Source organism: Nocardia sp. NPDC006982 (genome assembly GCF_042869435.1).
Taxonomy (GTDB): domain Bacteria; phylum Actinomycetota; class Actinomycetes; order Mycobacteriales; family Mycobacteriaceae; genus Nocardia.
Map to the genome: position 1 here is coordinate 226,937 of NZ_JBIAFV010000008.1, position 57,671 is coordinate 284,607.

General features: G+C 66.6%; 36 protein-coding genes and 1 pseudogene (2 of these 37 running past the window's edge). 24 read left to right on the top strand and 13 right to left on the bottom strand.

Features of this window, described 5'->3' with window-relative positions:
* On the top strand, positions 1-483 hold the 3' portion of the coding sequence (locus ACFYOW_RS30325; protein ID WP_387293488.1) for an Lrp/AsnC family transcriptional regulator. Its footprint begins 462 nt before the window's first position; only the last 483 of its 945 coding nucleotides appear in the window; its start codon lies off the left edge, out of view; its stop codon occupies positions 481-483.
* 13 nt (positions 484-496) lie between these two features.
* Here ACFYOW_RS30325 and cobF read toward each other — a convergent pair whose 3' ends face one another.
* On the bottom strand, positions 497-1,237 hold the full coding sequence (gene cobF / locus ACFYOW_RS30330) for a precorrin-6A synthase (deacetylating) (RefSeq protein WP_387293489.1): 741 nt from the start codon (positions 1,235-1,237) through the stop codon (positions 497-499).
* Positions 1,238-1,279: 42 nt separating this feature from the next.
* Here cobF and ACFYOW_RS30335 point away from each other — a divergent pair, with 42 nt between their 5' ends.
* From ACFYOW_RS30335 to ACFYOW_RS30365, 7 genes are all read left to right on the top strand, one after another.
* Positions 1,280-2,086 carry a thymidylate synthase gene (locus ACFYOW_RS30335; RefSeq protein ID WP_387293490.1) on the top strand — a complete coding sequence of 269 codons (807 nt, stop codon included), beginning with the start codon at positions 1,280-1,282 and terminating at the stop codon, positions 2,084-2,086.
* Positions 2,083-2,631, top strand: coding sequence for a dihydrofolate reductase (locus ACFYOW_RS30340; protein WP_387293491.1), 549 nt, complete (start codon positions 2,083-2,085; stop codon positions 2,629-2,631). Before ACFYOW_RS30335 ends, ACFYOW_RS30340 begins: the two co-directional genes overlap by 4 nt.
* A gap of 153 nt (positions 2,632-2,784) precedes the next feature.
* Entirely contained in the window at positions 2,785-3,111 is a 327-nt protein-coding gene (locus tag ACFYOW_RS30345) for a cupin domain-containing protein (protein WP_040695490.1), read from the top strand.
* A gap of 60 nt (positions 3,112-3,171) precedes the next feature.
* The gene (locus tag ACFYOW_RS30350; protein WP_387293492.1) at positions 3,172-4,200 is read left to right on the top strand and encodes a Dyp-type peroxidase; all 1,029 of its coding nucleotides are present in this window, start codon (positions 3,172-3,174) and stop codon (positions 4,198-4,200) included.
* Complete coding sequence (locus tag ACFYOW_RS30355) at positions 4,197-4,997, top strand: family 1 encapsulin nanocompartment shell protein (RefSeq protein WP_387293493.1); 801 nt, start codon at positions 4,197-4,199, stop codon at positions 4,995-4,997. Before ACFYOW_RS30350 ends, ACFYOW_RS30355 begins: the two co-directional genes overlap by 4 nt.
* Positions 4,998-5,075: 78 nt before the next feature.
* Positions 5,076-5,606 carry a hypothetical protein gene (locus tag ACFYOW_RS30360; RefSeq protein WP_387293494.1) on the top strand — a complete coding sequence of 177 codons (531 nt, stop codon included), beginning with the start codon at positions 5,076-5,078 and terminating at the stop codon, positions 5,604-5,606.
* 65 nt (positions 5,607-5,671) lie between these two features.
* Positions 5,672-7,435, top strand: coding sequence for a TerD family protein (locus ACFYOW_RS30365; RefSeq protein ID WP_387293537.1), 1,764 nt, complete (start codon positions 5,672-5,674; stop codon positions 7,433-7,435).
* 155 nt (positions 7,436-7,590) lie between these two features.
* Here ACFYOW_RS30365 and ACFYOW_RS30370 read toward each other — a convergent pair whose 3' ends face one another.
* Positions 7,591-8,244, bottom strand: a complete 654-nt coding sequence (locus ACFYOW_RS30370; RefSeq protein WP_387293495.1) for a TetR/AcrR family transcriptional regulator — start codon at positions 8,242-8,244, stop codon at positions 7,591-7,593.
* A 232-nt stretch (positions 8,245-8,476) separates the two neighbouring features.
* Between ACFYOW_RS30370 and ACFYOW_RS30375 the strand changes: the two genes are divergently transcribed.
* The 4 genes from ACFYOW_RS30375 (at position 8,477) to ACFYOW_RS30390 (ending at position 13,616) form a co-directional block, all read left to right on the top strand.
* Positions 8,477-10,012, top strand: a complete 1,536-nt coding sequence (locus tag ACFYOW_RS30375) for an amino acid permease (RefSeq protein WP_387293496.1) — start codon at positions 8,477-8,479, stop codon at positions 10,010-10,012.
* Positions 10,013-10,186: 174 nt separating this feature from the next.
* Entirely contained in the window at positions 10,187-10,936 is a 750-nt protein-coding gene (locus tag ACFYOW_RS30380) for a DUF1989 domain-containing protein (protein WP_387293497.1), read from the top strand.
* Positions 10,933-11,553: an urea amidolyase associated protein UAAP2 gene (locus ACFYOW_RS30385; RefSeq protein ID WP_387293498.1), complete on the top strand. Its 621-nt coding sequence runs from the start codon at positions 10,933-10,935 to the stop codon at positions 11,551-11,553. The genes ACFYOW_RS30380 and ACFYOW_RS30385 overlap by 4 nt, the downstream gene beginning before the upstream one ends.
* Before the next feature lie 59 nt (positions 11,554-11,612).
* On the top strand, positions 11,613-13,616 hold the full coding sequence (locus ACFYOW_RS30390) for a 5-oxoprolinase/urea amidolyase family protein (protein WP_387293538.1): 2,004 nt from the start codon (positions 11,613-11,615) through the stop codon (positions 13,614-13,616).
* 7 nt (positions 13,617-13,623) lie between these two features.
* Here the strand turns inward: ACFYOW_RS30390 and ACFYOW_RS30395 are convergent, their stop codons facing one another.
* Both ACFYOW_RS30395 and ACFYOW_RS30400 read right to left on the bottom strand, forming a co-directional pair.
* Positions 13,624-13,776, bottom strand: a complete 153-nt coding sequence (locus ACFYOW_RS30395) for a hypothetical protein (RefSeq protein WP_169814426.1) — start codon at positions 13,774-13,776, stop codon at positions 13,624-13,626.
* A gap of 86 nt (positions 13,777-13,862) precedes the next feature.
* Positions 13,863-15,014 carry an epoxide hydrolase family protein gene (locus tag ACFYOW_RS30400; protein WP_387293499.1) on the bottom strand — a complete coding sequence of 384 codons (1,152 nt, stop codon included), beginning with the start codon at positions 15,012-15,014 and terminating at the stop codon, positions 13,863-13,865.
* Between the two features lie 62 nt (positions 15,015-15,076).
* Here ACFYOW_RS30400 and ACFYOW_RS30405 point away from each other — a divergent pair, with 62 nt between their 5' ends.
* Positions 15,077-16,027 (top strand): helix-turn-helix transcriptional regulator, encoded by a 951-nt coding sequence (locus ACFYOW_RS30405; protein WP_387293500.1) that lies wholly within the window; start codon positions 15,077-15,079, stop codon positions 16,025-16,027.
* 502 nt (positions 16,028-16,529) lie between these two features.
* Positions 16,530-16,844 (top strand): MerR family transcriptional regulator, encoded by a 315-nt coding sequence (locus ACFYOW_RS30410; RefSeq protein WP_387293539.1) that lies wholly within the window; start codon positions 16,530-16,532, stop codon positions 16,842-16,844.
* Between the two features lie 18 nt (positions 16,845-16,862).
* On the opposite strand, the gene ACFYOW_RS30415 is transcribed toward ACFYOW_RS30410, so the two are convergent.
* The gene (locus ACFYOW_RS30415; protein WP_387293501.1) at positions 16,863-16,991 is read right to left on the bottom strand and encodes a hypothetical protein; all 129 of its coding nucleotides are present in this window, start codon (positions 16,989-16,991) and stop codon (positions 16,863-16,865) included.
* A 30-nt stretch (positions 16,992-17,021) separates the two neighbouring features.
* On the bottom strand, positions 17,022-17,495 hold the full coding sequence (locus tag ACFYOW_RS30420; RefSeq protein WP_387293502.1) for a MarR family winged helix-turn-helix transcriptional regulator: 474 nt from the start codon (positions 17,493-17,495) through the stop codon (positions 17,022-17,024).
* Between the two features lie 110 nt (positions 17,496-17,605).
* Here ACFYOW_RS30420 and ACFYOW_RS30425 point away from each other — a divergent pair, with 110 nt between their 5' ends.
* Positions 17,606-18,733 carry a GDSL-type esterase/lipase family protein gene (locus ACFYOW_RS30425; RefSeq protein ID WP_387293503.1) on the top strand — a complete coding sequence of 376 codons (1,128 nt, stop codon included), beginning with the start codon at positions 17,606-17,608 and terminating at the stop codon, positions 18,731-18,733.
* Here the strand turns inward: ACFYOW_RS30425 and ACFYOW_RS30430 are convergent, their stop codons facing one another.
* Entirely contained in the window at positions 18,734-19,345 is a 612-nt protein-coding gene (locus ACFYOW_RS30430) for a TetR/AcrR family transcriptional regulator (RefSeq protein WP_387293504.1), read from the bottom strand.
* Between the two features lie 71 nt (positions 19,346-19,416).
* On the opposite strand from ACFYOW_RS30430, the gene ACFYOW_RS30435 reads away from it, so the two are divergent.
* Both ACFYOW_RS30435 and ACFYOW_RS30440 read left to right on the top strand, forming a co-directional pair.
* A complete protein-coding gene (locus tag ACFYOW_RS30435) occupies positions 19,417-19,989 on the top strand; it encodes a peroxiredoxin-like family protein (protein WP_387293505.1) in 573 nt (190 codons plus the stop codon).
* Between the two features lie 203 nt (positions 19,990-20,192).
* Positions 20,193-21,578: a serine hydrolase domain-containing protein gene (locus ACFYOW_RS30440; RefSeq protein ID WP_387293506.1), complete on the top strand. Its 1,386-nt coding sequence runs from the start codon at positions 20,193-20,195 to the stop codon at positions 21,576-21,578.
* Positions 21,579-21,697: 119 nt separating this feature from the next.
* On the opposite strand, the gene ACFYOW_RS30445 is transcribed toward ACFYOW_RS30440, so the two are convergent.
* Both ACFYOW_RS30445 and ACFYOW_RS30450 read right to left on the bottom strand, forming a co-directional pair.
* A complete protein-coding gene (locus ACFYOW_RS30445; RefSeq protein ID WP_387293507.1) occupies positions 21,698-22,540 on the bottom strand; it encodes a helix-turn-helix domain-containing protein in 843 nt (280 codons plus the stop codon).
* A complete protein-coding gene (locus ACFYOW_RS30450; protein WP_387293508.1) occupies positions 22,537-23,058 on the bottom strand; it encodes a DUF6879 family protein in 522 nt (173 codons plus the stop codon). The genes ACFYOW_RS30445 and ACFYOW_RS30450 overlap by 4 nt, the downstream gene beginning before the upstream one ends.
* Before the next feature lie 533 nt (positions 23,059-23,591).
* Here ACFYOW_RS30450 and ACFYOW_RS30455 point away from each other — a divergent pair.
* The 3 genes from ACFYOW_RS30455 to ACFYOW_RS30465 all read left to right on the top strand — a co-directional run bounded on the left by ACFYOW_RS30455 (position 23,592) and on the right by ACFYOW_RS30465 (position 24,715).
* Positions 23,592-23,825, top strand: a complete 234-nt coding sequence (locus ACFYOW_RS30455) for a hypothetical protein (RefSeq protein WP_387293509.1) — start codon at positions 23,592-23,594, stop codon at positions 23,823-23,825.
* Positions 23,822-23,992 carry a hypothetical protein gene (locus ACFYOW_RS30460; RefSeq protein WP_387293510.1) on the top strand — a complete coding sequence of 57 codons (171 nt, stop codon included), beginning with the start codon at positions 23,822-23,824 and terminating at the stop codon, positions 23,990-23,992. Before ACFYOW_RS30455 ends, ACFYOW_RS30460 begins: the two co-directional genes overlap by 4 nt.
* Before the next feature lie 432 nt (positions 23,993-24,424).
* Positions 24,425-24,715, top strand: a complete 291-nt coding sequence (locus ACFYOW_RS30465) for a DUF6968 family protein (protein ID WP_387293511.1) — start codon at positions 24,425-24,427, stop codon at positions 24,713-24,715.
* A gap of 128 nt (positions 24,716-24,843) precedes the next feature.
* On the opposite strand, the gene ACFYOW_RS30470 is transcribed toward ACFYOW_RS30465, so the two are convergent.
* Genes ACFYOW_RS30470 through ACFYOW_RS30480 form a run of 3 tightly spaced genes read right to left on the bottom strand, consistent with a single transcriptional unit; the run spans position 24,844 to position 25,695 of the window.
* Positions 24,844-25,038 (bottom strand): hypothetical protein, encoded by a 195-nt coding sequence (locus tag ACFYOW_RS30470; protein WP_387293512.1) that lies wholly within the window; start codon positions 25,036-25,038, stop codon positions 24,844-24,846.
* A 37-nt stretch (positions 25,039-25,075) separates the two neighbouring features.
* The gene (locus ACFYOW_RS30475) at positions 25,076-25,417 is read right to left on the bottom strand and encodes a hypothetical protein (protein ID WP_387293513.1); all 342 of its coding nucleotides are present in this window, start codon (positions 25,415-25,417) and stop codon (positions 25,076-25,078) included.
* Positions 25,414-25,695, bottom strand: coding sequence for a hypothetical protein (locus ACFYOW_RS30480; protein WP_387293514.1), 282 nt, complete (start codon positions 25,693-25,695; stop codon positions 25,414-25,416). The genes ACFYOW_RS30475 and ACFYOW_RS30480 overlap by 4 nt, the downstream gene beginning before the upstream one ends.
* 228 nt (positions 25,696-25,923) lie before the next feature.
* Here ACFYOW_RS30480 and ACFYOW_RS30485 point away from each other — a divergent pair, with 228 nt between their 5' ends.
* The 4 genes and pseudogenes from ACFYOW_RS30485 to ACFYOW_RS30500 all read left to right on the top strand — a co-directional run bounded on the left by ACFYOW_RS30485 (position 25,924) and on the right by ACFYOW_RS30500 (position 27,488).
* Positions 25,924-26,151, top strand: a complete 228-nt coding sequence (locus ACFYOW_RS30485) for a hypothetical protein (RefSeq protein WP_387293515.1) — start codon at positions 25,924-25,926, stop codon at positions 26,149-26,151.
* On the top strand, positions 26,135-26,653 hold the full coding sequence (locus ACFYOW_RS30490; protein WP_387293516.1) for a DUF6879 family protein: 519 nt from the start codon (positions 26,135-26,137) through the stop codon (positions 26,651-26,653). Before ACFYOW_RS30485 ends, ACFYOW_RS30490 begins: the two co-directional genes overlap by 17 nt.
* Positions 26,634-26,837, top strand: a pseudogene (locus tag ACFYOW_RS30495) (helix-turn-helix domain-containing protein); the annotation flags it as partial. The gene ACFYOW_RS30490 and the pseudogene ACFYOW_RS30495, both read left to right, overlap by 20 nt.
* Positions 26,838-26,924: 87 nt before the next feature.
* A complete protein-coding gene (locus tag ACFYOW_RS30500) occupies positions 26,925-27,488 on the top strand; it encodes a DUF5753 domain-containing protein (protein WP_387293540.1) in 564 nt (187 codons plus the stop codon).
* Between the two features lie 63 nt (positions 27,489-27,551).
* Here the strand turns inward: ACFYOW_RS30500 and ACFYOW_RS30505 are convergent, their stop codons facing one another.
* Positions 27,552-57,671, bottom strand: the 3' portion of a protein-coding gene (locus tag ACFYOW_RS30505) for a non-ribosomal peptide synthase/polyketide synthase (RefSeq protein ID WP_387293541.1). Its footprint extends 13,701 nt past the window's final position; 30,120 of the gene's 43,821 nt are visible here — the last part of the coding sequence; its start codon lies beyond the right edge, outside the window; the stop codon is at positions 27,552-27,554.

Sequence of the window (57,671 nt, forward strand, 5' to 3'; positions counted from 1 at the left end):
ACCGCACTGAGCGAACAACAACGAAAACAACTGGAGCCGAACCGATCCGGGTCCACACCCCGGCGTGGCCTCGCAGACACCGATGCCGCGCTACTGAACGCCCTGCAACAAGACGGCCGAGCTACCTTGTCCCAACTCGCCACGGCGACCGGCTGGTCCCAGGCCACCGTCACGCGACGGCTCACGGAACTACAAGCGGCACAGGCGATCTTCTTCGATGTCGAACTCGACGACACGCGCTTCGGCGCCACCACCCAAGCGCTGCTGTGGATGTCGGTGGCACCATCCCAGCTCGACCGCGTCGCGACCGCGCTCGCCGAGCACGAAGAACTGGCTTTGTCGCCGCCACCACCGGCGCGACAAACCTTGTCGCCCAAGCCATGTGCTCGGACCCCGAGGCTTTACACCACTACCTCACCCTGCGCCTCGGCGCATTCGAGGCCATTCACACCTTGGAGACCACACCCGTCCTCGCCACCGTGAAGGCCGTCTCGCATCAGGAGCCAGGACGCAGGAGGTAGACGTCCATGATCCAACCCTTTTCGGCACGCAACCGAGTGCGCCGCTCGACGATCTCCTGCTCGACCGCACGCAGCGGTCCTTCGATCAACGTTTCGTCGGGCATCCCCAGATACGCGCCCCACCAGATGTGCACGTCATCGCCGGGCACCTCCGTGAACGAACAGTCACCATCCAGCATCACCAGGGTCGAGCCGCTGAGTCCGTCCTCGCGCAACCGACGCCCGGTGGTGATGTGCACCGGCTCGCCGATGCGATGCAGCACCATCCGATGCCGAGCGGCCAATGCCTGCACGCTGGTGACGCCAGGAATCACCTCGTAATCGAAGCTGTCGGCACCGCGAGCGAGCACCCGCTCGATCATGCGCAGCGTGCTGTCGTAGAGCGAGGGATCGCCCCAGACGAGGATGCCGCCGACACCGTCGACCTGCGCGAACTCATGCTCCAGCAGCGCCGAACGGCGATCGTGCCAATCCTCGACAACGCCCTGATAGTCGGCGGGATCCCGGTCGCGCGGCGGATCGCCGACCTCCACGATGCGATACGGGTGATCGAGGTGTTCGGTGAGGATCGACGTGCGCACGTCGACCAGTTCCTGTTTCTCGGCCCCCTTGCCGATCACGAAGAACACTTCGACCTGCCGCATCGCCTTGATCGCCTGGACCGTCACCTGGTCCGGATCCCCGGCACCGATGCCGATCACGTAGAGCTTGCGCATGGCTCGAGCTTGCCAGGCACGACATGGGTAAGCTCGCCAGGCGTGGCCAACAATGCTGATACCCAGTACGAGGACCTGCTGCGCTTGGTCCTGGAGTCCGGCACCGCGAAGGCAGATCGCACCGGCACCGGCACCCGCAGCGTCTTCGGCCATCAGCTGCGCTACGACCTCGCCGCGGGCTTTCCGCTGATCACCACCAAAAAGGTGCATCTGAAGTCGATCGTCTACGAATTGCTGTGGTTCCTGCGCGGCGATTCCAATGTGGCCTGGCTGCACGAACACGGCGTCTCCATCTGGGACGAGTGGGCGGATCGCCACGGCGAACTCGGCCCGGTCTACGGCGTGCAGTGGCGATCATGGCCCACCCCCAACGGCACCCATATCGACCAGATCGCCGAAGTACTGCACACCCTGCGCACCAATCCGGATTCCCGGCGCATCATCGTCTCGGCCTGGAATGTGGCCGACCTCGACAAGATGGCATTGGCGCCGTGCCACGCGTTCTTCCAGTTCTATGTGGCCGACGGCAAGCTGTCGTGTCAGCTCTACCAGCGCAGCGCGGACCTTTTCCTCGGCGTGCCGTTCAATATCGCCAGCTATGCCCTGCTCACGCACATGGTCGCGCAGCAGACCGAGCTGGAACCCGGTGAATTCATCTGGACCGGCGGCGACTGCCATATCTACGACAACCATGTCGAGCAGGTCACCGAGCAGCTGACCAGGGAGCCCTACCCGTTCCCCACGTTGAACCTGCGGCCCGCGCCCACGCTGTTCGATTACGTCTACGAAGATGTGGAAGTGGTCGGCTACCAACACCATCCGGCGATCAAGGCGCCGGTTGCGGTATGAATGCGGCATCGCGTAGCGATTCGGTGAGGGGTGGTGGTCGGGCGACGGGAGGGCGCGAACGCACCATCGGTCTGATCTGGGCGCAGACTCCGGACGGGGTGATCGGCTTCGAGAACACCATCCCCTGGCGCGTGCCCGAGGATATGGCGAATTTCAAGGCCGTCACCATGGGTCATCCGGTCATCATGGGCCGGCGCACCTGGGATTCCCTGCCGCCTCGCTTCCGCCCGCTCGACGGTCGCCGCAATATCGTGGTGACCCGGCAGCCGGACTGGTCGGGCGCGGGTGCCGAACGCGCCGGATCGCTGTCCGAAGCGATGGCCGTGACCGCGCCGGAGGACGTCTGGATCATCGGCGGCGGCGAAATCTACCGAGCCGCCATGGATTTCGCGACCGACCTGCTCGTCACCGAGGTGGACACCACCGTCGATGGCGACGCCTACGCACCGGCCATCGGCCCCGAATGGCACGCCGACGACACGGACCCGTGGCACGCATCGAAGACCGGCCTGCGCTTCCGGATTCGACGCTACACCCGCAAGTAATTCGACTTTCGAGCACCGATCGGCAGCGAACACGCCGCATACCGCCACGGCGACCAAACCGGACACACGTCACCCGCCGTTCGGGCATACTCCTGGATATCAGCCCGTGTCACCAGCCCTGATCTGGCTGATTGCATCTGCGGAAGGTGGTCCATGGACAAGAAATCGCTGACTGCGGTCGCGCGCCAACAGCTCAAGTTGGCCAGCACCGCCACGAGCGGGCGCAGTTCGCAAACCATCTACGGCGGTCATGCCAATGCGCTGCGGCAGACCGTGGTCGGTCTGTCGGCGGGCCAGAGCCTGGCCGAACACGATAATGCAGGCGAGTCCACGCTGCTGGTGCTCAGCGGCACACTGACCTTGATCAGCGGCACCAACGAATGGAAGGGGTCGGCCGGCGACCTGCTGGTCGTGCCCAAGGCACGGCACAGCGTCAAGGCCGTGGACGATGTCGCATTCCTGCTGACAGTGGCCAAGTAGGAGCTGACGGGGCCGCACCGCGTGGCCGGTTTGTCGGAGCCGCCCTCTAGGGTGGAGCGCATGGGTGAGCCGCAGCCGATCCTCGAACCGCTCACACCGGCCGCCATCTTCCTCGTCGCCACAATCGACGAGGGTGGCGAAGCGGCGGTGCGCGACCTGCTCGCCGATCTCCCCGGGTTACGTCGTTCGGTCGGCTTCCGGCTGCCCGGCGCCGGGCTCACCTGCGTCGCATCGATCGGGTCCGAGGCGTGGGATCGCCTCTTCGCGGGCCCACGACCGGCCGAACTGCATGTGCTGCCCGAATTCGTCGGCGAGCACCACAGCGCGCCGACCACGCCGGGCGATCTGCTCTTCCACATCAAATCCGAATTCCAGGACGCCTGCTTCGAATTGGCGATGACGATCGGTGACCGGCTCGACGGTGCGGTCACCATCGTCGATCAGACCGTCGGGTTCCGGTATTTCGAGCAGCGCGATCTGCTCGGATTCGTGGACGGCACGGAGAATCCGGAGGGCTCAGCGGCCTTCAGCGCGGCCTTCGTCGGCGATGAGGATCCGGACTTCTCGGGCGGCAGTTACGTCATCGTGCAGAAGTACCTGCACCCCATGGCCGAGTGGCGGGCACTGTCGATCGAGGAGCAGGAGCGGGTGATCGGACGCACCAAACTCGACGATTTCGAGCTCTCCGATGCGGACAAGCCCGCGAATTCGCATGTCGCGGTGAACACCGTCACCGACGACGACGGCACCGAGCGAAAGATCCTGCGCGCCAATATGCCCTTCGGCAGCGTCAAGGACGGCGAATTCGGCACCTATTACGTCGCCTACGCGGCCACGCCGAGCATCACCGAAACCATGCTCACCCGAATGTTCATCGGAACCGAGGAGGCGGCCTATGACCGGATCCTGGACTTCTCCATCGCGGTGACCGGCACGCTGTTCTTCGCACCGCCCCTCGACTTCTTCGATGACCTCCCCGACGCACCCGAGGTCGCCACGACAGCGCTCGCGGAATCTTTATCGCCGAATCGTGTTGGCAATAACGGTTCTCTGGGTATCGGCACGTTGAAAAGGAGCATGCAATCATGAACAACCTCCATCGCGAACTCGCGCCGATCACCGCCGAGGCATGGACAGCCATCGAGCAAGAGGCGACGCGCACCTTCAAGCGTCATATCGCCGGTCGCCGGGTGGTCGACCTGTCCGGGCCGCACGGCACCGACTACTCCGCGGTCGGCCTCGGCCGCACCACCGTCATCACCGCACCGGATGAGGGGGTGCAGGCTCGGCAGCGAGTGGTCGCGCCGCTGGTCGAATTGCGGGTGCCGTTCACGTTGTCGCGCGAGGAGCTCGACGATGTCGAGCGCGGTGCGCAGGACACCGATCTTGATGCGGTGAAAGAGGCCGCGCGCAAGATCGCGTTCGCCGAGGACCGAGCCATTTTCGAGGGCTATCAGGCCGCGAATATCACCGGTATTCGGGCGAGTTCGTCCAATTCGCCGATTACGCTGCCCGGCGATCCGCGACTGGTGCCGGAGTCCGTCGCGCAGGCGCTGAGCGCACTGCGTTTGGCGGGCGTCGACGGTCCGTATTCGGTGCTGTTGAGCGCGGACCTGTACACGGCGGTCAGCGAGACCTCCGATCACGGTCACCCGATCCGCACCCATATCGAACGCCTCATCCCGGAGGGCGAGATCATCTGGGCCCCGGCCATCGACGGTGCGTTCGTACTGACCACGCGCGGCGGCGATTTCGATCTGCAACTGGGCCAGGACTTGTCCATCGGCTATCAGACCCATGACGCGCAATCGGTGCAGCTCTACTTCCAGCAGAGTCTGCAGTTCCTCGTCTACACCGGCGAGGCGGCCGTCGCACTGGCGTCCTGATATCTGGGACCCGCCCGCATCGGGAAGCCGGCCGTAAACCGACCGACTAGGTTGGGGTGCGGTATGCAGGAGGTCGAGATGACGATGGTGCGCGCGGGTGTGGTTCCGACCGGGCGGGCAATGCTGTACGGGATACTCGGGATCGTGGCCACCGTGCTGGTCTGTAGTGCGATCGTGACCGGATTCGGGGTCAACCGGATCTTCACCGGTCTGCTGGCCGGTGCGGTCGCCGGAATCGCGCTGCTGGTCGCGCTGTTCGGGCGCGATGTCGTCGTGCTCACCGAAGGGGCGATCTACCAGCGCACGCCGTGGCGGGAATCCAGTATCGACTGGGAGCGGGTGGTGGCCGGACGGTTCGCACTCGACGAGCGGGCCCGCTGGTCGCTGGCACTGGATCTGATCGGCGGCGACGAGCGGCACGGCGAACTGGTGCTGCTGTCCATCCCGCCGGTGCGGCGGCCCGTCGCCGGGGCGTACGACATGCGCAAACGCGAGCAGGTCAATGAGATTCGGGCCATGTTGCGGCGCAAGCGCGTACCGGTCACGGTGCTGCCGGAGATCGCCGGTGCGCTGCACCAACATTGGCAGATCGCGCCGCCCACCCGCTGATAGCCGGGTGCCCGCAGTGACCGAGACAGGGCGCACCCAGGTCGTATACCTTGGCAGATGTGTCGATGATGAAGGGCGCCAATGTTGCGGTGCCGATGTCTTCAGTCCGCGTCGAGCTGGGGTGGCAGTCAGGTCCAGGGGTTCCGGATGCGGATGCGTCCGCGCTGTTACTCGTCTCCGGGAAGGTGCGGTCGGATAACGACTTCGTCTTCTACAACCAGCCGAATCATCCGTCCGGCGCGGTGCGGCACGAAGGGAAGCGACCGGGACCGACGGTCATCGACACGTTGTCGGTGAATCTGGCGCAGGTCGAATCGCAGATCGACACGATTGTGATCGCGGCATCCGCGGATGGTGGCACATTCGGGCAGTTCCAAGGGCTTTATGTGCGGGTGCTCGATGCGGTGAGCGGCGCGGAGGCGGCGCGGTTCGACAGTACGGGGGCGAGTACCGAGACGGCGTTCGTGCTCGGGGAGTTGTATCGACGGCAAGGGGCGTGGAAGTTCCGGGCGGTTGGTCAGGGGTATGCGACCGGGTTGGCCGGGCTGGCTACCGATTTCGGGATTTCGGTTGATGATCCGGGGGCTGGGCAGACGCCTGCGGTGCAGCCGCATGCGCAACCGGCTTACACGCCGCCGCCGACGCAGTCGTACACGCCACCGTCCACCGCGCAGCAGCAGTACACGCCGCCGCCCGCGCAGCCACATACGCCGCAGCAGCAGTACACACCGCCCGCGCCACAGCACCCGACGCCGACGCCCGCGTCGCAGCAGTTCGGGGGGCTGCCCACGCCGCAGCAGTTCACGCCGCCTCCCACGTCGCAACAGTTCGGGGCGCCGCCCACGCCGCAGCAGCACACGCCGCCTCCCACGTCGCAACAGTTCGGGGCGCCGCCCACGCCGCAGCAGTACACGCCGCCGCCCGCGCAGCAGCAGTCCGCGACATCTCCGCAGTATCCGCCCGCGGCACCGCCCGGATATCCGCCGAATCCGGCGCAGCCGTATCCGGCGAGCCCGACGCCACAGTCCTACGCGCAGAACCCTTTTCCACCGAACCAAACGCCGCAGCCCTATGCGCCGGCTGACCAGCAACAGCAGCCTTATGCGCCGCCGAACCAGCCATCGCAGCCTTATGCGCCGCCGACCGCGTCCAACCAATTCGCCCCACCTGCTGCCGCTTCCGGCGCGCCGGTCGATCTCAGCAAGGTTTCGCTGACGAAGGACGCGCCGACGGTCTCGCTGACCAAGCACGGTGCGACCTCGGGCACCATGCGGGTCAATCTGAATTGGGTCACCGCGCAGACCGGCGGCGGTGGTCTGTTCGGCCGCAAGCGCGCCAACGCCCTCGACCTCGATCTCTGCTGCTTCTTCGAACTGGCCGACGGCCGGATCGGATCCGTTCGCGCCCTGGACCGTTCGTTCGGCGCGCTGGATCGCCCGCCGTTCATCCGGCTCGACCAGGACGACCGGACCGGCAGCAGCACAACCGGTGAGAATCTCGATATCAATCTCGACTACACCGCGCAGTTCCGCCGGATTCTGGTCTTCGCCTCGATCTACGAGGGTGCGAACAACTTCCAGGGCGTGCAGTCCACCGCCACGCTGTATCCGCTGAACTCGCCGCCGATCGAAATGATCATCAGCGGCTGCCAGGACAACTCGCGCGATGTGATCCTCGCCCATATCGAGAATGTCAACGGCGAGTTGATCGTTCGTCGCGACGGCACCTTCATCCGGCCGCCCTCGGGGCATCCGGGCGGCGGTGTGCGCGAAATCGCGCGCATGTACAACTGGGGTTTCGAATTCAAAGCCACACGCGGTAAAGGCTAGGGTCGCCCAAAACGATTGCGGGGGTGGCTATAGGGGGTGGTATTCCTGCCGCGGCCGACCGATCCGTCGATCTTCCTCGACCAGAGCGTCGACCTGGCCTATGGCTGGGGATGGAATGGGTGGCCGTCGACGGAAAGTCGTGACGTGCATGCGGTTCAGGCCAAACGCTGGAGGAGTTCGGCGGCATCGGCGCGGAGGCCATCCGGATCGCCACGCCAGCCGAGCATGCGCATGATCGCGTCGGGAATGGTGCGTTCGGCGTGGGCGGGTGCGCTGCCCTCGTCGGAGCGGATGTTGATCACCGTCTCCACGAGCCGGAACGGCAGGGCCTCGGCCCCAGGCACACCTGCCTCGGCAGCGACCGCCGCGGCCAAAGTTTCGTAGTGCCTGCGCAATTCGTCGCGGCGCAATCGAAAGGCGGCGAAGCGCTCGGTGCGTAATTCCGGAAGTAGGTAGAGCGCACCGAGATTCCAGTGCGACGCGCACAGCTGGCGCACGTCGAACCAGGCCAGCGCGTACAACCGGGTGTGCGCAGGCTCCGGCACCTCACGTATGCGTTCGGCGAGATCCAAGGGGCCTGCGATGGTTTCGGCGAGCAGTGCGTCGAGGATGTCGTCTTTGGACGCGAAGTGGTGGTAGAGCGAGGCCTGCCGGATACCGACCGCATCCGCGACCGTCCGCGTGGAGGTATTGGCGTAACCATTGGTGGTGAACAGTTCTCCGGCGGCGTCGAGGATCTCGGCGCGTGGCGTCCGACCGCGCCGGGGGCGCTGGTCGAGACGGGGACGGCCGGGACCGAGATTTGCCACGACGCCATTCTGACACCGCGTCCGATCCGGCCGACCGCCGCCATAGCGATCAGACCGGTCTGATGTTTCCAGCGCGATCGCCGAGTTGTGAGATTTCTGTCACCCGATAGAAATCCAGGCAACGCAGAAGTTACCGGCGTTCCCGGAAGCGATACACGAGGGACACCGAAAGCGCGATCGCGAGCGCAAAACTGTCATGCGATAGGTATTGGCCGCTCGCGAAGGAACCCCCATGGCCACCAAAGTCGATTCCCCCGCCCCCGTCCTCCCACCGCCCGCCGACCAGGACAATGCCGACCTGGCCGGCTTCGGCTATCAGCCGGTGCTACACCGCAAACTCGGCCGCTATGCCTCATTCGCGGCCGGATTCTCCTTCGTCTCGATCCTCACCACGATCTTCCAGTTCTTCGGCTTCGGCTATTCGTTCGGTGGTGCCGCATTCTTCTGGACCTGGCCGATCGTGTTCGCCGGACAGTTCCTCGTCGCGCTGAACTTCGCCGAACTGGCTGCGCGCTACCCGATTTCGGGCTGTATCTACCAGTGGTCGCGTCGGCTCGGCGGCGAGGTCGTCGGCTGGTTCGCCGGGTGGATGATGGTGATCGCGCAGATCGTCACGGCCGCCGCTGCGGCGATCGCGCTACAGGTGGTGCTGCCATCGATCTGGAGCGGATTCCAGATCGTCGGCGACGACACCGCGCTCACCTCGACCTCCGGCGCCACCAATGCGGTACTGCTCGGCAGCATCCTGCTGGTGCTCACCACGGTGATCAACGTGATCGGCATCGATCTGATGGCGCGGATCAATTCGATCGGCGTCACCGTGGAGATCATCGGTGTACTGGCGATCATCGCGCTGTTCTTCACCCACACCGAGCGCGGGCCGGGTGTGGTGCTGCAAACCGATCAGGCCGCACCCGGGTCGTATTGGGCGGCGTTCCTCGTCTCCGGTCTGATGGCCGCCTATGTGATGGTCGGATTCGATTCCGCCGGAGAGCTTTCCGAGGAAACCAAGAATCCTCGGCAAGTCGCGCCGCGCACCATTCTGACCGCGCTCTCGGTCTCCGCACTCGGCGGTGGACTGCTGCTGCTCGGTGCATTGATGGCAGCGCCCAGTCTGGATGACGGTTCGTTGGGCACCGAGGGCCTGGCCTATGTGCTCACCTCGAAGCTGGACAGCCCGGCGGGCAAGGTGCTGCTCGGATGTGTCGCAGTGGCGATTACGGTGTGCACCTTGGCAATTCAGACCGCAGGCTCGCGGCTGATGTTCTCGATGGCACGAGATGGCAAGTTGCCCTTCGCCCGTCGCCTCGCTGTAGTGCATCCACGCTTCGGCACACCCGCGCTGCCCGCGGTTATCATCGGTGTGCTCGGTATCGGTCTGCTCGTGCTCAATCTCGGCAATGCGGCGATCTTCGCCACCCTGGCCAGTGTTTGCATCGTGACGCTCTATCTGGCGTATTTGCTGGTCACCGTGCCGCTGCTGATGCGGCGGATCAGGGGCTGGGAAAGCGGTGCTGCCGGGTTGTTCAGCCTGGGCCGCTTCGGAATTCCGATCAACGCGCTCGCCGTCGTCTGGGGTATCGCGATGGCGGTGAACCTGGCCTGGCCGCGTGCCGAGGTCTATACGCCGAATGGCGGCAGCTGGTGGATGCTCTGGGCCGCACCGCTTTTCGTGTTGATCGTGGTCGCCGTCGGAGTTGTCGTGCATCGGATCGTCAATGCGGGGCCGAGCACCGAAGGTCTCGAACCCGCCGCCCAGCTCGCCTGACCCTGCGCGCGGCGGTGGGTGCTGACGCCCACCGCCGCCGTACCAGTCGCCCATGTGGCACACCTGATGCCGATCCACATCCGTTGGCGCATCAACTGCAACCAACGATCAGCTACCCCACCGCCCTGGGCGTCCAGGGCACCACCCCGGACGACTACGACCTTAGGGACAACGATGACCAGCACAGCTTCCACTACCGGAGCGCGCGCACATGCGAGGTCGCAAGCAGCCGTCGCATCCATTGCCGGACCTGAACTACCGGATGACGTCCCAGCAGCGAAGATCACCTTCGCACAACGCATTCCAGCCGGTGGCTACGCGAATGTCGTACTCGGTCGCGGGACCAGGCTGCGCTTGCGCGATCCCGCCGGTGCCGCATGTGCGCACGTGTTACTGCTGCGAGCCGACGCACCGTGGGAGCGGCTCAATGTCGCCGATACCGTGAAGGTGCCGTGGCAGGCGTATCTGGGTGCCGGACATCCACTGCTCTCGGATCAGGGTCGGGTGCTGGCCACCGTGGTCGCCGACACGTCAGGTCGGCACGACACCTTGTGCGGCCCGACGCCCGAAGGCCGTGCGCTGCTTCGGCTCGCGGGCGCGAAGCAGGGACTCGAGCCACAGGATATCGGGCCGACCGTGTCCTTCTTCCGCGGTGTTCGTGTCGAATCCAATGGTGCGCTGACTGCTACCGGTAGTGCGGTTGCGGGCTCCTCGGTCGACCTGCTCATCCACCTGCCGGTGGTGCTGCTCGTCGCCGACACCGCACACCCGCTCGACGACCGGGCCGCGACAGATCTCGACATCGTTGCCTGGTCCGCACCGGAAGAGCTTGCCGTGCAGCACAATTCCGATCCGGAGTATCTGCGGGCCGTGGAGAACACCGAACAGGCCTGGACGGCCGCGACTCTGGAGGTAGGAGCATGATCTCGGCACCGACCCGCACCATTGTGCTCGACGAAACCGTGCCCCCCTGCGCGCCGTGGTCGACCGTGGTCCGCGCGGGCGACCAGCTCGAAATCATCGACCTGTACGGAAATCAGGCGGTGGACTGCCTGCTGTACTCGGCGGCCGACCACACCGCCCGCTACAGCGCACAGGCCACCATTACCGCACAGCGCAATATCTTCCTCGGCATGGGCAGCGTGCTGCGCACCGATGCGGGCACCGCACTCATGACCGTGCTCGCCGACGAGGTCGGCAACCACGACACCATCGCGGGCGCGTGCTCCCAGGAGTCCAATACGCTGCGCTACGGCCATCACACCCGCCACCAGCACGCCTGTGTGGAAAACTTTCTCACCGAGGCACTGAAATGGGGACTGGGCAAACGTGATCTGGTGTCGAATATCAACTGGTTCATGAATGTCCCGGTCGAGGCCGATGGCACCCTCGGCATTGTCGACGGATTGTCGGCTCCGGGAAAGAAAGTCACGCTGCGCGCCGAGATCGACACGTTGGTGCTGGTGTCGAATTGCCCGCAGATCAATAACCCCTGCAACGGCTTCGATCCCACGCCCGTGCGGATGGTGGTGACCCGATGACCGTCGCCGACCTAGCGGTTGTCGCGCAGAGCGAAGTTGCGGGCCCCACCGAGGGTGCGATGCCGATCGACGGTACGCGCGCCGTCGGTCCAGAGCGGTCGGCGCAGGTGGTACGGCCGGGAATGCTCACCACGGTGCAGGATTGGCCGGGGCGGATCGGATATTGGCACGTCGGCGTCCCGCCTTCGGGGCCGATGGACGATCTTTCGTTCCGGCTCGGCAACCGTGTGCTCGGCAATCCGGAGGGCGCGGCGGGCCTCGAGTGCACACTCGGCGGTCCCGCGCTGAAGTTTTCCGCGCCGACCTGGGTGTGTGTCACCGGTGCACCGACCGATGTCACGGTGAACGGGACGCGCGTCCAGCAGTGGCGAACGGTGCTGGTCCCAGCGGATGGAATTCTCGATATCGGTGCGATAAGCGGACCGGGCATGCGCTGCTATGTGCTGATCGCGGGTGGTATCGGACTGCCCGAATATCTGGGCAGCGCAGCCACATTCACGCTCGGAAAGTTCGGCGGCAGCGCGGGTACTGCGTTGCGTATCGGTGAAATGCTGCCGCTCGGCGTGCATCAGGGCCGGGTGGCGGCCGCAGTGCCGATGGAAGAGCAGCCGGTCCTGTCCCGGCGGTGGGAATTGGCCGTCACCGAAGGTCCGCACGGCGCACCGGAGTTCTTCACCCGCAATGATTTCGACACGATCGTCGGCACCGACTACGAGGTGCATTTCAATTCCGATCGCACCGGCGTCCGATTGATCGGCCCGAAACCCGATTGGGCCAGGACCGATGGCGGCGAAGCCGGACTGCACCCGTCCAATATCCACGACACCCCGTATTCGGTTGGGGCGCTGGACTTCACCGGCGATACGCCGATCCTGCTCGGCCCCGACGGACCCAGCCTCGGCGGCTTCGTCTGCCCGGTGACAGTGGTCGCCGCCGACCGATGGAAACTCGGTCAGCTCGCCCCTGGCGATGCCGTGCGCTTCGTCCCGATCCGCAGCGATCGCGCCGCCTCGGTTCGCGAACTCGGTCCGGCCCGGCGCGCCGCATGGCCCACGGTGCTCTCCCCCGGCGGCGACGGCGATGACGGTGTACTGCGCCGCACCGATGTCGACGACGAGATAGGAGTGACCTACCGCCGTCAGGGAGATGACGGCGTACTCGTCGAATACGGTGCCATGACATTGGATCTCGGGCTACGCGCCCGCGTGCACGCCTTGCACCAGCACCTGCTCGGGGTCGGTGTGCGCGGCGTGACGGAGCTGACGCCGGGTGTCCGTTCGCTGCAGATCCGAGTCGATCCGGCGGTCATGCCGGTCTCCGCGCTGCTCGATCTGCTCACCGAGGCCGAACAGCACATCCCCGCTTCCGACCAGCTCGTGGTGCCGAGCCGCACCGTGCACCTGCCGCTGTCCTGGGACGATCCGTCCACGCGGGAGGCGATCACCCGCTATATGCACGGTGTGCGCGCGGACGCACCCTGGTGCCCGTGGAATATCGAATTCATCCGGCGCATGAACGGATTGGCGTCGGTACAGGACGTCTACGACACCGTCTTCGGGGCCGAATATCTGGTCCTCGGTCTCGGTGACGTCTATCTCGGCGCACCGGTCGCCACCCCGACCGATCCACGCCACCGGCTCGTCACCACGAAGTACAACCCGGCCCGCACCTGGACCCCCGAGAATGCCGTCGGCATCGGCGGCGCGTACCTGTGCATCTACGGGATGGAAGGACCCGGCGGCTACCAATTCGTTGGCCGCACAACCCAAGTCTGGAACCACCGTCACCCCGGTGTCGTGAGCGACGAATCCCCCTGGCTGCTGCGCTATTTCGACCGGATCCACTGGTATCCGGTCGAGGCCGATGAACTCCTCGACCTGCGTGCCGATTTCGCGGCGGACAAGGTCCAGGTGCGGGCCGAGGACGGTGAGTTCGCGCTCGCCGACTATCGCAAGTTCCTGGCCGACAATGCCGAATCCATCGATGAATTCCGCGCGGTACAGGCCGAAGCCTTTGCCGCCGAACGCGACTCCTGGCGGCAGGCCGGTGAACTCACCGCCTGATCACGCATTACCAGCCGAAGAGCTCGGCCATATCGATGGACTCATCATCCCAGAGTTCCTCGATATGGCGTCGTTCGGCCTCCGGCAGACCCGGTGACCAGCCGCAGCTCCGCCAGAAGTCTTCCCGATGTTGCTGAGTAATCCGTCTCGGCTCACTCATGGCGCTCACCTCTGCATTGCCACCGTCGTGCTGCCATTGATTGTGGGCCTGCTCCGGCCGCGACATGCCGGAACAGGCCCAAGTTTTCAGCGCAGGTCGCGGAAGAACTCGCGAATATCGTTCGTCAGCAATACCGGTTCCTCCAGCGCCGCGAAATGCCCGCCATGATCCACATCGTTCCAGCGGGTGATGGTGCTCTCGGCTTCGGTGTAACGGCGAATGGCGACGTCATGGGCCAGAACCAGGCCGGCGGTCGGCACACCGGAGTTCGGCTTGGGCGCGCCCCAGGTGCCTGCCTGTGCATAGACGACGTAGGCAGCCGAGCCCGCGGTGCCGGTGAGCCAGTACAGCATCACATTGGTCAGCAGCCGATCCCGGTCGATGATCTTGTCCGGGTCGACATTTCGCGGATAGGTCCATTCCCGGAACTTGTCCATGATCCAGGCGAGTTGGCCGACCGGTGAGTCCACCAGCCCGTACGCCAAGGTCTGCGGGCGGGTCGACTGAATCGCGATATAGCCGTACTCCTCGCGCATGAATGCCTCGATGCGCCGGATCCGGTCGCGTTCGAGATCGGTCAGACTCGCCAACTCTTCCTCGTCGAGTTGCTGCGTCTTGATCGGTCCGGGACCGTTGACGTGCACGCCGACAACATGGTCCGGTGCGACTCGCCCGACCTGCGGGCTCACCGAGGCGCCGACATCGCCGCCCTGTGTGGCGTAGCGTTCGTAGCCGAGCCTGCGCATCAGCTCCGCCCACGCCGCGCCGATGTGTTCGATCGTCCAGCCGCTCTCGGCGACCGGCCCCGAGAATCCGATACCCGGCAGCGATGGAATGACCAGGTGGAAGGCGTCGGCGGGATCGCCGCCGTGGGCGCGCGGGTCGGTGAGCGGTCCGATCACATCGAGGAATTCGACGACCGAACCGGGCCAGCCGTGCGTCATCAACAGCGGCATGGCATCGGGCTCGGGCGAACGGACGTGCAGGAAGTGGATGAGCTGTCCGTCGATCTCGGTGGTGAATTGCGGATAGGTGTTGAGCTGGGCCTCGGCGGCGCGCCAGTCGTAGCCGGTGCGCCAGTAGTCGACCAGTTCGCGCAGCCAGGTGGTCGGCACGCCGGTGTCCCAGCCGTCGCCGGGCAGCGGTGCGGGCCAGCGCGCATTGTCGAGACGATTGCGCAGGTCATCGAGCTTCTGCTGGGGGATTTCGATGCGGAACGGGGTGATTTCTGTGCTCATGAGAACCACACTATGAGTCACCTAGGACAGCCTCGGCCCTAGGTTTGCGGCAGACTTCAGCCATGTTGGAAACCTCCGCGCGCCTGCTGCGATTGCTGTCGCTATTGCAGACGCCCCGCGACTGGACCGGCACCGAACTCGCCGAACGCCTCGAGGTCGATGTGCGCACGGTGCGCCGCGATATCGATAAGTTGCGCAATCTCGGCTATCCGGTGGACGCGACCCCCGGTGTGGCGGGGTACCGCCTCGGGGCGGGTGCGAAACTGCCGCCGCTACTGCTCGACGACGATGAGGCGGTGGCCGTTGCCGTCGGGCTGCGCACCGCGGCGGGCGGCACCATCGCGGGCATCGCGGACAGTTCGTTGCGCGCGCTCACCAAGCTCGAGCAGGTACTGCCGTCGAGGCTGCGGCATCGAGTCAGCCTGCTCCAATCGGTCACCGTCACAGTGCCTTCCGCGGGTCCCACCGTCGATCCCGACGTGCTGACCGCAATCGCAGGTGCCATCCGCGATAGTCACCGTCTGCGCTTCGACTACCGAACCCATAGCGGCACAACATCATTGCGCACCACCGAACCGCATCGCCTGGTGCACACCGGTCGGCACTGGTATCTCATCGGCTGGGATGTCGACCGCGCGGACTGGCGTACCTATCGCGTCGACCGCCTGCACCCCCGGATTCCCACCGGCCCCCGCTTCACCTCGCGCGAGCCACCCGAAACCGACCTCGCCCACTACATCACCAGTGGCACGACGACTTCCCCCTACCGCTATGTCGCCCGCGTCACCCTGCACGTACCCGCCCAGGTCGCCGCAGAACGCATTGCCCCGACCGTGGGCGTCATCGAGGCCATCGACGACCGGACCTGCCTACTCCGCACCGGCTCCAACTCCCTGGACGAACTCGCGGTCTACATAGCGACTTTCGGCTTCGACTGTCGAATCCACGAACCCCCCGAACTGATTGCCCACATCCGCGAACTCACCAATCGCCTTACCGCCGCGATCGACTAGAGCCGGTAAGGATCGTGTCACCAAACGGCCACCGACCGCCCGAGAATGCCGAGACGGTACGGCAGGCGGGGTCAGGTCCCTGGTGTCGTGGTGCCACAGCCGATCCGGGGGATGATGGAGTGGCCGACACAAAAATTCTGTAGTGACAACACTAGACATTCGCTGCAGTACGCGGTAACTTCTGTGATGTCGGAAGCGAAGGAAATATCCAGACAGCACGGGAGATGATGAACTGCCCGTGATAGGTAAGACGGCGGGCGCGGCCGCAGGACCAGCAATTACAAGGGTCCCGTCGCCCGCCGGGAAGTTGAAGTTGAACGGAAAGATGAAAGTAACCCCGTGAGAAGAAGGGAGAAGTTGCCCGTCGGGTCACCCGGGAACGCTTGTGGTTCGGGTGATCGCCGACGTTTCGGTTACATGTCGGAAGACGAAAGTAATTCCCCCCTTTCAGTGCCCCGGTGCCGCACGGCACCGGGGCACTTCGGCGTATGGAGGCCGCACGATTTCTGAATCCCCAACCGCGAACGAGAAGTTCGACGATGACGACTACCCCGCCTACACGATGGGCCGGGCCGCGGACCTGCTCGGGACCACCCAGGCGTTCCTGCGCAGCCTGGACGAGGCGAAACTGATCGTCCCGCAACGCTCCGCCGGCGGGCACCGCCGCTACTCCCGCTACCAGCTGCGCATCGCCGCACGGGCCCGCGAACTGGTCGACCACGGCACACCCCTCGAGGCGGCGTGCCGGATCATCATCCTGGAAGACCAACTGTCCGAAGCCCTCGAACTCAACACCAGACTCACCCAAGAGGATTGACCCGATACTCGCCCGCCTTCAGCGCGAGAAAGCCTGCTCCAGGGCGTGCGCAACCGCTGGATCCGGCCCGAAAGCCGGTACCGCGCTGGTGGCGGCGACGGCCTCGATCTCGACAACCACCCCTGGCGCGGCGAGTTCGGCCACCATGACAACGGTGATGGCGGGACGGATTCTGTTCTAGTCGGCTTCGCGCATAGTGGCTTCCGGACTCACCTGATCGCGAATGGTGCGCAGACCGGCGACAAAGGCATCGAGCTGGCCTGGGGACAGGAGGCCGGTGAACCAGCGTTCGATGACGTCGAGGTAGTCGGGGAGTACGCGGGCCAAGCGGGTCGCACCGGCGGCGGTGAGGACCGCGTATGAGCTGCGGCGATCGACCGGGTCGAGTTCGCGGCGCACGAAACCGTTGCGCTGCAGGCGGTCGACCAGTCGGGTGACGCCGCTGGTGGACAGGTTGGTCTGGGCGGCGAGATCGGTCATGCGCAGGCGACGCTCCGGTGAGCGGCTCAGGCGCATCAGTGCGTTGACATCGAGGCCGGAAAGACCGTGTTTCTTCCAGGTCGGTTCCAGTTTTCGGGTCAGGCCGTCGTACGCCTCGTAGAGCAGGCCCATGGTGGTGAGCCTGGGATCGTCGAAGAGTTCTGCGTCCACAGGAGCGAGCTTAGCCGAGATAGTTGCGATGGGGATAGTTGACATGCGGAACATATGCGCTAGATTGTTGTCATCGCAATATTCCTCACCGCAACTAAATGGAGATTCCGATGACTACCTCTTCGCGCTGGGTCGCGGGCTTCCGTTCCACGCTGGTCGACCCCACCGAGCGGATCCGTTTGGCCGAGCCGCGCGGCTTCGCCGATGAGACGGTGCGTCAGGTGTTGCACCTGGTCGGAGGCGGCGAGCAGCTGCGAGTGCGACTGACGAACCGCTATGGTGCGACGCCGGTGACCATCGGCGCGGCACGGATCGCGGTGCGCAAGTCCGGGGCGGAGATCGTCGCGGAGACCGATACCGAGCTGCGTTTCGACGGCAAGGTCTCAGTGACCATTCCGGCGGGTGCCGATATCGTCAGCGATCCGGTCGATTTCGCGACCACGGCGGGTACGGATCTGGTGCTGAGTACCTACCTGCCGGAAGAGACTGGCCTGGCACCCTTTTCGCATCTGCCGATGGAATCCGGTTTCGTGGCCGCCGGCGACCAGGTCGCCGCACTCGCGCTATCCGAAGCCGAGGAGACGACCTCGCGCTTCTATGTGACCGGCGTCGACGTGCTCACCTCGACGAATGGCCCGATCGTTGTCGCGTTCGGCGACTCCTGGTTCGAAGGCGTCGGGTCCACACCCGGCGCGAACCATCGCTCCGTCGACGTCCTCAACGAACGTCTCACCAGCGGTTGGGTTCTCAATCAGGGCATCGGCGGGACCCGCTTGCTGACCGACCAGATCGGCGAACACGGTCTGGCCCGTTTCGACCGCGATGTGCTCGCAGTTCCCGGCGTGACACATGTCGTCCTGAACTTCGGTATCAACGATCTGATCCTCGACAACAGCACATCGTCTGCCGAGGCGCTCATTGCGGGTTTCACAGAATTGGCCGGACGGGCGCGGGCGGCGGGACTTGCGGTGTACGCCAACACCATTGGCCCCTTCGCCGGCGTCATCTATCCGGACCTCAATGTCGCCGAGGGCCGAGTGGTTCGCCGTGAGGTCAATGAATGGCTGCGCACCGCAACCATTTTCGATGCCGTGTTCGACGTGGCGGCTGCCGTCGAAGATCCCGATAACCCCGACTTCATCCGTCCCGATCTGGACAGCGGCGACGGGCTGCACTTGAACGATGCGGGTCATCGCATCATGGGTGAGACCATGGCGATCCCGGGGCTTACCGATTAGTCACGGGGCCAGGCCGCGCAGGACGATTTCGATGCCGAGGCGGAATTCCGTCTCGACATCGACATTTCGGGCGTCGGTGGCGGTTTCGACCAGTACCGGGTAGTCGGCCGGGGCGAGTCGGGTCATCGCGGCGGTGCCCGCACCGGAGAGTGGGCCGTAGTGCTCGTTCTGGAGGTGGCCGAGCAGGAAGGCCATCAGGGTGCGTTGGGCCAGGACTCGGCCGATGCCGGTGAAGCCCGCATCGGTGAGGACGGTCAGCATCGCCTCGATCCAGCGCAGGCTGTTGGGGGCGGACTGACGGTGGCGCACGACCAGCGGGATCGTGGCCGGGTGGGTGGATGCCGTCGTGCGCATGCGGTCGAGCAGGGCCGCGATGCGGTCGCGCCAGTCCGGGTCGGTCGGTGGTGTGAGGTCGATATCGGCCAGGAGATGGTCGACGACCAGCACCTCGAGTTCGTCGCGGTCGGCGACGTAGCGGTAGAGGCCCATGGTGGCGATGCGGAGTTCCTTCGCGACCGCGCGCATGGTGAGGCCGGAAAGTCCGTCGCGGTCGAGCACCGCGACGGCGGCGGCCGCGATGGCGGGGCTGGTCAGCGAGCGAGGGCGGGGCACGGGTTGACAGCGTACAAGGTACGCGCATACTTGACGTAGGCGTACGTCGTACACCTACGAAGGGAGTTACCATGCCATTGCCGACCACGGTGCCCACCCGAGAACTGGTCACCATCGCCGACAGCACAATTCGGATTCCGGACCAGGATTGCCTGATCCACCTCCAGTTCCGCCGCTTCGCCGGCTGCCCGATCTGCAACCTGCACCTGCGCTCGTTCGCGGTGCGGCACGCCGAAATCCTCGCCGCCGATATCCGCGAGGTCGTCGTATTCCATTCCAGCGCAGCCGAATTGCGCAAATACGAAGGCGACCTCCCCTTCGACCTGATCGCCGACCCGACCCGAACCCTCTACCGCGAATTCGGCATCGAAGCCAAACGCCGCGCCCTCCTCGACCCTCGCGCGTGGCCCACCATAATCCGCGGCGTCACCACAACGACGATGGCCGTCCTCCGCAAGGAAAAGCCCGCTCCCCCAGCGGAACCCGCAGGCGGCCGCCTCGGCCTCCCCGGCGACTTCCTCATCGCCCCCGACGGACGCGTTATCGCTGGCAAACTCGGGGTGCACGCCGATGACCAATGGTCGGTCGATGAACTACTCGCCCACGTACCTGCCCGTGATAAGTCCGGCTCAGGGCATCAGTGATGCCGGATCCACGGTGAATTCGAAGGGACTGCGCAGGGTGGCGGAGTCTCCGGCCGCCACCCGGTGTGTGCGTTCGTAGGTTTCGTCCGCACCGAGGGCTCTGCGCGCCGTGTCAGCGGCGTGTCAGTGGGGGTGGGCATGGTTCTGGCAGGCCGCACGGGGGACTTCCCCGGAGTGGCGGACAGGACCGAAAGGGTTGGACGATGACTGACGTTGAGCTGGGGGAATTCGTTGCGAGGATAGCAGCGAAGTTCGGGGTGCCGGGGGCAGCGGTGGGGGTTTGGGTTGATGGGCGGGAGGTTTTTGCCGCGCATGGGGTGACGAGTATCGAGAATCCGGTGCCGGTGGATCGGGACACGATGTTCGGGTTGGGGTCGGTGAGTAAGACGTTCACCGCAACGGCGGTGATGCGGCTGGTCGCGGAGGGCAAGGTCGAGTTGGATGCGCCGGTGCGGCGGTATGTGCCGGAGTTGGTACTCCGCGACGCGGCGGCCGCGGCGGAGATGACGGTTTTGAATCTGCTCAATCACACTGCGGGGCTGGGGATTCGGCTGATTGTCGAGACCGGAGACGGGGACGACGCGCTGGCCGAGTATGTGGCGCGACTGGACGAGTTGGATCAGATCGGACCGGTCGGTGCTCGCGCATCCTATTCGCAGGCGGGGTACAACCTGCTCGGGCGGGTCATCGAGAAGGTGACCGGGCTGACCTTCGAGAAGGCGGTCGCGCAGTTGCTGCTAGACCCGATCGGGCTGTCGCACAGCCGTTACCTGTTGAGCGAGATCATGACTCGGCGCTTCGCGGTCGGACACAATCGCGGTGCGGACGGTGCGCTGACAGTCGTACGCGAGTGGAAGGATACGCGGGCCAACAATCCGGGTGGCGGCATCGTATCCTCGGTGGCCGACCAATTGCGTTGGGCGCGTTTTCAACTCGGCGACGGCCGGGCCGAAAGCGGTGAACGGGTAGTGCCCGCCGAGGTGCTGGCACGGATGAAGGAGCAGACCGTCGAGTTGCAGGGCAGCTCGCTCGGCGACGCCTTCGGCATCTGCTGGTTCCTGCGCGATGTTGACGGTGCGCGAATCGTCGGCCACGGCGGCTCGTCGAACGGCCAATTCGCCGAACTCGTCACGGTGCCGGAGCGGAATTTCGCCATCACCGTTATGTCCAACGCGGGCCCGGACGACGGCATCCAGTTCAACCAGGCCGTGGTGCGGTGGGCGCTGGAGCACTACCTCGGGCTGATCGATCAGGATCCCGAACCGCTCCCCTTCGATCCGGCGCGGGCCGAGGAGATCATCGGCGACTACGAAATCGACGCCATGACACTCACCATCGGCACCGATGAGACCGGGCTGACGGTCGCCTGCGGGATCAAGCCGGAGGTCCGCGCGGCCTCGGAAATCGAACTGCCCCCGGACCTTCCGGCCGCCGGTCGCGGCCTGCTGCCCGGCGACCGCGACGAATACGTCGTCACCAGCGGTGGTTTGCAAGGCCAGCGCGGCTTCTTCACCCGCGACGAGAGCGGCCGCATCGTGGGCGCGGATATGGCCGGACGCATGTTCAACCGGGTCTCGACCACGGCCTGATCCGCAAACGAGTGATAGCCGTTGCCCAGCCAGGCAACGGCTTTCGCATTGTGGTTTGTCGGCCTTTGTTGCGATGGCATCCGCAGCGGGATTCAAAGAGCCGGACAACCGAGCGAAATCTAGGGCATGCTACGCCAGCGGCTGAGCGCGGTCCCGACCAACGCCCGAGCATCCTTGCCGGTCACAGCCTGCCCTGCAAGCGTTTCGAACGCGCGGGCGTACAACGCAATCTCTCGGGGCTGAGTGATCGTCAGCTCTGCTGTGATCGCTTCAACCATCACCATACGTTCATCGAACATGACGAAGTTGGTTGCAGGAGTGAGCCATTCGGCATCCGAGGGCACCACGCCGAACAGCATCCGCGGTAGCCCCATAACGGCTAGGAGACGGTCTAGTTGACCGGCCATGACCTCAGCGTTCCCCACGGCCGTAGACAACGACTGTTCGGCGATCAGGATATGAAACCGATGATCACCGTGATACAGCACCTTTTGCTGCTCAAGCCGTTTCGATACGCCTTGGTCTACGTCGTTGGGTATCCGGTAAAACTCGGTGACTCGGCGGAGTACCGCCTCGGCGTACTCGGCGGTCTGGACCATCCCAGGGATCAGCACGGGTTCGTAGATTCGCATGAGCTTGGTCTGTTCGGCGAGCGTCACCGACTGTTGTTGTCGGCGTTTGGTGCCAGTATGTAGCAGGCGCTTGTATTCGAGGTACGCCGATTCGATGTTGCGGACGGTCGCAACGAGGTCGGACAACTGGCCCTTTGTGTCCGTGTGGGCACAGTAGGCGCGTAGTTGCGCCTCGGTGGGGGTTCGGTGGCCGGTTTCGATCTTGGACACAAGCGACTCGTGCCAGCCCGCCATAGCGGCGAGCTGGCGTCCGGTGAGTCCGGCGTCCTTCCTGATCTCGCGGAGGCGCTTGCCGAGCGCTTCCCGCTGTTCATGAACCGAGTTGGTCACAGCGTGGCATGCGCGAACTCGGCGTAGGGCCTAGCCAGCTTCCACAGTCGTTCTCGGATGCTGCGGCAGTAGGCGACTATGTGGGGGTCGTCGGTCGTGACGCCCCCGACCCCGGAGCCGTTGGTGTCAACGACGTTGAAGGCGACTAGCGAATCGTCGTACAGCCACCAGTCATCTGCCGGAAGTTCTCCAGCGAGATGCCTTGGGACATAACGGATGTCCTCCCCGGCGTCGGCGTTCTCAGGTGTGATCGACAACAACCAACGGTGATAGTCCGGCAGCGGCACCGTGACCACTCGTACCCGCGAGACTGCGATGCCCCGGTTCGCGGCGTCCCGCATCAGGTTCAGCCACGGCTGAAACCATGCGTAGTCGTCGTCTCTGTGTCCGGCAAGGAACCGGTCGAGCGGCGGATTCTCGTCGTCAACGTCGTAGGCGTCCTTGGTTTCGAGGTGGAACGCTGAGCGCTCAGCTTGTCGAAATAGATCCCAGAACGCTTCGCCTTGCAGCAGCCGCACCGTAGAACTTCCTTTCTCGCCTCGGCACCTCGATAGCCGTTTCATCCTCGGCTAGGTCGAGTTGGTCCAGCGTCTCAGCATCCGTAATCGGTCGGCCAGCGAGGGTGAATGTTCCCCGGCCGGTGTCGGTCATATTCGCCCCGACGAACGTATCCGGCTCAGCGAATCCGAGTAGCAAGTGTGGAATCTCGATAGTGCCGGGGTGGTCAGTTTGCCACCCCTGGACGAGGTAGCTGTCTTGGTCGGTGGAGTACAACGTCGGGCAATGGCCTTGTCCTGACCCGCCGCTGCCCAGGAACTCTAAGCGCATGATCTTGGCTCCCGTCTAGGAGTGTGACCGTGTGTGACACCCCCATAGGCAATTGTGCCCCATTTCGACTGACTATTTCGCCTATAAATCGGACTTTTGTCAAGTTTCGTCAAATTACTAGCGGCTACGGGTATGGGCCTCCTAGCGTCTGAGCTGGCCCCCGTGACATGTGACGCCATACCGGTCGCGGGGTGCCTACCAACACCGGACTACAGGAGTCGAGATGGATAGGCGCACACGACTGTTCGTGTTCCCAGGCGGGGTGTTGGAGGTCGCCGACTACGGTGACGAGACCGACGATCCGGGGGTGTACCTGGAGTTGCGGACTCCAGCCGATCATGTGCTACCGCAACGGGTTCCGGTTGCTGCCGTCGTGGATCACCACGTCAGCCCCGTCGAACCTGCCGACGCCAAGACGTGCGCCACGGTGCTGCGACTGCTCCAAGATCTGCCGTGATCGAGCTCGGCTGGATTGTCGCGATCGGACTACCGCTGGCGGTCACGGTCGGAGTGATCGTGTGGCCGGAACAGATTCCGAAGAACCGGTCCGTCAGGGGAATCCGCGAGCAGATCGAATGCGAGGACACGGGCAGGATGAAGTCCCACGAATCAGGGGAGTACTGATCAGCGCCGGTCGGTCAGCCAGTCGGAATGGGAAAACGTTGCGTAACAGTAATTCTCGACTCGTGAGGGGGAATCATGCGAAACCTAGCGACCCGGTTCTTAGTCATTCTCGGTATCGGCCTATCGGCCGGTCTGCTCGCCACTCCGAGCGCGCCTGCGGCACCGCTAGCGGTGCCGCATTGCACGAAGGGTGTCGTGCAGGTCAACGGCGTAGACAAGGCCGCCTGCGATGCCCACTACTACAACTACCTTGTGCCGGAATGCAATAAGCGCAGGTCGGCCGTCTGCATGCAAGCTGCGAACCAGTGGTATGCGGACTGTCTCTCCGGAAAGGTCCCGCCGCCGTGCGGGTGTGTGTCAGATCCCGTGCGGCCGGAGAACTACGGACCAGACACGCCTGCTGTTCTCGGCGCGGCTGGATAGGATGCGGCCATGGCAATGACCTGGGAGCTTGGGGAACCGATCGCGACCCGCGAACTCCGCAAGGGCGACGATCCAGTGGTCGTCACGTTCGGGAAGCCGCAGCCGTCCGATGGCGGTTCTTACTCATGCCCCGTTCGGATCGAAGGCATGGAGGCGGAGCCGTTGACACGGGCTATCTTCGGTGTGGATGCGGTACAGGCCCTTATCGAGGCGATGACATTCGCCGGTCGTCTGCTCGAAGCCGACGAAGGCGAGTACACGTTCCTCGGGGAATCCGACCTCGGATTTCCTCGAAGCTGACACACAGCCGCAGAAGAACCCCGCACCTCCATCTTTTCGAGGTGCGGGGCTCTTACCTTCGGGTACCGCCCAGGGCGGTCTCGGTTACTCGACGATTACGATTCGCACGCCCTCGTCCGCTGTCGTTCTCATCTAGTTGGGTGTTCCGTTCCATCGTCGCCATAGCGCCGGGGACCGGGCGCGGCGGCGGCGAGTTGGGTTGCCGCCTGTTGCAGCGACACCGCCGCCGGATGCTCGGCACCGAGCAAGGCTGCTGTTTCCTCGTAGATCGGTTGGATCTTGTCCCGCAATTCCCGGGACTTGCTCACGTCAAGGTTCGGCACCCTGAGATTTCCTCTCATCGGCTCGGGCATCGGCTGTTCACATGCCATCCACAGGCAGCGAGGGAGACGGGATCGCCCAACGCGCGTAAGTGTTTTCAGGCGTCACCGTGATCACATCGCATACCTTCACCAACTCGTCGGGCACCGTCCCGCCGAGGTGCTCCGCGCTGGGCACGATCACCGCCTCGACATCCATCTGCCGAACCACGGTCAGCAGCCGACTCATCGGATGGTCGGTCGCGTCGCCGAAGACCACGGTCTTGGCGAGGTCATATCCGAGTCGCTTTGCGCGACTGCGTATCTGGGTCTCATCCCATACCTGAGAAATGCCGGACACCTCACGACGCAGGTAACCGATGGCCGTCGGCCGCGCTCTCATCGACCGTCGCCGTTCACCCAATAGCTCGGGTGATTCAAGTAGTCGCGGTATGCCGGTGTCGCAAGGAGCGCACGTCCCTCGGCGGTGATTCGCCAGTCGGCTGGTGTTCGCGCCGAACCGAGCACCCACCCGGCATACGAGTGCACCCCTAGCGCGGCGCGAACTGTTGACGCGGACAGACAGGTTTCGGAACACAGTCGCCGAACGGTAAGCGCCTCAGTCGGTTTCAGCCCTGCCAGCGCAGCCAAGACCTTGGCCTGTGCCTCAGTGAGCGCCATCTCTCACCCTCCGTCGTCAATGGTGAGGCAACTCGGGACCAGGACGGCTGGTCACCGGTCCCGAGCGCCTACCTGGACAGTAGAAGTGGCTGTCGGCGATTCGGAAGCTTGTTGCGAAATGTTTCGACAGGCTGGATCTTCTATCTGGAGTGCGCACCTATTGACCGATCCGTCGGCCAGGGTCAAGATGATTGCAACTGATCGCAACACGGTAGGCAGGGGGCCACCATGCGTTTAACGTTCATTGCCAAGGATCCAGGCTCGAACCCATCCGGTTCTCCAACGCTTTACCGCACCGACCGCGGGTCGTGGGTTGTACAGGGATGGGTGATCGACGACCCGGAAACGCTTGCCCAGATGGACATCCCGGCTGGCGAGTCGTGCGTCGAGATCCCGGACCGGCTCGTTCCGTTCTTCATCCAGGGAGACCAGACAACCAGTGACCTCGATCAGTGACGATGAGTTCGATCAACTGCTAACCGATTTCGAGCGCACAGCCGTCCACCTCGAAACCCGCGATGCTTACGGCACCACGGTCGAACTGCCGCACATGGCGCAGTGGGCCGCCGGTGAGCACGATGACCTCGAGTGGCTACAAGGCTGGTGCGCGACGTTGCGCAACCACATCGACGCAGGCCGAACGGTGCGCCGAGCCAGGATTGTGTCCGAGCCGCTGAGCAACTACCAGCAGTGGTCGTACAGCATCGCGCAACCAATGATCGACGCAGGCGAAGATATCCGGTGGGTTCCGCGCCGCCGGGTGTCCTCGATCGCGATCCCCGGCAACGACTTCTACCTACTCGATAACGCGCTCGTGGTGTTCCTGCACTACTCCGGCGACGGGCTCGGCGTCGCTAAAGTCACCTCCACCGATCCGCACGACATCCAGCTGTGCCGCACAGCATTCGAGGCGGTGTGGCAGCAAGCGATCCCGCACCGTGAGTACCAGCCCGTCTAGCTCTGCGCAGGAAGCGCGGCGCGCGCTCGGCGACAGGCTACGCGAACTGCGAACCTCCGCTGGCCTTACCATCCGCGCCCTCGGCGACGCGACCGGACAGCACTTCACGCGGGTGTCGAAGATCGAGAACGGTGTACAGCCACCCACCGAACACGACGTTCGTGAATGGTGCCGCGTGTGCGGCGCAGATGACCAGATGCCCGATCTTGTCGCAACCCTCCGCGCGGCCGACTCCGCCTACCTCGAATTTCGTCGCCAGTCCCGTTCCGGGATGAAGCGAGTCCTGGGCGCGCACACGCAGCAGCGGTATGAGCAGACCAGTGTCTTTCGCATCTATGAGCACAACGTGATTCCCGGCCTGTTCCAAACCCCGGAATACACAGCGGCGATGCTCGAGTTCTGGATTCGGTTCCTCGGTACCCCAAACGATGTGGAGGAAGCCGTCGCGGTCCGGATGCAGCGCCAGCGGGTCCTGCAGCGCGGCGGCAAAAGGTTCGTAGCGGTGCTCGAGGAGCAAGCGATCCGAACCTGGTTCGGCACCGCCGAGGTGCAAGCCGGGCAACTCGGCCGCCTACTCGAACTCATGTCGATGCCGAACATCTCGCTCGGCATCATCCCGCTGATGACCGAACGCGAAGCCGTAGGCAGCGTTGGTTTCTGGATCTTCGACGACGACCTCGTCGCATTGGAGACCCCGACCGCGAGCATCCAGGTGACCCAGCCCGCCGAGTGCAATATGTACGCCCGCATGTTCGAGGTTCTCAAGCGGGGCGCTGTCTACGGACGCGCCGCCCGCAGCCTCATCGTCGCTGCGTTAGACGAACTGGACCGGTAGCTATTCCAAATAACAGCGAAGCCGTTGCCACACAATGGCAACGACTTCGCCGCGTATTTCGAACTACTCGACGATCACGATTCGCACATCCTCGTCCGCCGCGTCGGTCGCCTCGCCCACGGTGACGAACCAGTGGGTGACCTCGGCGTCGGCCAGGTCCTCCGCGATGTCGTCCGCGCCGGGCAGCACCGACAACGCACCGGCAACGGCGGCTGTCATGGACTCCAGGAATGCGGCTCGACCCGAGATGGCGGTGGTGAAGGTTGTCGACTCGTAATCGATGTCGTACTCCGAGCGGACCTGCTCGGCCTGTTCGAGTGCCTCGGTCTGGCTGAAGGCGCGTACGGTGCCGTCGGCCGTGAGGACCACGAAGGCCGGGTGTTCCTCGGCGAGCGGGCGGACCCGATCGGCGTAGGAGACCGGGTGCGATGGGGCGGCGGCCAGTTCGGCCTGGACCGTCGGGTCGCTCGGGACCAGCCAGTTGATCGGGCCGTCGGTCGGTTCCAGCGTGATACCGAAACCGGCTCCGGCGGTGGCCATTTCGGCGGCGGAGAGATCACCGGCGAACAGGCAGGCGGCGCCGGCCTTCTGGATGGCCCAGACCGCGACCACCGCATCCACCGAACGCGGCAGCGCGAGGGCCACCACATCGCCGGGTCCGGCACCGTGCGCGATGAGCACCCGGGCCAGCTGCGAGGAACGGCGATCCAGGACGTGGTAGGCGATTTCGTCGCCGTCCACCAGCAGCGCGGGCGCCTCGGGATCGGCCTCGACCACCTCGGCGAGCACCCGCGACACCGTGCGCGCACCGACGCGGCCCACCGGTTCCGGTGCGGGAGCCGTTGCCGCGATACCGGATTCGACGAGCAGGCGGGCCCGCTCACCGGCATCGAGGATATCGATATCGCCGACCAGTCCGGCCGGATCACCGAGCAGAGCGTCCAGCACCCGGAGCAGCCTGGTGGACAAGGTTTCCACCTCTTCGGCGGTGAACCGGCTGAGCAGGTACTCGAAGGTGAATTCGAGGGTGGACTCCGCGGTCACCTGCAGGGTGAGCGGGTAGTGCGTCGCACTTTCCATGCCGACACCGGTCACCGACATGCCGTCGATCGAACTCGCCGCGGCGATCGCCTCCCGATCGATCGGGTACGACTCGAACACCAGCAGGGTGTCGAAGTGCGAGGCGATTCCGGCGGCCCGCTGGATATCGGACAGGCCGACGTAGTGGTGGTCGAGCAGTTCGGTCTGGTCGCGCTGCAACCGCTCGAGCTGATCATCGATGGTCGCGCGGTCATCGATGCGCACCCGGACCGGGAGCGTATTGATGAACAGACCGACCATCGATTCCACGCCGGGCAACTCGGCCGGCCGACCCGACACCGTGGCGCCGAAAACCACATCGGCGCGGCCGGTGAGCCTGCCGAGCAGGATGCCCCAGGCCGCCTGCACCAGGGTGTTGACCGTGATGCCGAGTTCGGCGCAGTGCTTGGTCAGCTGACGGGTGCGGTCGGCGTCGATCTCGGTGATCAGTTTCGCGGTCTCGTAGGTCTCGGCCGTCCGCGCCGGCGGCGCCAATTCGGTCGGTTCGGTCGCACCGTCGAAGGCATTGGCCCAGACCCGCAGCGACGCGTCCTGATCGCGAGTGGCGAGCCAGTCCAGGAAGTCGCGGTAGGAGGAGACCTGCGGCAGGGCCGACTGATCGCCACGCGTCGCGTAGAGCACCAGCAGATCCCGCATCAGCAGCGGCATCGACCAACCGTCGATCAGCACGTGGTGCGTGGTGATCGCCAGCGTCCACTCCTCGGCCGCGGTGCGCAACAGCGTGTAGCGCACCAGCGGCGGGTTGGACATGTCGAAGCGGTCCGCATGGTCGGCATCGATGCGGCGACGCAGTTCGTCGGCCCGCTCCGCCTCCGGCACATCGGTGAGATCCTCGATGCGCCAGGGCACTTCGATCCGATCGAGCACGACCTGGCGGACCTGACCGGTGGAATCGGTGACGAATGCGGTGCGCAGGTTCGGGTATCGATCCAGGATCGCCTGCGCGGCCGCATGCAACCGCTGCACATCGACCGCTCCGGCCAGCTGCACCACGGCCTGCATGGTGTAGACGTCCACGGTGGCCGTGGTCATCAGCGCGTGGAAGAGCAGACCGGACTGCAGCGGCGAGACCGGCCAGACATCGTCGAGGCCCGGGTAGATCTGCTCCCACAGGTCGATATCGGCCTGGCCGACCTGCACCAGCGGCAGATCCGACGGCGTATGACCACCGGCATCCGGCCGCCGCGCGTGCTTCGCCAGCGCGCTCAGCGCGGCGACCCACAGCTCCGCCAACTCCTGCACCTGCTCCGGAGACAGCAGCCCGACCGGGAACTCGAAGGTGGCGAGCAACCGCGGACCGTCGTCCTCGTCGCCGACGGTGACGGCGATATCGAGCGCACCGTTCGCGGGCATGGTGGCATCGCGCTCGGTCTTGATCGCCGCTTCCTGGTACCTGAAGCCGACCTGACCCGCCAGCGGCAGATTCAGCAGCCCGTGGCCGACGCCCTGATCGGGCACCGCGAGCAGCTGCTCCTTCACCGACTTGATGATCGAACCGGCGGCAGCGCCGCCGTCGAACGCCTCGGCCAGATCGATCCCGCTCAGCGCGAGCCGGGCCGGATAGACGGCGGTGAAAGCGCCCACGGTGCGCGACAATTCGGCACCGTCGACCGCCGCCCGGCCGTCTCCGTCGAGCCGGATCAGCACATCCGAACCGTGCTCCGCACCGCGCCAGCGCACCAGCGCCATGGCCAATGCCGACAGCAGCCCGTCCGGCACGCCGCCGTGGAACCGCGCCGGGACCGTGGTGAGCAGGACCTCGGAGATCTCCGTCGGCACCTCGATGCGAACCCGGCGCGTCGTGGCGACGGTGTCCAGCGCCGGATCGAAGGCCCGCGCGCCGAGCAGCGGATCGGGTGTGGCCGAAACCTCCTGCCAGAACGGCAGTTCGGCGGCGCGGCCGCTCGCCTGCTCGGTCAGGCCGTAGGCCCAACGCCGCAGCGAGGTACCGACCTCAGGCAGGGCGACCTGGTCGTCGGCGATCAGATCGAGCAGATCGCCGGTCAGGATGCCGAGGGACTTCGGATCGGCCGCGAAGCCGTGCACCACGACGAGCATGAAGTTGCCGCTGTCGAGCCGGTCGGCGGTGCAGCGCACGAACTGCGCCATCACACCGTTGGCCGGATCGAGGCGATCTGCGGCGGCGGCGCGTTCGTTGTCGGCCAGACGCATGATCTCGTCATAGCCGTAGTCGTCGTCGAGGGCGGTATCGAAGGCGACCTCGTGCACGAGCGCATCGATATCGATGGCACCGCGCTCGAGCGCTTCGAATTCCCAGGCCTCGTCGATCCGGCGCAAGCGAGTGCGCAGGGCATCGTGCCGGTCGACCAGGGCGGCGATCGCCGCACGCAGCCGATCCCCGTCGAGTTCGCTCGGCAGTGCCACCGCCGCCTCGTAGGAGAAGCGCTGGTACGCCGTGTCGTTCGCCAGTACCGCCGCGATGCCGGGCAGCAGCGGGATCTCGCCGATCCCGCCACCGGGCAGCTCGGCCATGGTCGCCTGCCGCAGATCCGCGGCCGACGACGCGATCGCGGCGAGTCCGGCGACGCTGCGCTGGTCGAAGACGTCGCGCACGGAGAACACCACACCCTGTGCCTTCGCCCGCGATACCAGCTGGATCGACAGGATGCTGTTACCGCCGAGTGCGAAGAAGTCGTCGTCGGCGCCGATCCGTTCGATGCCGAGCACATCGGCGAACACACCGGCCACGATCTGCTCGACCGGGGAGACCGGCGCGCGGAAGGCGGCATGTTCGAAGGTTGGCTGCGGCAAGGCGTTTCGATCGAGCTTGCCGTTCGCATTGAGCGGCAGGGCGTCCAGCGCCAGGAACGCGCTCGGCACCATGTACGACGGCAACTCGGCGGCCAACGCCGACTGCACCGCACTCTTGTCGAATTCGCCGGTGGTCGGAACCACATAGGCGACCAAGCGGTCACCCAGTGCCGGATCGGTATGCGCGAGCACCGCGGCCGACGCGATCGCGGTCTGCCGCAGCAGCGCCGCCTCGATCTCGCCGAGCTCGATGCGGAAACCGCGGATCTTGACCTGGAAGTCGGTGCGGCCGCGGTACTCCAGCTCACCATGAGCATTCCAGGCCACCAGGTCACCGGTGCGGTACATCCGGGCGCCGGATTCGAACGGGTCGGCCACGAACCGCTCCGCGGTCAGATCGACCCGGCCGAAGTAGCCGCGCGCCAACTGCGCACCGGCCAGATACAACTCACCCGAAACGCCAACCGGCACCGGGCGCAACCGCGAATCAAGCACGTAGACACGACTGTTCCACTCTGGGGCACCGATCGACACCGAGACGGTGTCCGCATCGGTCACCTCGTGGTTGGTGATCGAGACCGCGGCCTCGGTCGGACCGTAGAGATTGAACAGGCCGGCCGCGTTCGACTCCCGGAAACGCTGCGCCGTCGCGGCGGGCAGCGCCTCACCGATGGCGAGCACCCGGCGCAACGACTCGGGCAGCTGCCCGTCCGATTCGATCAGCAGGGCATCCAACATCGACGGCACCACATGCAGGGTGGTGACGGCGGTATCGCGCATCAGCGTGTTGAGGTAGGACGGATCGCGATGTCCGTCGGCCGACGCGATGACCAGTCGGCCACCGGAAACCGCCGCCGACCAGAACTCCCACACCGAGAGGTCGAAGGTCGCCGCCGTCTTCAGCAGCACAGCGTCCTCGGCGCCGAGGCCGAATTCGGCCGTCTTCCACAGCAACTGGTTGACGATCGCCGCATGCGGCACCGCGACACCCTTGGGGCGACCGGTCGAACCCGACGTGAAGATCACGTACGCCGTATTCGCCGCGCGCAATGGCGCGATCCGCTCCGCGTCGGTGATCGGCGTGTCCGTGACGTCCGCGAGTGCGTCCATCCGGACGACGTCGGTCACCGAGGTCTGGAAATCGGTGTCGGCGTTGGTCACCACACACAGCGGCCGAGCGGTTTCGAGAATGTAGTCGGTCCGCTCACCCGCCTGATCCGGATCCAGCGGCACGTACGCGCCACCGGCCTGGGTCACCGCGTACATCGCGACCACCAGGTCCACCGAGCGGCGCAGCGCGAGCGCCACCCGCGCCTCCGGTCCGACACCCAGCGAAATCAGATGCCGGGCAAGCTGATTCACCCGGGAGCCGAGCTCGCCGTAGGTGACAGCGGTGCCGTCGTCGCCGACCAGCGCCACCGCGTCCGGCGTGGCCGCCACGGTCCGATCCAGCAGCGAGGCCAGCGTCGCGGACGAATCCACCTGGTGCGCTGTGGCATTCCGGCCGGAGACCAGTTCGCGGCGTTCGTCCGCGGCCATGATCTCGAGATCGCCGACAGCCGAGCGCGGCGCCGCGATGATCTCGGCGAGCACACGTGCGAAGCGATCGGCGAAGCCACGGACGGTATCCGCGTCGAACAGATCGGTGGCGTAGGTGAAGTACCCGCCGATACCCGACGGAGTCCCGTCCTCGTCGTAGCTGTCCGCCACGATCAGATGCAGATCGAACTGCGAGAGCTGGGTGTCGATATCGAATCCGGCCACCGTGAGCCCGGGCAGTTCCAGCGTGGTCCGCGCCAGGTTCTGGAACGACAGGCCCACCTGGAACAGCGGATGACGCGCCTGCGAGCGCACCGGGTTCAGCACCTCGACCAACCGCTCGAACGGCACATCCGCATGCGCGAACGCCTGGATATCGGTTTCGCGCTGGCGCCCGAGCAGATCCGTGAACGCCTCGCCGCGCTCCAGCTGGGTACGGAACACCAGGGTGTTGACGAACATGCCGATCAGGTCGTCGAGCACGGCCTCACCGCGGCCTGCCATCGGTGTGCCGATGGCGATGTCATCGGTTCCGGAGAGCCGCGAGAGCATTACCGCGAACGCGGTGTGCACCACCATGAACAGCGTCGCACCCTCGGCCCTGGCCAGACCGACCAGCGCACGATGCGTTTCGGCGTCGATGCTCAGCTCGACCTTGCCGCCCGTGAAGGACTGCACCGCGGGACGCGGGCGATCCGAGGGCAGATCCAGCTGATCCGGCACATCCGCCAACGCCGACTGCCAGTAGGCGATCTGCTTGGCCGCCAACGACTCCGGATCGTCCTCGCTGCCGAGCAGCTCGCGCTGCCAGATCGAGTAGTCCGCGTACTGCACCGGCAGCGGCGTCCACGTGGGCGATTCGCCGACCGAGCGCGCCGCGTACGCCGTCATCAGATCCCGGGTCAGCGGACCCATCGACGAACCGTCACCGGCGATGTGATGCACCACCAGCACCAGCACGAACTCGTTCGGGGTAGGAGCGGAGCCTGCGGAGCGACCCGACGACACAGCGCCGGGGGCGTCGGTCACCTGGAACAGCTCGATACGGACCGGAACCTCGGCGGTGACGTCGAACGGCGCCGCCATCACCGCGATCACCGTGGATTCCAGTTCCGCGGCCGCGATCGGCCGCAGCTCCAGTGCCGGAACAGCCTGCGCCACCGGCAGAATCACCTGTGCCGGAGCGCCCGCGGTCTCCGGGTACACCGTCCGCAGAATTTCGTGCCTGCCGACCAGATCCGCCATGGCCGCCCGCAGCGCGTCGACATCCAGCGAACCGGTCAACCGGACCGCGATGGGTAGGTTGTAGGCCGCCGACTCGGTGTCGAAGCGGTTCAGGAACCACATGCGCTGCTGCGCCAGCGACAACGGCACCGGATCCGGTCGCGGACCGGCGACCAGCGGCCGCCGCTCGCCCACACCGGACAGCTGCTCCAGCTTCACCGCCAGGGCCGCCACAGTCGGCGCCTCGAACAGCGCGCGCACCGGCACTCGCCCACCGATCACGGCGCTCAGGCGCCCGACCACCTGGGTGGCGACCAGCGAGTTGCCGCCGAGTGCGAAGAAGTCGTCGTCGGCGCCCACGCGCTCGATACCGAGCACGTCACTGAAGACGCCCGCCACGATCTCCTCCACCGGCGTTGCCGGGGCACGGAATTCGCGCGTGGTGAAGGTCGGTTCGGGCAGCGCCTTGCGGTCGAGCTTGCCGCTCGAATTCAGCGGGAAGGCGTCGAGCACCACGATGGCCGCCGGAACCATGTAGGCCGGAAGCACATCCGAGACCTCGGCCAGCAGTGTCGGCTGGTCGATCGACTGCCCCGGCGCGGGAACCACGTAGGCGACCAACTGGTCGCCCAGCGCCGACGCGGCCACCAGCGCCACCGCCTGGCTCACCGCGGCGTGGGCGAGCAGCGCCGTTTCGATCTCGCCGAGCTCGATCCGCTGGCCACGGAACTTCACCTGGAAGTCGGTGCGACCCAGGTATTCGAGGCGATAGCCCGCATCCGCAGGTTCGCGCCAGACCACGAGGTCGCCGGTGCGGTACATCCGCGCACCGGGCGCGAACGGGTTGGCCACGAAGCGATCCGAGGTCAGATCCGGCCGCGCGATGTAACCGCGGGCCAGCTGGTCGCCGGCCAGGTACAGCTCACCGGCCACGCCGGCGGGCACCGGCCGCAGCCGCGAATCCAGCACGAACACTTGGGTGTTCCACTGCGGCAAGCCGATCGGCACGGTGCGTACATCGGTCTCGCGCGCGGGCCAGTAGGTCACCGATACCGCGGCCTCCGTCGGCCCGTACAGGTTGTGCAGTACCGCGTCCGAAACGGACCGCCACGCCGTCACCGTTTCCGGCGGCAGCGCCTCACCGATCACGAACACGTCCCGCAGCGTCGGCAGCGAGCCCGCCGCCAGCTGTGCGGCGAACACCGTCAGCATGGACGGCACGAAGTCGGTGACGGTAACCCCGTGCGCGGCAATCGCATCCGCCACGTAGGCCGGGTCGCGATGGCCGTCGTGCGTGGCGACCACCAGTTTCGCGCCCGCGCGCAGTGGCATGAAGTAGCCCCACAGCGACACGTCGAACGTGGTGGCGGTCTTCTGGAAGTACACGTCGGCCGAGCCGAGCGGGTACTGCGCGAGCATCCACTCGATCTGATTGTTGATCGCCGCGTGCGATACCGCGACGCCCTTCGGACGACCGGTCGAACCCGAGGTGAAGATGACGTAAGCCGGGTTGTCCCGGGTGACCGGGCACAGCAGCTCACCTGGTTCGATCGGAGCGGAGGAGAACCCGTCCAGCTCCAGCGAATCCAGTTCGAGCACCGGGATGTCCGCGGGGACCGGCACCGCGTCGGCCGCGGTGGTGACCACGCACGCGGGCTGGGCGGTGTCCAGGATGTGCGCGATCCGCTCCGCCGGATGATCCGGATCCAGCGGCACATACGCGCCACCGGCCGTCACGATCGCGTACATGCCGACAACGAGATCCAGCGACCGCCGAACGGCGAGGCCGACCAGCGACTCGGCGCCGACACCCTGCGAAATCAACAGGCGGGCAAGCTTGTTCACCCGCTCGTCGAATTCCCGGTAGGTGAGTTCGGCACCCTCGAACACCACCGCGACGGCATCCGGGTGCGCCACCACAGCGCGACGGTAACCGTCGAGCAGCAGCTCGGGCTGCACCGGATGCGCGGTGGCGTTCCAGCCGTCGAGCATCCGTTCCCGCTCCACCGATGTAAGCAGCTCGAGATCGCCCACCGCCGCGCGCGGCGCGGCGATGATCTCGCCGAGCAGCCTGGTGAACCGGTCCGCGAACCCTTCGACCGTGCTCCGGTCGAAAAGATCGGTGGCGTAGGTGAATATGCCTGCGATGCCCGCGGGAGCCCCGGACTCGTCGTACAGGTCGCTGAGAATCAGGTGCAGATCGAACTGGGAGATGCGGGTATCGAAGTCCACGCCGGAGACCGTGAGATCCGGCAATTCCAGGGTGGTCTGGGCCAGGTTCTGGAACGACAGGCCCACCTGGAACAGCGGGTGCCGCGCCTGCGACCGCGCCGGGTTCAGCACCTCGACCAACCGCTCGAACGGCACATCGGCATTGGCGAACGCCTGGATGTCGGTTTCGCGCTGCCGCCCGAGCAGATCCGCGAACGGCTCGGCCGAATCCAGCCGGGTACGGAACACCAAGGTGTTGATGAACGTGCCGATCAGGTCGTTCAGCGCCGCCTCACCGCGGCCCGCCATCGGCGTACCGATCGCGATGTCGTCCGTGCCGGACAGCCGGGACAACAGCACGGCCAGCGCCGTGTGCACGATCATGAACAGCGTCGCACCCTCGGCCTGCGCCACGCCGCTGAGACCGCGGTGGGTGTCGGCGTCGATGCGCACCTCGACGGTGCCGCCCGCGAAGGACTGCACCGCGGGCCGCGGGCGATCGGTGGGCAGGTCCAGCTGCTCCGGCAGATCGGCCAGCGCGGTCCGCCAGTAGGCGACCTGCTTGGACATCAGCGATTCCGGATCGTCCTCGCTGCCGAGCAGTTCGCGCTGCCAGATGCTGTAATCCGCGTACTGGACCTCCAACGGCGCCCAGTTGGGTGCGACACCCGCCGAGCGCGCCGCGTACGCCGTCATCAGATCCCGTGTCAGCGGTCCCATCGAGGAACCGTCACCGGCGATATGGTGCACGACCATCGCGATCACGTACTCGGGAGCCGAACTCTCGGTGTCGATCTCGAACAACCGCACCCGCACCGGCACCTCGGCGGTCACGTCGAACGGCGCCGAAATCAACTCGACCACAGCGGTTTCGACCTGATCCCGTGTGACCGTGCGGACGTCCAGCTCCGGAATCGCCTGTCCCACCGGCAGAATCAGCTGCACCGCACCCGACTCGGTCTCCGGGTAGATGGTGCGCAGGACCTCATGCCTGCGCACCAGGTCCGCGATCGCGGCGCGCAGTGCGTCCACATCGAGCGCGCCGGTCAGGCGCACCGCGATCGGGACGTTGTAGGCGGCGGACTGGGTGTCGAAGCGGTTGAGGAACCACATCCGCTGCTGCGCCAGCGACAGCGGAATATGTTCCGGCCGCGGACCGGCGACCAGCGCGTGTCGTCCGCGCCCGTCGGCCTGCTGTTCGACCCGGATGGCCAGTGCGCCGACGGTCGGCGCCTCGAACAACAGTCGCACCGGGACGCGGGTGTTCAGCGCCGCGCCGAGGCGCGCCGCGACCTGCGTCGCGAGCAGCGAGTTGCCGCCCCACGCGAAGAAGTCGTCATCCAGGCCGAGCCGCTGCGCCTGCGCTCCGGAACCGAGGTGCAGCACCTCGGCGAAGGTGTTCGCGACGATCTCTTCGATCGGGGTGACCGGCGCGCGGAAGACCGCCTTCTCGAAGGTGGGCTCCGGCAATGCCTTTCGATCCAGCTTGCCGTTCGCGTTCAACGGCAGCGCATCGAGGGTGAGGAAGACCGACGGCACCATGTAGGACGGCAGCTCGGCGGCCAACGCCGATTGCAGCCGCGTGTTGTCGAGCTCGTCGACTTCGGACACCACGTAAGCGACCAGCCGGTCGCCCAGGTTCGGGTCGGTGTGTGCGAGCACCGCGGTGGCCGCAACCTCGGGCTGGCGCAGCAGGGCCGCCTCGATCTCACCGAGCTCGATCCGGAAACCGCGGATCTTCACCTGGAAGTCGGTGCGGCCGCGATACTCCAGCCCGCCCTCGCTGTTCCAGGCCACCAGGTCACCGGTGCGGTACATGCGCTCGCCCGCGCCGAACGGGTTGGCCACGAAGCGATCCGCGGTCAGGTCGACGCGCCCGAAGTAGCCGCGCGCCAACTGCGCACCGGCCAGATACAACTCACCGGAGACTCCCACCGGCACCGGGCGCAGCCGCGAATCCAGCACGTACACCTGGCTGTTCCACTCCGGAGCACCGATCGGCACCGACACGTTGTCGGCATCGGTGACGGTGTGCGCGGTGATCGACACCGCGGCCTCGGTGGGGCCGTAGAGGTTGAACAGCTCGGCCGCGTTGTCCCGCCGGAACCGCTGCGCGGTCGTCGCGGGCAGCGCCTCACCGATCGCCAGCACCCGCCGCAGCGACTGCGGCAGGCGGCGACCGGATTCGGTGAGCAGCGCGTCCAGCATCGACGGCACCACATGCAGCGTCGTGACGCCGGTGGAGCGCATCAACTCGTTGAGGTACGCGGGATCGCGGTGACCATCGGCATCGGCGATGACCAACCGGCCACCGCAGACGGCGGCCGACCAGAACTCCCAGACCGACAGGTCGAAGGTCGCCGCGGTCTTGAGCAGCACCGCGTCATCGGCAGCCAGGCCGAATTCGGCTGTCTTCCACAGCAACTGGTTGACGATCGCCGCATGCGGCACCGCCACGCCCTTCGGCTGGCCGGTGGAGCCCGACGTGAAGATCACATACGCGGTATTCGCCGCCGCCAGCGGCCGCAGCCGGTCGCCGTCGGAGATCGGACCGTCCGCGACACCGGATAGATCCAGCTCGTCGATCGACACCACATCGGTCACGGTGCTGTCGAAACCATCGCGGCCGGTGGTCAGCACGCAGAGCGGTGCCGCGGTGCTCAGGATGTAGTCGGTGCGCTCGGCGGGCTGATCGGGATCGATCGGCACATACGCCGCACCCGACTTCGCCACCGCGTACATCGCGACCACGAGATCCACCGAGCGCCGAATGGCCAGCGCCACCCGGTCCTCCGCGCCGACACCGAGCGTGATCAGATGACGCGCCAGGCGGTTGGCCCGGCCGTCCAACTCGGCATAGGTGAGCGTCGTGTCCTCGGCCACCAGCGCCACCGCATCCGGGCTCGCCGCAACGGTGGCGTCCAGCAGCGACACCAGTGTGGTCGAGGTGTCGCTGTCGAGCGGGTGCGCGGTGTCGTTCCAGGCGTGCAGAATTCGCGTGTTCTCGACGGGCGAGAGCAGATCGATCTCGCCCACCCGCACGTCGGCATCAGCCAATACGGCATCGAGCACCAGTACGAAGCGGTCGGCGAAGCCCTGCACCGTCGACTCGTCGAACAGGTCGGTGGCGTAACCGAATTCGGCGACGATCTGGGCGGGCGTGCCGTCCTCGGCGTAGCGGTCGTACAGCGTGACGTGCAGATCGGTCTTGGCCAGCTGCGAATCGAAGTTCACCGCGCTGACCGAAAGGCCGGGCAGCGTGAAGGTGGTCTCGGCCAAGTTCTGGAACGAAAGTCCGACCTGGAACAACGGATTGCGCGCCGTCGAACGCTCCGGGTTGAGCACCTCGACCAGCCGCTCGAACGGCACATCGGCATTCGCGAATGCCTCGAGGTCCCGCTCGCGCACATCGGCGAGCAGGTCGGCGAAGGTGTCGCCGGGCTCGATGATCGTCCGGAACACCAGGGTGTTGACGAACATACCGATCAGATCGTCGAGTTCGCGTTCACCGCGACCCGCGATCGGGGTGCCGACCGCGATGTCGTCGGTACCCGACAGTCGCGAAAGCAGTACGGCCAGCGCCGCATGCGTGACCATGAACAGCGAAGCGTTATTGGCCCGCGCCAGCTCGTGCAGTTTGGCGTGCTTGTCCGGTGCGATCTCGAAGCGAATCGCCTTGCCCTGGAACGACTGCGCGCGCGGGCGCGGCCGGTCGGCGGGCAACTCCAGCTGATCGGGCATGCCCGCGAGCGCGGACTGCCAGTAGGCGACCTGCTGTGCCGCGAGCGATTCCGGATCCTCCTCGGAGCCGAGCACGGCACGCTGCCACAGCGCGTAGTCGGCGTACTGCACCGGCAGCGGCTGCCACTGCGGGATCTCACCCTGGGCCCGTGCCACATACGCCGCCATGACGTCGCGGGCCAGCGGACCCATCGACGAACCGTCGGCCGCGACATGGTGCACCGTGAACGCCAGCACGTGCTCCTGTTCGGCGAGCCGGAACAGCCCCACCTTCAGCGGCACCTGCACGGTGACATCGAAGGTGGTGAGCGCGAATTCGATCACCGCGCCGACCAGGTCCGATTCCGAGATATCGGTGACGGTCAGCTCCGGCACGGCCTGGTCGGCGGGCAGGATCACCTGGTGCGGGCCACCGGCCGAACTCGGGTAGGTGGTGCGCAGCACCTCGTGCCGGGCGAACACATCGCCGAGCGCCTTTTCCAGCGCCGCCACATCGAGTTCACCGGACAACCGCACCGCGAGCGGGATGTTGTCCACGGCCGAGGTGGTGGTATCGAACTGGTTGAGGAACCAGTACCGCTGCTGCGCGGGCGAGAGCGGCACCCGGGCTGGGCGCTCCCCCGCGACCAGCCGCGGCCGGGTCCGGCCGGATCCGGCATTGTGTTCGGCCTTGGCCGCCAGCGCGGCGACCGTCGAGGCCTCGAACAGATCGCGCACAGCGAGCTGGGTATCCAGCGCCGCGCCGATGCGTGCGGTCACCTGGGTGGCCAGCAGCGAGTTGCCGCCGAGTTCGAAGAAGTCGTCGTCCAGGCCGACGCGCGCGACGCCGAGCACATCGCTGAATACGCCCGCCACGATCTCCTCGATCGGGGTGGACGGTGCGCGGAACACCTTCGCCTCGAATACCGGCGCGGGCAGCGCCTTGCGATCGAGCTTGCCGGAGGCGTTGAGCGGGAACGCTTCTAGTACGACGAAGGCGGTCGGCACCATGTAGGCGGGCAGCTCGCCCGCGAGTTCGGCGCGCACCTGGTCGATATCGATCGAACGATCCGCCGCCGCGATCACATACGCGACCAGCTGATCGCCGAGGCGATCATCGGAGCGGACCACCACGGCCGCCTGCGCGATCGTCCCCAGCGCGGTGAGCGCCGATTCGATCTCACCGAGCTCGATGCGCAGACCGCGCAGCTTCACCTGGAAGTCGGTGCGGCCCAAGTACTCCAGCTCACCGTTGGCGGTCCAGGTGACGAGGTCGCCGGTGCGGTACATGCGCGCGCCGGTGCCGAACGGGTTGGCCACGAAGCGATCCGAGGTCAGATCCGGCCGCGCCACATAGCCGCGCGCCAGCTGCTCACCCGCGAGGTACAGCTCACCTGCGACACCGACCGGAACCGGGTGCAGTCGCGAATCCAGCACGTACACCTGGGTGTTGAAGACCGGCGCACCGATCGGCACCGACACCGTATCGGCGTCGGTGACCTCGTGATAGGTGACGTCGACCGCGGCCTCGGTGGGGCCGTACAGGTTGTGCAGCCAGACACCGGTCAGCTCGCGCAACCGCTGTGCGGTCACCGCGGGCAGCGCCTCACCGGAGGCGAAGACATTGCGCAGGTCGAAGCATTCGCCCGCGCGGTCGTCGGCCACGAAGACCGACAGCATGGACGGCACGAAGTGCACCGTGGTGACCTGCTCCTCGGCAATCGTCTGCACCAGGTAGGCCGGATCGCGGTGGCCGTCTGGCTTCGCGATGACCAGGCGCGCGCCGACCTGCAGCGGCCACCAGAATTCCCACACCGACACATCGAAGGTGGCGGGCGTCTTCTGCAACACCACATCGCCGCGATCCAGCCCGTATTCGGCCTGCATCCAGACCAGGCGGTTGACGATCGCGGCATGGCTGACGGCCACACCCTTCGGACGACCGGTCGAACCCGAGGTGAAGATCACGTACGCGGTATTCGAAGGCCGCAGCGGCGCAAGGCGTTCCGCATCGATCAGCGGTTCGTCGGAGTATGCCGACAGATCCAGTGCCTCGATCTCGAGCGTCGGCGTCGAGCCCGCGTCGAACTCGTCGGCCGCGGTGGTCAGCACGCAGACCGGCTGCGCGGTGTCGAGCACATAGCGGGTGCGGTCGGCCGGATGATCCGGATCCAGCGGCACATACGCGCCACCGGCCACGCTCACCGCGTACATGCCGATCACCAGCTCGAAGGATCGGCGCATGCCGAGCGCGACCATCGAATCGGGTCCCACACCCAGCGAAACCAGGTACCGGGCAAGGCGATTCACCCGGGAGGTGAATTCACCGTAGGACAGACTCGTCCCCTCGAACGTCAGCGCGATCGACTTCGGGCTCCGAACCGCCTGCTCCTCGAACATCGAGACCAGGGTGGCCTGGGCATCGACGACATAGGCCGTCTCGTTCCACTTTTCGAGCACCTTGGCGCGCTCAGCGGCATCGAGCAGATCGACGTCACCGACCGCGACGGCCGGATCCGCGACCACCGCATGCAGCATGCGGATGAGGCGCGTGGCGACACCGGCGATCGTCTTCGCGTCGAACATATCCGTCGCGTAGGCGAATTCGGCGGTCATGCCGTCCGCGTTCCCGGCCGCGTCGATACGGTCGGCCAGGTTCAGGTGCAGATCGAACTTCGCGGTCACCACGTCGAGCGGCACACCGGCCACCTCGAGACCGGGCAGTTCGAACGATGCCTCACCGGTGTTCTGGAACGACAGCATCACCTGGAACAGCGGATGCCGCGCCTGCGAACGGGCCGGGTTGAGGATGTCGACCAACCGCTCGAACGGCAGGTCGGCGTGGCCGAAGGCGGCCAGATCGGTTTCGCGTGCCCGCGCGACCAAGTCGGCGAAGGACGCACCGGAATCGACCGGCGTGCGCAGCACGAGCGTATTGACGAACATGCCGATCGCGTCGTCGAGCACCGCCTCACCACGACCCGCGACCGCGGTGCCGATGGCGATATCGTCGCTGCCCGACAAACGGGACAATAGGGCAGCAAACGCCGCGTGCACCACCATGAACAGGCTCGCGCCGTTCGCGCGGGCCAGCGCGTTCAGCTCGGTCAGCAACTGCGCGTCGATGCCGAATTCGTAGACGTCACCGCGGTTGGACGCGACGGCAGGACGCGAACGATCCGACGGCAGATCCAGCTGGTCGGGCAGTCCGGCCAGATTCCGCGACCAGTAGGCGACCTGCTGGGCGATCAGCGATGCCGGATCGTCCTCGGAGCCGAGGGTGTCGCGCTGCCAGAGCGCGAAGTCGGCGTACTGCACCGCCAGCGGCGCCCAGGCGGGCGATTCGCCGCGGGTGCGGGCCGCGTAGGCGACCATCACATCGCGGGCCAGCGGACGCACCGACCAGCCGTCACCGGAGATGTGGTGCACCACGAAGACCAGCACGTGGGTATCGGGCAGCGAGCCGTCCATCGCCGACTCGAGCCGGAACAGCTTGGCGCGCACCGGAACTTCGGCGGTCACGTCGAAGCCGGTCAGCACCAGTTCGCTGATGCGATCGCGAATATCGGTCTCGGACACCACGAGCGGGGTCAGGTCGAGGTGGACCTGACCGGTGGGCAGCACGACCTGCACACCATGACCGTCGGCGGTCTCCGGGTAGACCGTGCGCAGCACCTCGTGCCGGTCCATCACGTCGGCGACGGCCATGCGCAGCGCATCGGTGTCGAGTGCGCCGGTGAGCCGGACCGCCAGCGGGATGTTGTTGACCGCGGTCTGGTTGTCGAAGCGGTTGAGGAACCACATCCGCTGCTGAGCCAGCGAGAGCGGAATCTGTTCCGGCCGCGGTCCGGCCGTCAGTTCCCGGCGTCCGCCGGTGCCCTGCTGTCCCTCCATCCGCGCGGCGAGCGCGGCGACATTCGGGGCTTCGAACAGCAGCCGCACCGGAATGCGGGTGTCGAGTGCGGCACCCAGGCGAGCCACCACCTGGGTGGCGATCAGCGAGTTGCCGCCGAGGTCGAAGAAGTCGTCGTCCAGGCCGACCGGGCGCGCGCCGTCCGCGGTCGACAGACCGAGCACCTCGGCGAAGGTGTCGGCCACGATCTCTTCGATCGGGGTCGACGGTGCGCGGAATTCCTTGGCCTCGAAGGCAGGTTCGGGCAGTGCGCGGCGGTCGAGCTTGCCGTTGGGGTTGAGCGGCATGGCGTCGAGCACCATGAGCGCCGCGGGGACCATGTACGACGGCAGTTGCGCGGTCAGGTAGGTGCGCAGCGCGTCGATGTCGACGGTGGCGCCGTTCGCGGGTACCACGTAGCCGACCAGCTGATCGCCGGTCCTGGCGTCCGAACGCACCAGTGCCACGGCCTGTGCCACCGAATCGTGTGCGGTGAGGGCGGTTTCGATCTCACCGAGTTCGATGCGCAGACCGCGCAGCTTCACCTGGAAGTCGGTGCGGCCGAGGTAGACGATCGAACCGTCGGCGGCCCGGGTCACCAGGTCACCGGTGCGGTACATGCGAGCGCCCGGTGCGCCGAACGGGTTGGCCACGAAGCGATCCGCGGTCAGATCCGTGCGGCCGAAGTAGCCGCGCGCCAACTGCGCACCGGCCAGATACAACTCACCCGCGACACCCGGTGCGACCGGATGCAGGCGCGAATCCAGTACGTACGCCTGCGAATTCCACACCGGCAGGCCGATCGGCACCGCGCCCTCGACCTTGTCGGCCACCGGGCCGTGGGTCGCGTGGACGGTGAATTCGGTCGGACCGTACAGGTTGTAGAGCTCGGCCGAGCTGACCCGGCGGATGGCGGTCGCGGCATCGGCGGTGAATGCCTCACCGGCGATGAGCAGTGCGCGCAACGACTCGAGCGCCGCACCACCGGCGGCATCCACACTGCCCGCGAAGACGCTCAGCATCGAAGGCACGAACGAGGTCATGGTGACCCGCTCGGCCGCGATCACATCGGCCAGGTACTGCGGGTCGCGATGGCCGTCCGGGCCGGCCACCACGATCCGGCCACCGGTGGACAGCGGGCCGAACAGTTCCCACACCGACACGTCGAAGGTGGCGGGGGTCTTGAACAGCACGACGTCATCGGCACCGATGCCGTATTCACCCGTGATCCAACGGATCTGGTTGACGACAGCCGCGTGCGGCACGGCCACACCCTTCGGCCGACCGGTCGAACCGGAGGTGAAGATGACGTACGCCGGGTTGCTCGGCCGCAGCGGTGCGATCCGCTCCGCATCGGTGACCGGCTCGTCCGAGTACTCGGACAGATCCAGATCATCGATGACGATCGTGGGCAGACCGGTGCCGTCGAAGTCGTCACGCGAGGTGGTCAGCACGCATACCGGCGCGGCCGAATCGAGCACATACCCGATCCGCTCCGCAGGCTGATCGAGGTCGAGTGGCACATAACCGCCACCGGCCTCCTGCACGGCGTAGGCCGCGACCACGAGGTCGACGGAGCGCCGAAGACCGAGGGCCACCAGGCTCTCCGGGCCGACACCGTCCGCGATGAGGCGACGTGCCAGCCGGTGCACGCGGGCACCGAATTCGGCGTAGGTGAGTGCAGCACCCGTCGCCGGGTCCACGATCGCGACCGCATCCGGCGTCGCCGCCGCCTGCGCGGCGAATTCGTCGACCAGCGTGCCGACCGCACCGAGATCGCGCTCGGTGTCGTTCCAGCCACGCAGTGCCAGTTCGGCTTCGGACGCATCGAGCAGGTCGATATCGCCGATGGCCCGATCCGGTTCGGCCGCGACGGCTTGCAGCAGCCGGTTGAACCGCTGTCCGAACGCCGCCATGGTGTCGGCGTCGAAAAGATCGGTGGCATAGATCAATTCGCCCGCGATGCCCGAAGGCGCGACCGTGGTGGCGCCCGCACCGTTCGAGGTACTGATCGGGGTCGCGGTCTGCTCCGAGAGCACCAGCTGCAGATCGAACTTGGCCACATCGATCGGCAGTTCGACACCGCTGACGGTGAGTCCGGGCAGTTCCAGGCTGTTCTGGCCGGTGTTCTGGAACGACAGCATCACCTGGAACAGCGGGTGCCGCGCCTGCGAACGGGCCGGGTTGAGGATCTCCACCAGCCGCTCGAACGGCAGGTCGGCATGGCCGAACGCGCCGATATCGATGGCGCGCACGGTGCGCAGCAGTTCGGTGAAGGTGGCCTCGCCGTCGATCGGGGTCCGCAACACCAGGGTGTTGACGAACATGCCGATCAGATCGTCGAGCGCACGCTCACCACGTCCGGCGATCGGCGTACCGATCGCGATGTCTTCCTCGCCGGACAGCCGCGACAGCAGCACGGCCAGCGCGGTGTGCGCGACCATGAACAGCGTCGTACCCCTGGTGCGCGCGAGTTCGGTGAGCTTGCCGTGGGTTTCGGCATCGATCTCGAAGACGTGCGTCGCACCGCGACCCGATGCCACCGCCGGACGCGGCCGGTCGGCAGGCAGGTCGAGCTGTTCGGGCAGGCCGCGCAGGGTCTTGGACCAGAACTCGATCTGCGCCGAGATCACCGATTCCGGATCGGATTCGGCGCCGAGGACCGCGCGCTGCCACAGCGCGAAGTCCGCGTACTGCACGTCGAGCGGACGCCAGGAGGGCTCGCCGCCCTCGACGCGCGCGGCGTAGGCCGTCATCACGTCGCGGGTGAGCGGGCCCATCGAGAAGCCGTCGGCCGAAATGTGGTGCACCACCAAGGCGAGCACATGTTCGGTCGGGCTGATCTCGAACAGCTTGGCCCGGAACGGAACTTCGGCGGTGACGTCGAAGCCGGTCAGGATGACCTCCGCAACGCGCTGCGGCAGTTCGGCTTCGGTGACATCGATGGGCGTCAGATCCGGGATCACCCGGGCGGTGGAGACGGTCTGCTGGTAGGCGGTGCCGTCGTACTCCGGGTAGAAGGTGCGCAGCGATTCGTGGCGGGCCAGCACATCGGCGACCGCGATCTGCAGTGCCTGCCGGTCGAGCAGACCCGACAGCCGCACCGCGGCCGGGATATTGTCCACGGCCGATTCCGGATCGAAGCGGTTGAGGAACCACATGCGCTGCTGGGCCAGCGACAGCGGCACCCGCTCGGGGCGCTGCTGCGGCACCAGGGCCATGCGCGCACCGGCACCGGCCCGAGACTCCGCGCGGGCCGCGAGCGCGGCCACCGAGGACGCCTCGAACAGTTCACGGACACCGAGATCGGTATCCAGTGCGGCCGAGAGCCGGGCGGCGACCTGGGTGGCGCTCAGCGAGTTGCCGCCGAGTGCGAAGAAGTCGTCGTCGAGGCCGACGCGTTCCAGGCCGAGCACATCGGCGTAGGTGGCCGCGATGATCTCCTCGATCGGCGTGGTCGGCGCGCGGAATACCGCGGCCTCGAACACCGGTGCGGGCAGTGCCTTCCGATCCAGCTTGCCGGAGGCATTGAGCGGGAAGGCGTCGAGCACGATGACCACGGACGGGACCATGTACGCGGGCAACTGCCGCGCCAGGTCCTCGCGCACCGTCTCGATATCCAGCCGCAGGTTCGGCGTCGCGATGACATACGCGACGAGCTGATCGCCGGTGTGCTGATCACCGCGCACCACGACGACGGCCTGGGCGATCTCGTCCAGCGCGGTCAGCGCCTGCTCGATCTCGCCGAGCTCGATGCGCAGACCGCGCAGCTTCACCTGGAAGTCGGTGCGGCCCAGGTAATCCAGCTCGCCGTCGGCCGTCCAGGCCACCAGGTCGCCGGTGCGGTACATGCGCGCGCCGTCGGTGGCGAACGGGTTCGCGACGAACCGATCGCTGGTCAGATCCGGACGCGCGACATAGCCGCGCGCCAGCTGGGTGCCCGCGAGGTACAGCTCACCCGCGACACCGACCGGAACCGGGCGCAGCCGCGAATCGAGCACGTAGACCTGGGTATTGAAGACCGGCGCACCGATCGGCACGGTGTCGGTATCGGTCGCGACCACCTCGTGGAAGGTGACGTCGACCGCGGCCTCGGTCGGGCCGTACAGGTTGTGCAGCGCGGCACCGGTCAGCTCGCGCAGGCGATGCGCGGGCTTGGGCGGCAGCGCCTCGCCGGAGGCGAATACCAGTCGCAGCGAATCACACCGCGCCGCGGCCGCATCGGCCACGAAGACCGACAGCATGGACGGCACGAAGTGGGTGACGGTGACCCGCTCCGCGGTGATGATCTCGGCGAGGTAAGCCGGATCGCGGTGCCCGTCCGGCTTCGCGATGACCAGCCGCGCACCGATCTGCAACGGCCAGAAGAACTCCCACACCGAAACGTCGAAGGTGGCGGGCGTCTTCTGCAATACGGCGTCGGCGCCGGTCAGCCCGTAGGCCGACTGCATCCACACCAGCCGGTTCACGATCGCGGCATGGCTGACCGCCACACCCTTCGGACGACCGGTCGAACCCGAGGTGAAGATCACGTACGCGGTATTCGACGGGCGCAGCGGCGCACGCCGTTCCGCCTCGGTCACCGGCTGGTCCGAGAGCCCGAACAGGTCGAGCAGATCGATGCGCACCTGGGCGGTATCGATCTTCAGATCGTCACCGGAGGTCAGCACGCAGACCGGATCGGCCGTGGCGAGAATGTATTCCGTGCGCTCGGCCGGATGATCCGGATCCAGCGGCACATACGCGCCACCGGCCACGGCCACCGCGTACATGCCGACCACCAGATCGATGGAGCGCCGCATGCCAAGGGCCACATACGATTCCGGGCCGACACCGCGTTCGATGAGCCAGCGCGCCAGGCTGTAGACCCGGGCGCCGAACTCGGCGTAGGTCAGACTGGTCCCCTCGAACGTCAGCGCGGTCGCGTCCGGAGTCGCGGCGAGCTGGGCCTCGAACATCGAGACCAGCGTGGCGGCAGCGTCCACGTCGTGTGCGGTGTCGTTCCAATCGGACACCACGAGCTCGCGCTCGGCGGCGTCGAGCAGTTCGATATCGCCGACGACCGCGGCGGGTTCGGTGGTGATCGCGGTGAGCACCCGCACCAGGCGGTCGGCGATGCGGCGCACCGTCTGCTCGTCGAACAGGTCGCGCAGGTAGCCCGCGCGCACCCGCAGCTGGGAGTCCAGCTGCGCGATCAGGGTCAGCGGATAGTGCGTGGCGTCGGCGGCCTGCATATCGACCACGGCCATGCCATCGATATCGGCGGCCTGCGCCCGGATGCCCTCGGCATCGACCGGGTAGGACTCGAAGACCACCAGCGTGTCGAACAGACCGCCGATGCCGGCGGCGGACTGGATATCGGCCAGGCCGACATAGTGGTGATCGAGCAGATCCGCCTGCTCGCCCTGGGTCCGGGTGAGCAACTGCTCCACCGATTCCGACGGATCGAAGCGCACCCGCACCGGAACGGTGTTGATGAACAGGCCGACCATCGACTCGACGCCGGACAGCTGAGCCGGACGGCCGGACACGGTGGTACCGAACAGCACATCGTCACGGCTGGTCATCCGGCCGATCAGGATGCCCCAGGCGACCTGCAGCACGGTATTCGGCGTAACGCCGAGCGAGGCGGCGAGCGCGGTGAGTCGCGCGGTCGCCTGCTCGTCCAGCTCGAAGAAGTACTCGCCGGACAGCGAGGTGATCTCGCGGCTCGCATCCGGGCGCGACAGCAGCGTCGGTTCGCTGACACCGCGCAACGCGTCGGTCCACGCGGCCACCGAGGCCGCGTGATCCTGCTGCCTGGTCCATTCCAGGAAGTGCCGGTAGGAGCGCACCGCGGGCAGCACATTGGCATCGGCGTGCGCCGCGTAGAGCACCAGCAGATCCCGCATGAGCAGCGGCATGGACCAGCCGTCGAGCAGGATGTGGTGGTTGGAGACCACGAACTGCCAACTGTCGGAAGCGGTTTGGATCAGCGTGAAGCGGACCAGCGGCGGCGCGGTCAGATCGAAGCGCTGGGTGCGGTCGGCGGCGATGAGATCGGCGGCCTCGCCGGATTCGATCCGGTCGTGCTCGGCCCAGGCGACCCGGGCGCTGTCGAGGACGACCTGCACCGGGTTGCCGTCGTTATCGGTGACGAAGGCGGTGCGCAGGTTCTCGTAGCGATCCACCAGGGCCTGTGCGGCCGAACGCAATCGGGTCGGGTCCACCCGGCCGGTGAGCGTCAGCACGGCCTGCGCGGTGTAGACGTCCACCGAGGTGGCGGCCAGGCGCGCGTGGAAGAGCAGACCAGCCTGCAGCGCGGACAGCGGCCAGATATCGGCCAGTGCCGGGAAGCGCTGCTCCCAGTTGTCGATATCGCGCTGTGTTAGTTCCCGCCCCGAGCCGCCCCGCGCCGAGCGCACCAGGGCGAAGTCGGACGGCGTGTGCCCGCCCGCGCCGTTCGAATTGGCATGCCGGGCAACCGCTTCCAGTGCGGTGGTCCACAGTTCGCCGAATTCGCGGACCTGCGCGGCATCGAGCAGGGTGCTCGGGTAGCCGATATTGGCGGTCAGCTTGTCGCCGACCACGATGGCATTGATATCCAGCGGAGCCATCGCGGGCATATCCGCGTCGTAGGCGCCGCCGAGCGCACCGAGTTCGGCGGCCGGGATCCAGCCGAAGCCGCGCAGCGCCTCGGGCACATCACCCTCGGAGACGCGGCCCAGGTAGTTGAAGCTCACCTGGCCCGGCTGTTCGACGGGCAGTTCCGTCGCGGTTGCTTCGTTCATGTAGCGCAGCAGGCCGTAGCCGATGCCCTTGTCCGGCACCGCGAGCAGTTGCTCCTTGACCGCCTTGACCGCCTTGCCGAGCGCGGGGCCGCCGGTCAACGCGGCATCGATATCGATGCCGGTCAGGTCGAAGCGGACCGGGAAGATCGCGGTGAACCAGCCGACGGTGCGCGAGAGATCCGCGCCGGGCACGATGCCCTCTTCGCGGCCGTGGCCCTCCAGGCGGATCAGCAGCGCGTCGTCGGCGCGGGCTGTGGTGCGGCCCGCGCGCCACTTCGCGGTCGCCAGTGCGAGCGAGGTGAGCAGACCGTCGTTGACGCCGCCGTGGAACAGCGCGGGCACGGTGGTCAGCAGCGCCTTGGTGACCTCTGCCGAAACCTCGACCTGCAGTTTCTCGATGGCGCCCGAGGTATCCACGGCCGGATCCAGCGCACGCTCGGTCAGCAGCGGATCCGCCGTGCCGACCACTGAACGCCAGTAGTCGAGTTCGGCCACCCGCGCCGCGCTTTCGGCCTCGCGCCGCAGCGCGTCCGCCCAGGCCCGCATCGAGGTCGCGGGCGCGACGAGCTGCGGTTGCTGGCCCGCGGTGAGCTGGCCCCAGGCGGCGACGAAGTCCGGCACCAGGATGCGCCAGGACACACCGTCCACCACGAGGTGATGCGCGGCCACGATGAGTCGACCGCCGCGGCTGCCGTCCGACGGTTCCAGCCAGACGAACCGAATCACTACACCCGCAGCCGGGTCGAGTCGATCCAGTGTGGAATCCAATGCAGCGGAGGCGATTTCGAACAGTCCGGCGTCGTCGATATTCGCATCGAATTCGGTGCGATCGATCAGCGCGTCCACATCGATGCTGCCCGGCTCGACGGTCTCGAGGGTCCAGTCCGCACCCTCGCGGTACAGCCGCGCCCGCAGCATGTCGTGGCGATCGACCACCGCGGCAACGGTTTTCGCGATGCCAGCGCGATCGATACCGACCGGCAATTCGAGCGCCATGGTCTGGTTGAACCGGCCGAACGAACCCTGCCGCTGCGCCATGAACCGGACCACCGGGGTCAGCGGCATGGCGCCGATGCCGCCACCGGGCAGCTCGGCCAGCGCCTCGACGGCGGTATCGGTGCTGTCGGCGGTCTCGGCGACGGCGGCGAGTCCGGCCACGGTGCGCTGCTCGAAGACATTGCGCGGGGTGAAGACCACACCGCGCGCCTTGGCCCGCGAAACCAGCTGGATGGACACGATGCTGTCGCCGCCGAGGGCGAAGAACGAATCGTCGACACCGACGCGCTCGACGCCGAGCACCTCGGCGAAGACCTCGGCAATGGTGTGCTCGATCGGCGTGCGCGGTGCGCGGAAGACCACCTCGGTCGCGAATACCGGCTCCGGCAGGGCCTTGCGGTCCAGCTTGCCGACTGGGGTCAGCGGGATGTGGTCGATCACCATCACCGACGACGGCACCATGTACGCGGGCAGTCGTTCCTCGACATGCGCGGTCAGCTCGGCGACATCGATCGAATGACCCGGTACCGCAACCACATACGACACCAGCGAGGTCGCGCCCGCCGCGCCCTTGTGGCCGACGGTGACCGCGAAGTCGACGGTCTCGTGCGATGCCAGCGCCGCGTCGATCTCACCGAGTTCGATGCGGAAACCGCGCACCTTGACCTGGAAGTCGGAGCGGCCCACATATTCGACCTCGCCGGTACGCGTCCAGCGGACCACGTCACCGGTGCGGTACATCCGCGCACCCGCCACATACGGGTTGGCCACGAAGCGTTCGGCGCTCAGCCCGGCGCGGGCGTGATAACCGCGCGCCAGCTGGATGCCCGACAGATACAGCTCACCCGCGACACCCACCGGCACCGGCCTGAGCTGGGCGTCCAGGATCAGCGACTGCATACCGCGGATCGGCGCACCGATCACCACCGTGTCACCGGCCACCAGCGGCTCGCTGATATTGGTCATGATGGTGGTCTCGGTCGGACCGTAGCCATTGTGGAAGTTGCGGACGGACCCGTTCTCCAGCGGCACCGCCCACTTGGCGACCAGATCCGCCGGCACCGCCTCGCCACCGGCGACCAGTACTCGCAGCGAGTCCAGGCCGGTCGGATCGAAGGTGGCCAGCGCGGCGGGTGTGATGAACGCGTGCGTGACCCGCTCGGTGCGGATCAGCTCGGACAGTTCCTCACCGCCGTACACGCCGGGCGGCGTAACCACGAGCGCACCGCCCGCGCCGACCGCGAGCAGCAGTTCCAGGATCGAGGCATCGAAGCTGGGTGAGGCGAAATGCAGTGCGCGCGAACCGGAATCGAGGTCGTAGCGCACGATCTGCTCGACGCTGAAGTTCGCGAGTCCGGCATGGGTGACCACGACACCCTTGGGCACACCGGTGGAGCCCGAGGTGTAGATGACGTAGGCCGGATGCGCCGGACGCAGCGGGCGGACCCGGTCGGCGTCGGTGATCGGACCGCCGTCGAATCCGTCCAGGTCGAGCTCATCGAGCACCAGCCAGCGCACCGAATCTGGCAGGCCGTCGCGAACCGCAGCGACCGTCAGGCCGACCGGCGAACCGGAATCGGTGACCATGTGCGCGATGCGCTCGGCCGGGTAGTTCGGGTCGACGGGCACGAACGCGGCACCCGTCTTCGATACCGCCCAGGCCGCGAAGACCGAATCCGCGGACCGCGGCACGCCGACGGCGACCAGATCCTCGGTGCCGATGCCCTCGGCAATGAGCAAGCGCGCCAACCTGTTCGACCGCTCGTCGAGGTCGCCGTAGGACACACGTGTCCCCTGGAACACCACGGCGGTCGCCTTCGGATCCATCGCGGCGGCCTCGGCCAGCAGCTCGGGCAGCGTGCGCGCGGGCACCGCCTGCGCACCGGTGCGGGCGATGAGCTCGGCCCGCTCCTGTGCGTCTAGCACATCGATGGCACCCACCGCGACCGTCGGGTCGGCGGCAATGGCCTCCAGCACCCGCCGCAGGCGCTGCGTGATCAGCTCGGCGGTCGACTCGTCGAACAGCTCGGTGGCGTAGGTGAGCGCCAAAGTCATTCCGGCGGAACCGGTTTCCGACAGTGTGAACTGCAGGTCGAAGCGGGCCACATTCTCGTCGAGGTCCAGTGCGGACACCGAAAGACCTGGCAATTCGAGTGCGGTGCGCTCCAGGTTCTGGAATGCGAGCATCACCTGGAACAGCGGGTTGCGCGCCTGCGAGCGTTCCGGCGCAAGCAGTTCCACCAGCCGTTCGAACGGCACATCGGCGTTACCGAAGGCATCCAGGTCCGTCGAGCGCACCCGGTCCAGCAGCGCCGTGAACGATTCGGACTGATCGATCCCGGTGCGCAGCACGAGGGTATTGACGAACATGCCGACGAGATCGTCGAGCGCCTGCTCACCGCGTCCCGCGATCGGCGAACCGACGGCGATGTCGTCGGTGCCCGACAAACGGGCCAGCAGCACCGTGAGCGCGCTGTGCATCACCATGAACAGCGACGCACCGCGTTGGCGCGCAATACCTTCCAGCGCCGCGATCAGTTCGGCGGGCAGTTCGGTCTGCAGGGTCGCGCCGCGATGCGAGGCGATCGCGGGACGCGGCCGATCGGTGGGCAGCGGCAGTTCGTCCGGTACGCCGTCGAGAGCGCGCTTCCAATGCGCCACCTGACGCGCCATCAGCGAAGTCGGATCGTCTTCGGCGCCGAGGACTTCGCGCTGCCAGATGGCGAAGTCCGCGTACTGCACCGGCAGCGGCGCCCAGCCGGGCGCGGCGTCCTGGGCGCGCGCGGTGTAGGCGAGCATCACGTCGCGGGTCAGCGGGCCGAGGGAGAAGCCGTCGGCCGCGATGTGGTGCACCACGACGACGAACACATGCTCATCGGCGCCTGCGGAGAAGAGCCTGGTCCGCAGCGGAGCCTGTTCGGACACATCGAATCCGGTGGTCACGAATTCGGTCACCACGGCGGTCAGTTCGGCCGGATCGACCGAAACCGGCTGCAGGTCGAGCGCGATCGCGTCGGCGGGCACGATCACCTGGACCGGGGTACCGCCGTGCTCCGGGTAGCGGGTGCGCAGCGATTCGTGCCTGCGCACCACATCCGCCACCGCCAGCCGCAGCGCCTCGATATCGAGCGCACCGGTCAACCGGATGGCGACCGGGAGGTTGTAGGCCGCGGATGTGGTGTCGTACTTGTTCAGGAACCACATGCGCTGCTGTGCGAACGACAGCGGCACGAGTTCGTCGGCCTTGCGCGGGCGCGCCACGAGCCGGGCGCGCGCGGCGCCGTCGGCATGCGATTCCACCCGGGCCGCGAGCGCTTCCACGGTGGAGGCCTCGAACAGCGCGCGCACCGGGACGGTGGTGCCGAGCGCCGCGCCGATCCGGGCGACCACCCTGGTCGCGATGAGCGAGTTGCCCCCGAGATCGAAGAAGTCGTCGTCGACACCGACCCTGGGCAGGTCGAGCACATCGGCGAAGACCGCGGCGACGGTCTCCTGCACCGGGGTCACCGGTGCGCGGAAAGCCTTGGCCTGCACCGCGGGCGCGGGCAGGGCGCGGCGGTCGAGTTTGCCGTTGACGGTCAACGGAATCCACTCGAGCCGCACCAGCGCCGCGGGCACCATGTAGGACGGAAGCCGTTCCGCCGCACCGCTGCGCACCACGTCGAGGTCCGGGATGACATCGGGTTCGGCGACCACATAGGCCACGATCCGCTGATCGCCCGGCTGATCCTCGCGCACGATGACCGCGGCCTGGGCGATGCCCGGCTGGGCCAGGATGGCGGATTCGATTTCACCGAGTTCGATGCGGAAGCCGCGCACCTTCACCTGATCGTCGGCGCGGCCCAGGTATTCGAGTTCGCCGAAGCGGTTCCAGCGCGCGAGGTCGCCGGAGCGGTACAGACGCGTGCCCGCGGCCTCCGCGTCGGCGAGGGGGTTCGCGACGAAGCGGGTGGTGGTCAGGTCCGAGCGGCCGAGGTAGCCGCGGGCCAACTGCGGTCCCGCGACATACATTTCGCCCGCGACGCCGACCGGCACCGGCCGCAGCCGGTTGTCGAGGACGTACACGCGCAGACCCGCGATGGCGCGGCCGACCACACTGCCGGAGGCGGCGGCGATGGTCGCGGCATCCAGCGCACGGTAGGACACGTGCACCGTGGTCTCGGTGATGCCGTACATATTGACCAGCAGCGGGGCGACATGCGCCGAGCGCCGGTCGGTGCCGTCACCGTGTCGGGCAACCCAATCCGAAAGCCTGCGCAATTCGAGGGCTTCACCGCCGAACACCACGTAGCGCAAGGCCAGCGGTTCGGCATCCGGTGCGGCATTGCGATCCGCCTCGGCCAGTTGGTAGAACGCGGACGGCGTCTGGTTGAGCACCGTGACCTGCTCCACCCGCAGCAGTTCCAGGAACTGTTCGGGCGAGCGCGAGGTGTAGTAGTCGACGACCACCAGGGTGCCGCCGAACAGCAGCGGACCCCACAGCTCCCACACCGAGAAGTCGAAGGCGTAGGAGTGGAACAGCGTCCACACATCGCGGGGGCCGAAGCCGAAGTCGCGATCGGTATTGGCGAACAGCCGCACCACATTCCGGTGCGCGACCGCGACACCCTTCGGGCGTCCGGTCGAGCCGGAGGTGTAGATCACGTACGCGACATTGTCCGGGGTGAGTGCCGCGAGGCGGTCGGCATCGGTGATCGGCGCATCGTCGGCGTCCTCGACATTGCCGGTCTCCACCGCGAATCCGTCGAGCACCACGGTCGGCAGCTCGTCGGGCACCCTCACCTGAACCGTCGAATCGAGGATCACACTGGTCGGACGCGAATCCGCGAGCACATAGGCGATGCGGTCGGCCGGGTAGGTCGGGTCGACGGGCACATAGCCCGCACCGGTCTTCACCACCGCGAGCAACGCGACCACGAGATCGAGCGAGCGCGGCAGGATCACCGCCACCAGCGATTCGGGACCCGCGCCGTCGGCGATCAGCCTGCGCGCCAACACATTCGCGCGCCGATCCAGCTCCGCGTAGGTCAGCGATTCGATGCCGAATTTGGCCGCCGTATTGTCCGGATGCGCGGCCACCGCCTGCTCGAACAGATCGACCAACGTGGTACCGGGAGCACTGAATCGCGGTGCGCTGTATCGGATTGCGGCGCTCCCGGTGCCCTGCGTGCGCGCGTACGCCTTGCCGGGCGCTGTCTCGACGGCCCCCCGTGCTGCCTCCGGGCCCGTCGCTCGCGCCAGGCTGTCGAATCCGGACGACACCCAGCGCTGCGATACATTGAGCCGCTCGGCCTCACCGAGCAGATCGATATCACCGATGACGATCTCGGGATCCTCGACCACACTCTGCAGAATCCGGACCAGGCGATCGGCGAACGACGCCACCGTCTCGGGATCGAACAGCTCGGTGGCGTAGTTCCACGACAGGCCGAGCGCACCGTCGGCGGTCTCGCCGACGGTCAGCTGCACATCGAATTTGGCTGTGCCGGGATCGAATTCGACCACCGACAGCTCGACGCCCGGCAGCGCGACGGTGCCCATTTCCGCCGCCGAGGCGGCCTCGAAGGTCAACGCAACCTGGAACAGCGGGTGGTGTGCCTGGGACCGGGCCGGGCTGATCACATCCACCAGCCGCTCGAACGGCACATCGGCATTGGCGAAGGCCGCCAGATCGGTGCGGCGCACCTGCGCGAGCAGATCGCTGAACTTGGCGCTCGGGTCCACCTCGTTGCGCAGCACCAGCGTATTGACGAACATGCCGACCAGGTCGTCGAGCGCGCGTTCACCGCGGCCGGCGATCGGGGTGCCGATGGCGATATCGGTGCTGTTGGACAGCCGGGCCGCCCAGGCCGCAAGTGCCGCGTGCACGACCATGAACAGCGTGACCCCGCGGGCGCGGGCGAGTTCGGCCAGCGCGCCGTGCAATTCGGCGTCGATCGAGAAGCCGTGCGTGCCACC

Bases quoted from the DNA above. Each gene is read 5' to 3' on its own strand.
- cobF (WP_387293489.1), bottom strand. From the start codon at position 1,237: ATGCGCAAGCTCTACGTGATCGGCATCGGTGCCGGGGATCCGGACCAG.
- ACFYOW_RS30340 (WP_387293491.1), top strand. From the start codon at position 2,083: ATGAATGCGGCATCGCGTAGCGATTCGGTGAGGGGTGGTGGTCGGGCG.
- ACFYOW_RS30345 (WP_040695490.1), top strand. From the start codon at position 2,785: ATGGACAAGAAATCGCTGACTGCGGTCGCGCGCCAACAGCTCAAGTTG.
- ACFYOW_RS30350 (WP_387293492.1), top strand. From the start codon at position 3,172: ATGGGTGAGCCGCAGCCGATCCTCGAACCGCTCACACCGGCCGCCATC.
- ACFYOW_RS30355 (WP_387293493.1), top strand. From the start codon at position 4,197: ATGAACAACCTCCATCGCGAACTCGCGCCGATCACCGCCGAGGCATGG.
- ACFYOW_RS30360 (WP_387293494.1), top strand. From the start codon at position 5,076: ATGACGATGGTGCGCGCGGGTGTGGTTCCGACCGGGCGGGCAATGCTG.
- ACFYOW_RS30365 (WP_387293537.1), top strand. From the start codon at position 5,672: ATGATGAAGGGCGCCAATGTTGCGGTGCCGATGTCTTCAGTCCGCGTC.
- ACFYOW_RS30375 (WP_387293496.1), top strand. From the start codon at position 8,477: ATGGCCACCAAAGTCGATTCCCCCGCCCCCGTCCTCCCACCGCCCGCC.
- ACFYOW_RS30380 (WP_387293497.1), top strand. From the start codon at position 10,187: ATGACCAGCACAGCTTCCACTACCGGAGCGCGCGCACATGCGAGGTCG.
- ACFYOW_RS30385 (WP_387293498.1), top strand. From the start codon at position 10,933: ATGATCTCGGCACCGACCCGCACCATTGTGCTCGACGAAACCGTGCCC.
- ACFYOW_RS30390 (WP_387293538.1), top strand. From the start codon at position 11,613: ATGCCGATCGACGGTACGCGCGCCGTCGGTCCAGAGCGGTCGGCGCAG.
- ACFYOW_RS30395 (WP_169814426.1), bottom strand. From the start codon at position 13,776: ATGAGTGAGCCGAGACGGATTACTCAGCAACATCGGGAAGACTTCTGG.
- ACFYOW_RS30400 (WP_387293499.1), bottom strand. From the start codon at position 15,014: ATGAGCACAGAAATCACCCCGTTCCGCATCGAAATCCCCCAGCAGAAG.
- ACFYOW_RS30405 (WP_387293500.1), top strand. From the start codon at position 15,077: ATGTTGGAAACCTCCGCGCGCCTGCTGCGATTGCTGTCGCTATTGCAG.
- ACFYOW_RS30415 (WP_387293501.1), bottom strand. From the start codon at position 16,991: ATGGTGGCCGAACTCGCCGCGCCAGGGGTGGTTGTCGAGATCGAGGCC.
- ACFYOW_RS30425 (WP_387293503.1), top strand. From the start codon at position 17,606: ATGACTACCTCTTCGCGCTGGGTCGCGGGCTTCCGTTCCACGCTGGTC.
- ACFYOW_RS30435 (WP_387293505.1), top strand. From the start codon at position 19,417: ATGCCATTGCCGACCACGGTGCCCACCCGAGAACTGGTCACCATCGCC.
- ACFYOW_RS30440 (WP_387293506.1), top strand. From the start codon at position 20,193: ATGACTGACGTTGAGCTGGGGGAATTCGTTGCGAGGATAGCAGCGAAG.
- ACFYOW_RS30455 (WP_387293509.1), top strand. From the start codon at position 23,592: ATGGATAGGCGCACACGACTGTTCGTGTTCCCAGGCGGGGTGTTGGAG.
- ACFYOW_RS30465 (WP_387293511.1), top strand. From the start codon at position 24,425: ATGGCAATGACCTGGGAGCTTGGGGAACCGATCGCGACCCGCGAACTC.
- ACFYOW_RS30475 (WP_387293513.1), bottom strand. From the start codon at position 25,417: ATGAGAGCGCGGCCGACGGCCATCGGTTACCTGCGTCGTGAGGTGTCC.
- ACFYOW_RS30480 (WP_387293514.1), bottom strand. From the start codon at position 25,695: ATGGCGCTCACTGAGGCACAGGCCAAGGTCTTGGCTGCGCTGGCAGGG.
- ACFYOW_RS30485 (WP_387293515.1), top strand. From the start codon at position 25,924: ATGCGTTTAACGTTCATTGCCAAGGATCCAGGCTCGAACCCATCCGGT.
- ACFYOW_RS30500 (WP_387293540.1), top strand. From the start codon at position 26,925: ATGAAGCGAGTCCTGGGCGCGCACACGCAGCAGCGGTATGAGCAGACC.